57 protein-coding genes and 1 tRNA gene (2 of these 58 running past the window's edge) are annotated in these 55,755 nt (G+C 60.7%); 37 read left to right on the top strand and 21 right to left on the bottom strand.

The features are described from left to right. Positions 1 to 675, bottom strand: partial view of an SDR family NAD(P)-dependent oxidoreductase gene (locus AB8B02_RS22525; RefSeq protein ID WP_439065215.1) — the 5' portion only. The gene continues 75 nt to the left of window position 1, outside the view; only the first 675 of its 750 coding nucleotides appear in the window; it begins with the start codon at positions 673 to 675; the stop codon falls past the left edge of the window. 349 nt (positions 676 to 1,024) lie between these two features. Here AB8B02_RS22525 and AB8B02_RS22520 point away from each other — a divergent pair, with 349 nt between their 5' ends. Together AB8B02_RS22520 and AB8B02_RS22515 are read left to right on the top strand one after the other, a co-directional pair. Beyond that, the gene (locus tag AB8B02_RS22520) at positions 1,025 to 1,951 is read left to right on the top strand and encodes an AraC family transcriptional regulator (protein WP_231078897.1); all 927 of its coding nucleotides are present in this window, start codon (positions 1,025 to 1,027) and stop codon (positions 1,949 to 1,951) included. Positions 1,952 to 2,289: 338 nt separating this feature from the next. Then, positions 2,290 to 2,922 carry an HAD-IA family hydrolase gene (locus AB8B02_RS22515; protein WP_439065214.1) on the top strand — a complete coding sequence of 211 codons (633 nt, stop codon included), beginning with the start codon at positions 2,290 to 2,292 and terminating at the stop codon, positions 2,920 to 2,922. Positions 2,923 to 2,987: 65 nt separating this feature from the next. Here the strand turns inward: AB8B02_RS22515 and AB8B02_RS22510 are convergent, their stop codons facing one another. From AB8B02_RS22510 to AB8B02_RS22490, 5 genes are all read right to left on the bottom strand, one after another. After that, entirely contained in the window at positions 2,988 to 4,148 is a 1,161-nt protein-coding gene (locus AB8B02_RS22510; protein WP_439065213.1) for a hypothetical protein, read from the bottom strand. After that, complete coding sequence (locus AB8B02_RS22505) at positions 4,145 to 4,924, bottom strand: hypothetical protein (protein WP_439065212.1); 780 nt, start codon at positions 4,922 to 4,924, stop codon at positions 4,145 to 4,147. The genes AB8B02_RS22510 and AB8B02_RS22505 overlap by 4 nt, the downstream gene beginning before the upstream one ends. Before the next feature lie 155 nt (positions 4,925 to 5,079). Continuing rightward, positions 5,080 to 5,307 (bottom strand): hypothetical protein, encoded by a 228-nt coding sequence (locus tag AB8B02_RS22500; RefSeq protein ID WP_439065211.1) that lies wholly within the window; start codon positions 5,305 to 5,307, stop codon positions 5,080 to 5,082. A 79-nt stretch (positions 5,308 to 5,386) separates the two neighbouring features. Further along, positions 5,387 to 5,719, bottom strand: coding sequence for a PepSY domain-containing protein (locus AB8B02_RS22495; RefSeq protein WP_120287398.1), 333 nt, complete (start codon positions 5,717 to 5,719; stop codon positions 5,387 to 5,389). Between the two features lie 258 nt (positions 5,720 to 5,977). Beyond that, entirely contained in the window at positions 5,978 to 6,130 is a 153-nt protein-coding gene (locus AB8B02_RS22490) for a DUF2283 domain-containing protein (protein ID WP_439065918.1), read from the bottom strand. A 131-nt stretch (positions 6,131 to 6,261) separates the two neighbouring features. Between AB8B02_RS22490 and AB8B02_RS22485 the strand changes: the two genes are divergently transcribed. From AB8B02_RS22485 to AB8B02_RS22470, 4 genes are all read left to right on the top strand, one after another. Further along, positions 6,262 to 6,705 (top strand): SRPBCC family protein, encoded by a 444-nt coding sequence (locus AB8B02_RS22485; RefSeq protein WP_439065210.1) that lies wholly within the window; start codon positions 6,262 to 6,264, stop codon positions 6,703 to 6,705. Positions 6,706 to 6,765: 60 nt separating this feature from the next. Next, positions 6,766 to 7,419 carry a dihydrofolate reductase family protein gene (locus tag AB8B02_RS22480; RefSeq protein WP_439065209.1) on the top strand — a complete coding sequence of 218 codons (654 nt, stop codon included), beginning with the start codon at positions 6,766 to 6,768 and terminating at the stop codon, positions 7,417 to 7,419. A 332-nt stretch (positions 7,420 to 7,751) separates the two neighbouring features. Beyond that, positions 7,752 to 8,018 carry a hypothetical protein gene (locus tag AB8B02_RS22475; protein ID WP_439065917.1) on the top strand — a complete coding sequence of 89 codons (267 nt, stop codon included), beginning with the start codon at positions 7,752 to 7,754 and terminating at the stop codon, positions 8,016 to 8,018. 283 nt (positions 8,019 to 8,301) lie between these two features. Then, the gene (locus tag AB8B02_RS22470; RefSeq protein WP_439065208.1) at positions 8,302 to 8,640 is read left to right on the top strand and encodes a helix-turn-helix domain-containing protein; all 339 of its coding nucleotides are present in this window, start codon (positions 8,302 to 8,304) and stop codon (positions 8,638 to 8,640) included. A 174-nt stretch (positions 8,641 to 8,814) separates the two neighbouring features. On the opposite strand, the gene AB8B02_RS22465 is transcribed toward AB8B02_RS22470, so the two are convergent. The 4 genes from AB8B02_RS22465 to rpmB all read right to left on the bottom strand — a co-directional run bounded on the left by AB8B02_RS22465 (position 8,815) and on the right by rpmB (position 12,703). After that, the gene (locus AB8B02_RS22465; protein WP_439065207.1) at positions 8,815 to 9,498 is read right to left on the bottom strand and encodes a hypothetical protein; all 684 of its coding nucleotides are present in this window, start codon (positions 9,496 to 9,498) and stop codon (positions 8,815 to 8,817) included. 155 nt (positions 9,499 to 9,653) lie between these two features. Next, positions 9,654 to 10,064, bottom strand: coding sequence for a hypothetical protein (locus tag AB8B02_RS22460; RefSeq protein ID WP_439065206.1), 411 nt, complete (start codon positions 10,062 to 10,064; stop codon positions 9,654 to 9,656). Between the two features lie 1,014 nt (positions 10,065 to 11,078). Continuing rightward, positions 11,079 to 12,206 (bottom strand): TIR domain-containing protein, encoded by a 1,128-nt coding sequence (locus AB8B02_RS22455; protein ID WP_439065205.1) that lies wholly within the window; start codon positions 12,204 to 12,206, stop codon positions 11,079 to 11,081. 194 nt (positions 12,207 to 12,400) lie between these two features. After that, positions 12,401 to 12,703, bottom strand: coding sequence for a 50S ribosomal protein L28 (gene rpmB / locus AB8B02_RS22450; protein ID WP_089267758.1), 303 nt, complete (start codon positions 12,701 to 12,703; stop codon positions 12,401 to 12,403). Positions 12,704 to 13,156: 453 nt separating this feature from the next. Between rpmB and AB8B02_RS22445 the strand changes: the two genes are divergently transcribed. The 5 genes from AB8B02_RS22445 (at position 13,157) to AB8B02_RS22425 (ending at position 20,183) form a co-directional block, all read left to right on the top strand. Beyond that, a complete protein-coding gene (locus tag AB8B02_RS22445; protein ID WP_439065204.1) occupies positions 13,157 to 14,047 on the top strand; it encodes a DUF3108 domain-containing protein in 891 nt (296 codons plus the stop codon). A gap of 515 nt (positions 14,048 to 14,562) precedes the next feature. Further along, positions 14,563 to 18,051 (top strand): helicase-related protein, encoded by a 3,489-nt coding sequence (locus tag AB8B02_RS22440; RefSeq protein ID WP_439065203.1) that lies wholly within the window; start codon positions 14,563 to 14,565, stop codon positions 18,049 to 18,051. Positions 18,052 to 18,099: 48 nt separating this feature from the next. Beyond that, positions 18,100 to 18,369, top strand: coding sequence for an RNA-binding S4 domain-containing protein (locus tag AB8B02_RS22435; protein ID WP_089267756.1), 270 nt, complete (start codon positions 18,100 to 18,102; stop codon positions 18,367 to 18,369). Positions 18,370 to 18,520: 151 nt separating this feature from the next. Continuing rightward, entirely contained in the window at positions 18,521 to 18,859 is a 339-nt protein-coding gene (fdxA, locus tag AB8B02_RS22430; protein ID WP_068730400.1) for a ferredoxin FdxA, read from the top strand. Positions 18,860 to 19,118: 259 nt separating this feature from the next. Then, positions 19,119 to 20,183: a CarD family transcriptional regulator gene (locus tag AB8B02_RS22425; protein WP_439065202.1), complete on the top strand. Its 1,065-nt coding sequence runs from the start codon at positions 19,119 to 19,121 to the stop codon at positions 20,181 to 20,183. Positions 20,184 to 20,267: 84 nt separating this feature from the next. Here AB8B02_RS22425 and AB8B02_RS22420 read toward each other — a convergent pair whose 3' ends face one another. Both AB8B02_RS22420 and AB8B02_RS22415 read right to left on the bottom strand, forming a co-directional pair. After that, positions 20,268 to 21,731 carry a M48 family metalloprotease gene (locus tag AB8B02_RS22420; protein WP_414716832.1) on the bottom strand — a complete coding sequence of 488 codons (1,464 nt, stop codon included), beginning with the start codon at positions 21,729 to 21,731 and terminating at the stop codon, positions 20,268 to 20,270. 101 nt (positions 21,732 to 21,832) lie between these two features. Next, positions 21,833 to 22,621, bottom strand: a complete 789-nt coding sequence (locus tag AB8B02_RS22415) for a thermonuclease family protein (protein WP_439065201.1) — start codon at positions 22,619 to 22,621, stop codon at positions 21,833 to 21,835. Between the two features lie 231 nt (positions 22,622 to 22,852). Between AB8B02_RS22415 and AB8B02_RS22410 the strand changes: the two genes are divergently transcribed. From AB8B02_RS22410 to AB8B02_RS22395, 4 genes are all read left to right on the top strand, one after another. Next, positions 22,853 to 24,022, top strand: coding sequence for an ABC transporter substrate-binding protein (locus AB8B02_RS22410; protein ID WP_374725626.1), 1,170 nt, complete (start codon positions 22,853 to 22,855; stop codon positions 24,020 to 24,022). Positions 24,023 to 24,074: 52 nt separating this feature from the next. Then, positions 24,075 to 24,863 (top strand): enoyl-CoA hydratase, encoded by a 789-nt coding sequence (locus AB8B02_RS22405; RefSeq protein ID WP_315844130.1) that lies wholly within the window; start codon positions 24,075 to 24,077, stop codon positions 24,861 to 24,863. A 2-nt stretch (positions 24,864 to 24,865) separates the two neighbouring features. Continuing rightward, complete coding sequence (locus AB8B02_RS22400) at positions 24,866 to 25,627, top strand: hypothetical protein (protein WP_439065200.1); 762 nt, start codon at positions 24,866 to 24,868, stop codon at positions 25,625 to 25,627. A gap of 109 nt (positions 25,628 to 25,736) precedes the next feature. Beyond that, positions 25,737 to 27,863: an acetate--CoA ligase family protein gene (locus tag AB8B02_RS22395; protein WP_439065199.1), complete on the top strand. Its 2,127-nt coding sequence runs from the start codon at positions 25,737 to 25,739 to the stop codon at positions 27,861 to 27,863. Between the two features lie 77 nt (positions 27,864 to 27,940). On the opposite strand, the gene AB8B02_RS22390 is transcribed toward AB8B02_RS22395, so the two are convergent. The 3 genes from AB8B02_RS22390 to AB8B02_RS22380 form a co-directional block, all read right to left on the bottom strand. Then, positions 27,941 to 28,747: an enoyl-CoA hydratase/isomerase family protein gene (locus tag AB8B02_RS22390; protein ID WP_439065198.1), complete on the bottom strand. Its 807-nt coding sequence runs from the start codon at positions 28,745 to 28,747 to the stop codon at positions 27,941 to 27,943. 132 nt (positions 28,748 to 28,879) lie between these two features. Continuing rightward, positions 28,880 to 30,040, bottom strand: a complete 1,161-nt coding sequence (locus tag AB8B02_RS22385) for an acyl-CoA dehydrogenase family protein (RefSeq protein ID WP_120287384.1) — start codon at positions 30,038 to 30,040, stop codon at positions 28,880 to 28,882. Between the two features lie 27 nt (positions 30,041 to 30,067). Beyond that, a complete protein-coding gene (locus AB8B02_RS22380) occupies positions 30,068 to 31,132 on the bottom strand; it encodes an acyl-CoA dehydrogenase family protein (RefSeq protein ID WP_439065197.1) in 1,065 nt (354 codons plus the stop codon). A gap of 256 nt (positions 31,133 to 31,388) precedes the next feature. Here AB8B02_RS22380 and AB8B02_RS22375 point away from each other — a divergent pair, with 256 nt between their 5' ends. After that, positions 31,389 to 32,174 carry an SDR family NAD(P)-dependent oxidoreductase gene (locus AB8B02_RS22375; RefSeq protein WP_439065196.1) on the top strand — a complete coding sequence of 262 codons (786 nt, stop codon included), beginning with the start codon at positions 31,389 to 31,391 and terminating at the stop codon, positions 32,172 to 32,174. 73 nt (positions 32,175 to 32,247) lie between these two features. On the opposite strand, the gene AB8B02_RS22370 is transcribed toward AB8B02_RS22375, so the two are convergent. Further along, a complete protein-coding gene (locus AB8B02_RS22370) occupies positions 32,248 to 32,517 on the bottom strand; it encodes a GlsB/YeaQ/YmgE family stress response membrane protein (RefSeq protein ID WP_309942377.1) in 270 nt (89 codons plus the stop codon). Positions 32,518 to 32,544: 27 nt separating this feature from the next. Continuing rightward, complete coding sequence (locus AB8B02_RS22365; RefSeq protein ID WP_231078917.1) at positions 32,545 to 33,174, bottom strand: YidB family protein; 630 nt, start codon at positions 33,172 to 33,174, stop codon at positions 32,545 to 32,547. Positions 33,175 to 33,307: 133 nt separating this feature from the next. On the opposite strand from AB8B02_RS22365, the gene AB8B02_RS22360 reads away from it, so the two are divergent. From AB8B02_RS22360 to AB8B02_RS22350, 3 genes are all read left to right on the top strand, one after another. Next, positions 33,308 to 34,324: a 2-dehydropantoate 2-reductase gene (locus AB8B02_RS22360; protein ID WP_439065195.1), complete on the top strand. Its 1,017-nt coding sequence runs from the start codon at positions 33,308 to 33,310 to the stop codon at positions 34,322 to 34,324. A 472-nt stretch (positions 34,325 to 34,796) separates the two neighbouring features. Further along, positions 34,797 to 35,054 carry a hypothetical protein gene (locus AB8B02_RS22355; protein ID WP_231078919.1) on the top strand — a complete coding sequence of 86 codons (258 nt, stop codon included), beginning with the start codon at positions 34,797 to 34,799 and terminating at the stop codon, positions 35,052 to 35,054. Positions 35,055 to 35,392: 338 nt separating this feature from the next. Next, the gene (locus AB8B02_RS22350; RefSeq protein WP_309942386.1) at positions 35,393 to 35,830 is read left to right on the top strand and encodes a CAP domain-containing protein; all 438 of its coding nucleotides are present in this window, start codon (positions 35,393 to 35,395) and stop codon (positions 35,828 to 35,830) included. Between the two features lie 21 nt (positions 35,831 to 35,851). On the opposite strand, the gene AB8B02_RS22345 is transcribed toward AB8B02_RS22350, so the two are convergent. After that, positions 35,852 to 36,577: a hypothetical protein gene (locus tag AB8B02_RS22345; protein ID WP_309942388.1), complete on the bottom strand. Its 726-nt coding sequence runs from the start codon at positions 36,575 to 36,577 to the stop codon at positions 35,852 to 35,854. Between the two features lie 329 nt (positions 36,578 to 36,906). After that, positions 36,907 to 37,287, bottom strand: coding sequence for a hypothetical protein (locus AB8B02_RS22340; RefSeq protein ID WP_309942390.1), 381 nt, complete (start codon positions 37,285 to 37,287; stop codon positions 36,907 to 36,909). Between the two features lie 193 nt (positions 37,288 to 37,480). Here AB8B02_RS22340 and AB8B02_RS22335 point away from each other — a divergent pair. Continuing rightward, positions 37,481 to 37,557 (top strand) — tRNA-Arg (locus tag AB8B02_RS22335). Between the two features lie 60 nt (positions 37,558 to 37,617). On the opposite strand, the gene AB8B02_RS22330 is transcribed toward AB8B02_RS22335, so the two are convergent. Further along, positions 37,618 to 40,347 (bottom strand): bifunctional diguanylate cyclase/phosphodiesterase, encoded by a 2,730-nt coding sequence (locus AB8B02_RS22330; protein WP_439065194.1) that lies wholly within the window; start codon positions 40,345 to 40,347, stop codon positions 37,618 to 37,620. A gap of 106 nt (positions 40,348 to 40,453) precedes the next feature. Beyond that, on the bottom strand, positions 40,454 to 41,203 hold the full coding sequence (locus tag AB8B02_RS22325) for a GntR family transcriptional regulator (RefSeq protein WP_439065193.1): 750 nt from the start codon (positions 41,201 to 41,203) through the stop codon (positions 40,454 to 40,456). Positions 41,204 to 41,430: 227 nt separating this feature from the next. Here AB8B02_RS22325 and AB8B02_RS22320 point away from each other — a divergent pair, with 227 nt between their 5' ends. From AB8B02_RS22320 to AB8B02_RS22240, 17 genes are all read left to right on the top strand, one after another. Further along, positions 41,431 to 42,672, top strand: coding sequence for an alpha/beta hydrolase family protein (locus AB8B02_RS22320; protein WP_439065192.1), 1,242 nt, complete (start codon positions 41,431 to 41,433; stop codon positions 42,670 to 42,672). Positions 42,673 to 42,674: 2 nt separating this feature from the next. After that, on the top strand, positions 42,675 to 43,322 hold the full coding sequence (locus AB8B02_RS22315; protein WP_439065191.1) for a cysteine hydrolase family protein: 648 nt from the start codon (positions 42,675 to 42,677) through the stop codon (positions 43,320 to 43,322). A 37-nt stretch (positions 43,323 to 43,359) separates the two neighbouring features. Then, entirely contained in the window at positions 43,360 to 44,244 is an 885-nt protein-coding gene (locus AB8B02_RS22310; RefSeq protein WP_320445755.1) for a polysaccharide deacetylase family protein, read from the top strand. Beyond that, positions 44,241 to 44,948, top strand: coding sequence for a fumarylacetoacetate hydrolase family protein (locus AB8B02_RS22305; protein ID WP_439065190.1), 708 nt, complete (start codon positions 44,241 to 44,243; stop codon positions 44,946 to 44,948). Before AB8B02_RS22310 ends, AB8B02_RS22305 begins: the two co-directional genes overlap by 4 nt. 2 nt (positions 44,949 to 44,950) lie before the next feature. Then, positions 44,951 to 45,835: a polysaccharide deacetylase family protein gene (locus AB8B02_RS22300; RefSeq protein ID WP_093757501.1), complete on the top strand. Its 885-nt coding sequence runs from the start codon at positions 44,951 to 44,953 to the stop codon at positions 45,833 to 45,835. 19 nt (positions 45,836 to 45,854) lie between these two features. Continuing rightward, positions 45,855 to 46,706, top strand: coding sequence for a branched-chain amino acid ABC transporter permease (locus AB8B02_RS22295; protein ID WP_068729440.1), 852 nt, complete (start codon positions 45,855 to 45,857; stop codon positions 46,704 to 46,706). Then, entirely contained in the window at positions 46,703 to 47,665 is a 963-nt protein-coding gene (locus tag AB8B02_RS22290) for a branched-chain amino acid ABC transporter permease (RefSeq protein ID WP_439065189.1), read from the top strand. The genes AB8B02_RS22295 and AB8B02_RS22290 overlap by 4 nt, the downstream gene beginning before the upstream one ends. 45 nt (positions 47,666 to 47,710) lie before the next feature. Then, positions 47,711 to 48,970 carry an ABC transporter substrate-binding protein gene (locus tag AB8B02_RS22285; RefSeq protein WP_439065188.1) on the top strand — a complete coding sequence of 420 codons (1,260 nt, stop codon included), beginning with the start codon at positions 47,711 to 47,713 and terminating at the stop codon, positions 48,968 to 48,970. Between the two features lie 62 nt (positions 48,971 to 49,032). Next, positions 49,033 to 49,788: an ABC transporter ATP-binding protein gene (locus AB8B02_RS22280; protein ID WP_158596725.1), complete on the top strand. Its 756-nt coding sequence runs from the start codon at positions 49,033 to 49,035 to the stop codon at positions 49,786 to 49,788. After that, positions 49,781 to 50,485, top strand: coding sequence for an ABC transporter ATP-binding protein (locus AB8B02_RS22275; protein WP_439065187.1), 705 nt, complete (start codon positions 49,781 to 49,783; stop codon positions 50,483 to 50,485). Before AB8B02_RS22280 ends, AB8B02_RS22275 begins: the two co-directional genes overlap by 8 nt. Before the next feature lie 7 nt (positions 50,486 to 50,492). Next, a complete protein-coding gene (locus AB8B02_RS22270; RefSeq protein ID WP_147421581.1) occupies positions 50,493 to 50,687 on the top strand; it encodes a hypothetical protein in 195 nt (64 codons plus the stop codon). After that, the gene (locus AB8B02_RS22265; protein WP_439065186.1) at positions 50,687 to 52,072 is read left to right on the top strand and encodes an amidase; all 1,386 of its coding nucleotides are present in this window, start codon (positions 50,687 to 50,689) and stop codon (positions 52,070 to 52,072) included. Before AB8B02_RS22270 ends, AB8B02_RS22265 begins: the two co-directional genes overlap by 1 nt. A 16-nt stretch (positions 52,073 to 52,088) precedes the next feature. Further along, a complete protein-coding gene (locus AB8B02_RS22260) occupies positions 52,089 to 53,078 on the top strand; it encodes an amidohydrolase family protein (protein WP_439065185.1) in 990 nt (329 codons plus the stop codon). Positions 53,079 to 53,126: 48 nt separating this feature from the next. Continuing rightward, positions 53,127 to 53,765 (top strand): flavin reductase family protein, encoded by a 639-nt coding sequence (locus AB8B02_RS22255; RefSeq protein ID WP_120287366.1) that lies wholly within the window; start codon positions 53,127 to 53,129, stop codon positions 53,763 to 53,765. Between the two features lie 116 nt (positions 53,766 to 53,881). Then, positions 53,882 to 54,232: a VanZ family protein gene (locus AB8B02_RS22250; protein WP_439065184.1), complete on the top strand. Its 351-nt coding sequence runs from the start codon at positions 53,882 to 53,884 to the stop codon at positions 54,230 to 54,232. Positions 54,233 to 54,579: 347 nt separating this feature from the next. Next, positions 54,580 to 55,482 (top strand): LysR family transcriptional regulator, encoded by a 903-nt coding sequence (locus AB8B02_RS22245; protein ID WP_139285789.1) that lies wholly within the window; start codon positions 54,580 to 54,582, stop codon positions 55,480 to 55,482. A gap of 154 nt (positions 55,483 to 55,636) precedes the next feature. Then, a protein-coding gene (locus AB8B02_RS22240; protein ID WP_089267729.1) for a TadE/TadG family type IV pilus assembly protein crosses the window boundary here: on the top strand, positions 55,637 to 55,755 show its start. It continues 316 nt past the right edge of the window; 119 of the gene's 435 nt are visible here — the first part of the coding sequence; its start codon is at positions 55,637 to 55,639; its stop codon lies off the right edge, out of view.

Raw genomic sequence — 55,755 nt, 5'->3', positions numbered from 1 at the left:
GATGTCGGCGATGCCTTCGGTTGTATGGTTGCGCGCAGCGGGCAAAGCGATGAACTGCCGGTTCCGCACGCTGCCGTCGAGCACGTCGATGGCAGCGGGTTCCTCCGGGCCGAGCATCCCGGGCGCGATGGTGCTGACCCGGACGTTGCGCGTGCCATAGGCGCGGGACAACCCGCGGGTCATGGCATCGATGGCGGCGTCGGCGCCGGGGTCCGGCGTTGATGCGGGCGCTGTCGGAATGCCATCGAGCGCGGTGAGATTGACGATGCTGCCGCCGGCGACGCCGAACATCCGCACCGCCTCCTGGCACAGCAGCATGGCGCCGAACACCTTCAGCTCGCGCTGCCGGTGCAACTCGTCCTCGGACACCACGTCCTCCACCTCGCTGCGCGCGAAGGCGCCGTTGTTGACGAGAATATCGAGCCGGCCGAAGGTCGCCGCGATTTCCTCATAGAGCCGCCGCACGTCCGGCCAGCGGGCGATATCGCCCTGGACGGCGATGGCGCGGCCGCCGCGCCACACGATTTCGGCGACCACGCGCGCCGCGCCGCGGGGATCGTCCGCGTGATGCACGATCACCGCCGCGCCTTCCGCGCCGAAGCGCCGCGCAATGCCCGCGCCGATGCCGTCCGCGGCGCCGGTCACGAGCGCAACTTTTCCTGCCAGTCTTGTCATGGCATGTCCTTGGATCTGGATGATGTCTGTCTTGATCGTCAGTCGTGTGCGTAGATTGTGAGGCCGAATCGATCCGGGCGTGATCGCGCCCCGACAACAGTCTGGACGCGCAAGGCAGGGAGTTCGACCCGATACCCGTATGGCCTGGCAGATCCGAGGCCCGCGGGCGGCTCGCCGATCTGCTCTGTGGCTGACGCTGTTATCGCAAATGCAGCCGCGTCGGCGTTAGCGCGATCCTGCATCTGTTTTGCACGATCCTGCAAAAGTGATCCCGCAGCCATTTCCCTGCCACGGCACTGCACCTAGATACACCTCGGCATAAAAGGCCTGCCGCTTGAGGGGTTTGCGTGTGACCGAGACGATTCGTGAGATTGCCGACATCATTGCCCGTTACGCCGCCAATGGCAGCGACCATCCGACCGGCCTCGCCAGCCTCTATCTGAAGCGGCAGACCGAGCCGACGCAGCTCGTGCATACCGCGCAGTGGCCGTGTTTCGGCCTCGTGGCGCAGGGCGCCAAGCGGCTGCAACTGGGCACCGAGACCTACACCTATGCCGCCGGCGATTATGTGCTGGTGTCGCTCGATCTGCCGATGTCGTCCTGCATCGTCGAGGCGTCGGAAGCGCAGCCGCATCTCGGCATGGGCTTTGCGATCGATCCGCAACTGTTGAAGGAGGTGCTCGGCCGGTTCGGCAACGGTCATGCCGATGCGCCCGCGCATCCGCAGCTCCCCGAGCGCGGCGTCGTCGTCGCCAAGGCCTCCGCCGATCTGCTCGACGCCACGTTGCGGCTGCTGCGCCTGCTCGACCGGCCGCAGGACATTCCGGTGATGGCGCCGCTTCTCGAACAGGAGGTGCTGTATCGCCTGCTGGTCGGCCCTTACGGCGCGCGTCTGCGGCAGATCGCGCTGGCCGAGAGCCCGAGCAACAAGGTCGCCAAGGCCATTTCCTGGCTGCGCAGCAACTATGCCAGCCCGCTCCGCATCGAGGATCTCGCCGACCGCGTCGGCATGAGCGAATCGTCGCTGCATCACAATTTCAAGACCGTCACCGCGATGACGCCGATGCAGTATCAGAAGCAGCTTCGTTTGCATGAGGCGCGCCGCCTGATGCTGGTGGAGCGGCTCGATGTCGGCAGCGCCGGCTATGCGGTCGGCTATCAGAGCCCGTCGCAATTCTCCCGCGAATATGCCCGGCTCTACGGCCAGCCCCCGATCCGCGATGTCGGTAGTGCGCGCGGTCCGGTGCTCGGAGGCGAGGCCCGCGTCGCGGGGTGAGTGACGTTGTCACGCTGACTTTTTACGGACACCTGCGGTCTTTCTTCCCCTCTCCCCCGGCGAAGCGAAGCTTCGCGCGGTGGGAGAGGGTGCCTGAGCGCAGCGAAGGCGGGAGAGGGGGACTTTCCGCACGCGCGGAGTTCGCCCAGCCACGCTCCGTCCTCTCCCCACGTCATTGCCGGGCAGCGCGAAGCGAGCTTCGCTAGATGACCCGGCAATCCACCTTAAGCCGCGAGCGCAGACGAAGATGGATACGCGGGTCAAGCCCGCGTATGACGTCGGAGTGTGAGGCGGCGTGGTCGATTCATAAAAGCGGCCGGGTAACAAAAGGGAAACACATGATCTCTGCGGTGATCTTTGATTTCGGCGGGGTGATCACCTCCTCGCCCTTCGAGGCTTTTGCGCATTACGAGCAGAGCCATGGCCTGCCGAAGGACATCATCCGCCGCACCAATGCGGACAACCATTTCGAGAATGCCTGGGCGAAATTCGAGCGCGCCGAAATCGATCTCGCCACCTTCGACGTGCTGTTCGCCGCCGAGTCCAAGGCGCTCGGCGCCGAAGTGCCGGGCCGCGATGTGGTCAAGCTGCTAAAGGGCGAGATCCGCCCCGACATGGTCGAGGCGCTGCGCCGCATCAAGGCAGCGTTCAAGACCGGCTGCATCACCAACAACCTGCCGGCCAATGCCATGGGCTCCACCGACGGCCGCGCGCTCTATGTGGCCGAGGTGATGGTGCTGTTCGATCACGTCATCGAATCCGCCAAGATCGGCCTGCGCAAACCCGATCCGCGCATCTACACGATGATGACCGACAAACTGGGCGTCGATCCGAAACACTGCGTCTATCTCGACGACCTCGGCGTCAACCTCAAGCCCGCGCGCGAACTCGGCATGACCACGATCAAGGTGACATCCGCCGCGCAGGCGATCGCAGAGCTGGAAGCCGCGACGGGATTGAAGCTGACGTAGGGCCGCACGCGCCGGCGGCCGTGCTCCCTCTGCCATTCGCGGAAGAGGAAGCACGCCGGCAGTTGTCAGATTTTGCCGGTCAGTCCGATGCGGTAGATATTGGCGAATGTCCCGGTGTCTTCGTCATTCCCTCGTTGATAAGTGAGCGCGAGGGCGAGATGGCCGGCATCGTCGATATTGTATTTCAGCGTGGCGTCCAGCCATGAGAGCTCGGTGCGCGAATAGGTTTCGTGCGCCCAGTGATAGCTGAACGAAGCGCTCATCCTGCCCAGAAAGCCTTTCTCGAGCGGATCGGGGAAAAGATGCGCGGTGACCTGGGGGCCAATGCGTAGCGCCCGGGTCATATTGTTGAAATCGAGCAACTGGCCCTTCCCGGTGGTCTGATTGTACTGCAGCAGAATTTCGGGATCGAAGCGCAGGATGACTGGCAGACCCAGCGGATGCGGTATCGGCCTCTGAAAGTAGAGCTGGAGCGACGTCGGGAGATATTCGAGCGTCACAGCCGCCGACGACGTTTGTTTGATGTTGTTCTCGACGCCGCCTCCGCGAAGACGGAAGAAGTGTCCGCCATCGGGGACGAGATAGCCAATTTCGGCGGCAACGCCATAGGCCAGCTTGTCGACATTGGAGTCCGCGAATTCGGACGCCGAGTTGAAGGCCCGATTGACCGTGACATAGGTGGCAAGGCTTTTCGCGCTTGGATCCCACCAGGCGACGGAATCGTGCACCGACGAGTAGGAGAGCGCGGCGGTGCCGTTGATCGCCCAGATCTGGTTATGGTTCGCACGATCGCCGGCGAACGCGATTTCCGCGCCTGTCGCCTTGTCGACACTCATGGGACAATCCAGAAAGCCGATGTCTTTCCAGTCCCGCCGCAGAAGAAACGTCAGGCCGGGACATTTACTGTGTTCGATCAAGGCATTCGTTGATTTCTCCCGCTTTCTGACCAGCGTTCCCATATCGTCCAGATAGGCGACCGACTGGATGGGTACGGCGACCGCTGGCGTTGCGGCCGCCGGACTGGTCCGGTTGGCCGCCCGTCGTTTTGTTCTTGTTGCCGCCGCGATCTTGTTTTGCGCTTCGGCAAGTTTGTCGCCGTCGCCTCTCGCGATGATGCCGTCGATGACCTCCTGCTCATGGGCCGTCAGTGCGCCTGCGTGCGCCTCGCAACCGAGCATGACAGAGGCGCATAGTGCGAGGGCGGATATCTGCCGCGAATAGGTCATCGCACGCGCTCCATCTCTTTGAGAACGCAGGCGATGTCGCCGCAGACCAGAATGGCTGCGGGGCTCACATTGACGCCATGCTCGGTAATGTTCGCGGCCAGAACGGAATTCGCTTCACCACCATATCCAAGGGCGTCGAGGCCGGTGTCGTCAGGGTAGTCGCCGTCAAAGATGTCGTGAAGTATTCCCCTGTTCGTTTGGCGAGCAGTGGCGCGTGGGCGGAGGGTGTCGAATCGAAGTCGCCCAAGTGGCTTGAGAGACGTGTCGCTTACCAGCGTGCGATCTGCCAGCGCGCCCTCTGCCAGCTTGCCCCCGGCCTGCTTGTCACCGGGAATCAGAAACGGTGCCAGAATTCCGAAAAGACCTGCGATGCCTCCGGCGGCCCATTCCGGCAGGCCATAGGCGCCGAGCGGGGACGGTGGGCCCATGGCACACGCCCAAAGCACAAACGCGATCGACGATACGAGGACGCTGGCCCATTGTGGCTTCGCCGGTTCGGTGCTGTCGCGGGGCATGCTGGAATATGCGCGAAGGCAAATGCATGCGAGCAGGCACAGGCCAAACCAGTAGAGGAGTGCGTTATTCGTGACCCAGGCCGCTTTGGCCGCGAGATAGATGGCGACGATTTCCGTCGGGATCAACTTGAGGAGCGCAGACAGATAATTGTCTGCAGGTGCGCTGGCCGCTGGCGCGGTGTTGAAAGATCTGAGATTGCCTGCTGCGGTTGCCGCAGGTGCTGCATAAATGCGTGTCCCGCCCCTGATAAAATCGACCATATATCCATACCCCCCTTGGATGGCGAGGGACTCGATCGAACTCTGTGGGAGGGCCACCAGCGTCAGACAGGCTGCGTGCAAGGAGGTCGATCTCAAGGCAGGCAGATATCAAGACAGGCAGATCTGATGAGAAAATGGTTTGTCGTGCCACAAAGCTAAATGGAAATGCCCCGCCGGTTAAAAAAATCATCGATCCCGGCCAGGCAAGAATACACGTCGTAGTTGATGAGTCTAGATGTATCGCAGGAGAATTGACGATGTGCGCGAGGCTCGCCGCGTCCGCCCATCCGGATGAAGCGTGACGACGCCATGGTGGTGATCGTCGCGCCATCGGGCATCGCGTCATCTGGAATGAGACCAAACGCATCGGTGGTCGCCGTCATCCGGCGTCGCACTCACAAGCGCTTACACAAAAAACAAACGGCGCGCTCATCGCGCGCCGCTTGCTCACTTCCCACCCGATCAGATAATCGAACGGTCCACATGGCGCACTTCGCCGGTGCGCGCATCGATGTCGACCTGAATCCATTTGCCGTATTGATCGCGGCCCTCGATCTCCCATTCGTTGTCGTCGAAATGGGTGTTCTGCACCGTCACCACGCCGATCCCCGACGCGATCGCCAGCGCATCCTGCAGCGTCAGCGGGCCCGATGGCACCACCACGGCGGCTCGCGGGGCGGGCTGCCGCATATAGACGTCGGCGGCGACAGCCGGCGCAGCCGCACCGAGCGCGCCCGCCAGTGCCAGCGGAAGCAAGGCCTTCGAAAATACGGCCTTCTTCAAAATCTGTTGCATCGAAATCTCCTCATCTGTCCCACGCGCCGCATGCGGCGCAACCGGGTTAAGAACGGTGCACGCTGCACTGCGTTCCCGGAGGAAATGAGGCGATTTGGTGCGGGAAAAGCGGTGATGCGCTATACTGGCAGCAGCACATCAGCACTCTCACGAATGAGATTTTTGGTCGAGGTCAGTGATGACAAAGAAAGCTGGCAAAGCGTTGGTGAAAAACCGCAACGCCCGCGGGTGAGGGGCCTTGCGCTTACTCTGCTGCTCTCACCGCGCGAACGTCTCGATTCGCGTGAGGTCGAGCTTGCCGGATGCCTGATCGATAGCGAAGCCCACCACATCGCCGTTGGCGTCGAGATCGACCACCAGCCCTGCGACGATTTCCCGGCTCCCGGCGCCGGGCGCATCCTTCAGCGCGATAGAGAGACTGTCAGGATTTTTATTCCGCTGAGATGTCGGGGCCTGGCGGGCCCGTTCGTCATGGATGTATCGGGCGGCGGAAGCTGCCCGCCGGACGACAACCGAAGTAACCGAGCCACAGGAAGAAGCCCATGCCCAGCACGATCCGTCTGCATCGCGTTATTGCCACCAAGCCCGAGAAGCTTTACCGCGCGTTCCTCGAACCTGACGCGATTGCGAGCTGGCTCCCACCCTACGGATTCACATGCACCGTCCATGAGCTGGATGCGAAGGTCGGTGGCCATCACAGGATGTCATTCCGGAACTTCACCACGGGCGGCAGTCACTCCTTTGGCGGGACCTATCTGGAGCTCGTTCCCGGTGAGCGTCTCGTCTACACCGACCGCTTCGATGATCCCAACCTGCCGGGCGAGATGAAGGTCACGGTGACGTTGAAGGCCGTGTCTGTCGGCACGGAGGTGAATATCGAGCAGCAGGGCATACCCGACGTGATCCCGGCCGAGGCCTGCTATCTCGGCTGGCAGGAATCCCTGCGCAAGCTCACGAAACTGGTCGAGCCCGAGATCAACCAGTAGCGCCATCGCTTCCGGAACGGCTTGGGGAAATTCAATCAACAGCAGGAAGGAGCGCCAGCCATGGCACTCGCCCGTGTCCAACATGTCTCCGTCTCGCTCGACGGTTTCGCCACCGGCGAAGGCCAGAGCCTAGACGCGCCGTTCGGCCACGCCGGCGAGCGGCTGCACCAATGGATGTTCGCGACCCGATGGGGTCGCCAGATGCTCGGCCAGCCCGGCGGCACGGCGGGCATCGACGACGCGTTCCTGCGGCTGTTCGCGCCCGGGATCGGCGCCGAGATCATGGGCGCCAGGAAGTTCGGTCCTCCCACATGGCATGAGGATCCGGACTGGAAAGGCTGGTGGGGTCCCAACCCGCCGTTCCATACGCCGGTCTTCGTCCTCACCCATCATCCGCGCGCATCGATTGAAATGGAGGGCGGCACGGTGTTCCACTTCATCGACGCTTCGCCTGCCGCGGCCCTTGAGACGGCCCGCGAGGCTGCGGCCGGCAAGGACGTGCGCATCGGCGGAGGTCCCACCACGATCCGCGACTTCCTTGCCGCCGGGCTCGTCGATCACATGCACATCGTGGTGGTTCCGATCCTGCTCGGCCGCGGCGTGCGCCTGTGGGATGGCGTGGAGGGTCTTGAGAAGGACTACGAGATCGAGACGACATCCTCTCCCGGCGGGGTCGCACACATGACATTCGCTCGAAAGCACCAACCGCTATGAGAAACGGCGCCAGAAACCGATCCCAAAATGCCATGTCGTCGAACTGCCGAAGGCGTTCGGTAACGGCGCGATCCACGACATGAGGAACCGATGGTCCGTTTGGCGGAGGGAAGTGCCGAGACCACCAGATCGATGATGACCGTTTCGTTGCAGTCGGTGATCGGAATATTCGGAAAGCACCTCAGGTCGCGCCGGGGCAGCCTCGGGAGGCCGGGGCTGGCTGGCGCGATGTGCGGAAACTGCAATGTTGCATTGCGGTATTGAACTGTTGCAATGCAGCAAAAGAAGTCTAGGCTCCTTCGTTCAATCCTACGAGGAGACTAATAGTGAAGATGACCTTATCGATCGCCGTCGCGGCCGTGATCTCGATTGCGGGTGGCTGCGCCGGCTTCGCTGCGGAGTTGCCGACCTATGGATCGGCGGGTTTGCCGATATCGGCGGTGCAGGTTCGCGTGCTGGGAGCTGCGAACGTCCAGGAACAGTCGGCGGCGCCAACCTCCACGGCGTCTCTGCATCAGCTGAGAGTTCTGGCACCGCGGACGGAAATGACGACCGCGACCGCACCAACCCGGACCGACACCGCTCGCTCACTTCGTTGACCGGCACCTCGTACCGATATCGCCGCGTCTTTCATTTTCGAAAGGGCTTCGCGTGCACATCAGGGCGGTGCCGCACCTCTCCCCGCCGGGGAGAGGTCGCCGCGTCTCGCGGCGGTGAGGGGGCTCATGACAGACGGGCGATCCATCTGCTCAATGTTACCAATCCCGTGATATCTCTATCAGACGAGAGGTTCGCGATGGACCTCGACAGCTAAAAAACCAACTAACAAAGAGCGCGAAAAAGCGTGCGATGACGGCCGGCAAAAAGGCCGGGACAGCACGCGTGACAAAGGGCAACACCCGCCTGACCCTGGAGCTGCTGGAAACGGCGCGTGACATGCACGCCAGCGGTCTTCTGACAGACGTTGTCCGCGAGAAGATCACGATGCGTCACCTCGGCGGTGCCGCCGCTCTTGCAGGTCCGGCTAAGCTGACGGGCGACGACATCAAGGCCCTTCGTGAGCAGGCCAATCTCAGCCAGGCGGTGTTTGCAAGCTACCTGAAGCTGACAGTCGGCTATGTCTCCAGGCTCGAGCGCGGCACGGAAAGTCCGAAAGGACCGACGCTCGTCCTGCTCGATGTCATCCGCCGCAAGGGCTTTGAGGCGATTCGATTGCGATAAGAGCCGTGAGTTGCCAGCGCCGCGTGCGGCGCAACCGGGTTAAGAACAATGCACGCTGCGCTGCGTTCCCGGAGGAAATGAGGCGATGTTGTGGGGATTATGGCAGCCGTCGCGCTTACATCTGGAAGCACAGATAAATAGAAGCCCTTTACGACACAGGCGATCCATTTAGTGCTATTTCTTAGTGGCGGCGTCCGCCGTTATGCCAATTTCTTTTGCAATTAGCGCCTCTGCTTTCTTAAGTGCGACCTCGACGCATGGCTTGAAGCTTTCGACAATAACTCCTTTGCAAGCAGCTATCAGCCCAGCCAAAGCAAATGAGACCTTGTAAACATTAACCTCGCCGAAGCTCGCATTGATTCCCAGTACTTCCTTACTGCCGTCGATCTTGAGTTTTCCGCTCAGTACTTCAAACTTCACGGGCGATGCGGCTTTCTGCGAGTCGGAAACAATTGCTTCAACGACCCGCTTTCGGACTATTCGATCTGCGTCAGAAATTGAAATTGGGGGTGTAAGTATAGATAGGTCGCGTAACACTTGCTGCTCAGATAGTGTAAAGTAGAACGTAGTTCGAGTTCGCAGTTCTCGATCCGCATTGCCGTAGATCGGCGCGAACGCGTTGTCGACTGTACGACTGGGCTGCGCCTCGATGTTAAACTTGGGCTCTAAGCGCTTTGTAGCATCCGAGCCAGCTAAAGTGCCGGTCTCGGCTGTAGCAACTTCGATCTTTCCGATTTTTGGAGCTGCCCGCTCGGCAACATGACTCGCTGTCGTGCCGACTTTTGCACAACTCCGCTCAGCTGCGATGGCTAACCCAGCGAGCAGAGCGACGCCTAGCTTTCCCAAAATGCTGAACATTGAATGTCCTTGGAAAATAAGCCAAACAGTAACGCAACTTTAACGTGTTATGGTAGTGAAATCCATCAAAAAATGCATTGATATGCATTGGAAGGTGGCGTGAGTGGATTACCCGACGGGCAATCCACGGAACGCAAATCAAGTGGTCAACTGCGCTAGTTAGTTTCCCTACCGTTTCTTTGCGAAAGCATCGATGGATCATCTATGTCGCGATTAGCTGCAGTCCAATCTATGCAATTCACCAAACATAGCCGCGCTAATTGTTCTGCAATGTCGCGTATGCCGGTCCAGTCATGAGCGAACTTTTCGTTTGTTCCGTGAAGCGTTCTGCTACGGCCTTCGCTATAAATTTGCTCTAGCGCCTGCTTCAGCGTTAACCCGTCGGGGGTAATTTCAAAATTGTCATCGATCTTGAGTTGGCAAGAAATGAGGCTTCGAATGCCTCTTGCTCTGCGTCCACAAGAGAGTGCGTCCATGCTCGCAGCGAATTTAACAACGGCCATCGCTCCGTCAATCTCGCGGCATCCCTCGTGAAACCAAAGCAGTGCTTGTGACAATGTGCTCATCAACCTTGGTCGCCGTACATTTCCGGTGGAGCTTAGGTAAAATTCCAAGGCTTCTCCAATCGTTACGAAGAAATGTTCTTTTGCAGTATATTCTTCAACCCAAACACTCGGTTTTATCCAAGGTCCGGAGGGCATATGAGAGCGCGATGCCCCGGTATAAGTGCATGGCGTCCAGGTAGAAAAGTAATGCGCTGCTGGCTCTTAGCGGAGGCATCAATAAGCAGATTGAAGCCGTTCAGCGCGCGTGTAGGACTCTGCCAAATTAGAGCGATCGCAGTGAGTGCTAGGCGTGCTGAGATACGCGCTCGTTTTCCTGCTGCATCTGCACTTAGTCCATCTGTGATGACGCTACACACATAGGGGCATGAACCGGTTGCTCGCAGTATATCATTTTCATGAATACTATCGATGGATGGCTTCCTCTTTCGCAGTTTTTCTCCGCGCCATGCACTTCTTAAGCGGGTGGATGTTGTCTTGCTAATCGCTCGATAAATCTCAACGCGAGTTAGCCAATCTTCTCGGTTCTCAATTGTAGCAGGACCTATCCGAATAGGGGGAGAATCGGAATGACTAAACAACGTGCAACCGAAGGCATGTTCTTCCGGCGTGGTGACCTGTGGGGTATTGCTAACAGTTGAGCAAACGCTGGCTACCAGTGTAATAGCGCTCTCCTCAAAACTGAGGTCGAGATCAATATCCGCGAGAGCGGGGCCAAATGCTCTTCGAACTCGAGCAATCCATTCGGACTGAGTGTTAGTAGAGCGGATTTCTGGCCAATCCCGTAGGAGCCGTCGCGCGAAAATAGAAATCTGTTCGTCGATCAAGTGAGATACATAGATTCCACCGTCCGCGCTTACCCCAATTATCCCTGGGATTGGAAAGGGGTGCCCTTCATTTATTTGGTTAGGGGAAATGGTCTGAATTCTCTTGAATTCTTCCAGTATAGCTGTTGCTGTTTCATGAAGGGTCTTCATGTGATCCTGTGGAGACCGTTAGAAATAAGATCAACGTATCCTAAGGTTCGGATAGTCCCTCTCTCTCCATGACTCGGCGAATTTCTTCAAAGGCTGCACCGATATTTCCTTTTGGAAATCGAATTTGGCCGAGGCCTTGAATATTGCTGAATTCTTCGCATCCTTCTTCGAGCAGAATTATAGCTTTAGAGAACCCCAGTCGCCCTTGAAACAAGCCAGCTTCATGAACAACGTTCATTCGGGCTTGGTACGCTCCATCTGCCATCTCGTCTTCGGGGGTCATTACCAGCAAAGCGATCGCGGCATCATTTAACATCTCAGAAAGGCGGGCGATGTTAGTTACTCCGGCCACGGGTACTCTATTAAACTCGTCCCACGGCAAGCCGAGGCGGTCTTGGACAAAGTCCTTTAGCTCGCGCCAAGCACTAGATCTGCCATGCCCAATGAAAACGTTAGTTCCAATGCGCTCGTTGGCCACGTTGTTGCGATTTTTCCGCTCTAAGTGTGAAGCCGCCTTTTTCGCGATAGTTGCGGCCACGGCGCAGATGCCGAATGAGTGGCGTATAGACGCCACCTCTGCAAGGACATCTATGTGCGGAGGTACCTGAATTTTCTGCCCCATGGCAATCATGTCGCGAGTTATGATTTGCCCCTCAGGAGACCAATGCTGAGCAACATCGGTTTTCGACATTACTTCGAGGTTTCCGATGTCGGTCTTTAGCTTCGAAAGGAAAGGGTCAGCCTGTTTATCTGTCTCGGTTTCGAGAATAGACACTATGTCTGAGGCTGACGCGTTGAATGTCTGAAATGCTTTCTTTTCGGCTTCTCGAACTGGGCGTAGGTCAGGATTGCCAGCGGATTCGCGTATGAATTCTACGATTTGATCGAATTGGTATTCTTGCCAATCTCCGATCGATCCGAGACCCGTAAAGCTCAGATCCTTAAGCCCCCATTCTTGACTGAAGTTCGCCCCGGCGGGTGTTGGTACAAGGCCCTCGTAATAAACTCGCGAGTGATATCCGAGCCAAGAGCCCGAGAAGGAACGCTTCAACCGGTTAGCGGCCTCCTCCAATTTTTCCATTGGATGCGACAAATTTTCTGACTCGATAATTGAGCCAACTGCCTCAAGCTTCTTGGCCAACTCGAACAACTCTTCGAACGATTTCATCTCAAGCTCATTCATGATTTGAAATGACAACTTAAACGTGGGTGGTCTCTAGGGCTACAATCACTTTGCTTGATACTGGCAATCGTGTTCGTGAGACCGGCTCGTAGGTCATCCTTCAAACGCAAAAACGGCCGGATCTCGCGATCCGGCCGTTTTCAAATCTCAGTCCGCTCAGTGAGAGCGGCGGGTCAGGCTCAGGCCGCGACTGCTGCGGTTTCGGCCTTCTTCTTTTCGATGGCGCGCTTGAGCAGCACGGCCTTCTGGGACAGCTCGCTCTCGCGGGCCTTGATCAGATAGGCATCGAAGCCACCGCGGTGGTCGACCGACTTCACGGCATTGGCCGACACGCGCAGGCGCACGCCGCGGCCGAGCACGTCGGACAGGAAGGTCACATTGACCAGGTTCGGCAGAAACCGGCGCTTGGTCTTGATGTTCGAGTGGCTCACCTTGTGGCCCACCTGGGGGCCCTTCAGTGTCAGTTCACAGCGCCGAGACATGGCGAAAATCCTCTGTCATCCCCGCAGCTAAAAGGCGAAGAGCCCAAAGCCGGGCAGGGGGTCAAAAATCACGTCCATTTCAGGAGTGGCGGACGTATAGGGGGCTTGGCCGCGATCGTCAAGATATCCGGCCAGCGAAAGTCGCGGCAAAACCGGCAAAAGCCTGCGCTTTCGGGGGCTGTATAGCCCGTCCTACGAGCGGAAACCACATGGAATCTGGCGCGGTTCCCATCATATAAACGACGTATTCGGGCCGGAAACAGGTCGCTCCAGCCCAATTGAGCGATGCGGCCCTGCGCCTTTGGCCGGGGATCGCCGACCAGGTGATATCAGCAAGTGAGCCTTCGCACGCCCCGCTTTGTGACCCGACCGGTGACCACCCCGCGGACCGCCGCGCCCGCAAGAGTACGATTTGCGGGCTTTGGCGCGCGTTTCGCCGTCGCGGCGGGCCTGATGCTCCCGGTTTTGCCGGTGGACGCCTCGGCGCAGGTGCAAGGTCAGATCCAAAGCCAGACGCAAGGCCAAGCTCAAGGCCAGAGCCCGGCCGCCGTGCCGGTTCAGGCCCCCGCGCAGGCGGTGTTGGCGGGCGGCAAGCTCGAAGCCAAATATGAAGCCAGCCTCGCCGGCATTGCGGTGGGCAAGGGCCAGTGGGCCATCGACATCAATGAAGACCAGTATTCCGCGACCGCCAGTGGCGGCACCGCAGGTTTGCTGAAAGCATTTGCCGGCGGCTCGGGCTCCGGCCAGTCCACCGGCCGCGTGGTCGCGGGCGCGCTGGTGCCGTCGAATTATCAGGCCGTCACCACCTCCGCGAAGAAGTCCGAGACGATCAAGATGCTGATCACGCCGGGCTATGTGAAGGAGTTCTCCATCGAGCCGGAGCCGCCGCTCGATCCCGAGAAGATTCCGATCACCGATGCGCATCGCCGTAACGTGATCGATCCGATGACCGGCTCGCTGATGCGCGTCGGCGGCACCGGCGAATTGCTGACGCCGGATTCGTGCCGCACCGCCGCGTCGATCTTCGACGGCCGCATGCGCTACGATCTCAAGCTCGACTACAAGCGCATGGAAAGCGTGAAGGCCGAGAAGGGCTATCGCGGACCTGCCATCGTCTGCGCCGTCTATTTCACGCCGATCGCGGGCTACGTGCCCGACCGCGCCGCCATCAAATATCTTGCCGCCCAGCGCAATATCGAAGTGACCCTGGTGCCGATCGCCGGAACCCGCGTGCTGGTGCCCTATCGCATGGTGGTGCCGACCCCGCTCGGTGTCGCCATGCTGGAAGCCACCGAATTCGTCACCACCCCCGCGCCGGCCAAGGCCGTGGCGAAGACGAACTGAGAGAACGAGGCAAGTTCTAAAGGAGGCGGCTCCACACACCGGCCTCATCCTGAGGAGCCGCGCCCTTGCGCGGCGTCTCGAAGGATGGTGACAGGTCTTGGCCCCGCCAGCTCATGGTTCGAGACGCGCGAAGCCGCGCTCCTCACCATGAGGGACCGAGACGGGACGCTGCCGCAATGATGCCGCAAGACAAAGTGCGCCATCGCAGCATCGTCGCAAACGCGCCGCAGGATTTGCGCAGGATCCCGGCTTGACTCAAAGCCGGTTCGGAGTCCGTGCGCTGTTCATAACTTCGGGGATTTGTCGGCCCTTGTTGCGCTGTCACAAACTTGATCTAGTCAGTCTCGGAGAATGTCAGCGCGAGATGTTGGGGTGATGCGGCCATGGAGGTGCCGAGTCACCGATTCGGGCCGCTTTCGTTCCGGACTCGTTCCAAACCATCAAAAAGCGCGGCTCTGAAGCGTCGTAACCTGTCGCCGTCTTGACAGTCGGCGACGCGGAAATATCTGAAAAACATGGCCTTTTTGTCTTCTCCGCCCACGCTGTCCAACGGCAGGGCCCCCGGCGCCGGCGTCACCGCGGTGCTCGGCCCCACCAATACCGGCAAGACCCATCTCGCCATCGAGCGCATGCTGGCGCATTCGTCGGGCATCATCGGCCTGCCGCTGCGGCTGCTGGCGCGCGAGGTCTATAATAAAATTTTGGACCGCGTCGGCCCCGAAGCCGTGGCGCTGATCACCGGCGAAGAGAAGATCAAGCCCGCCAAGCCGCGCTACTGGGTTTCGACCGTCGAGGCCATGCCCAGGGATCTCGACGTGTCGTTTCTGGCCGTCGACGAGATCCAGATCGCGGCAGATCTGGAGCGCGGCCATGTCTTTACCGACCGCATCCTGCATCGCCGCGGCCGCGACGAGACGCTGCTTTTGGGTGCTGCCACGATGCGCCCGATCATCGAGCGGCTGCTGCCCGGCGCCAGCATCGTCACGCGGCCGCGTCTGTCGCATCTGGAATTCGCCGGCGATCGCAAGATCACGCGGCAGCCGCGCAGGACAGCGATTGTCGCGTTTTCCGCCGACGAAGTTTACGCCATCGCCGAACTCATCAAGCGCCAGCACGGCGGCGCGGCAGTCGTATTGGGCTCGCTGTCGCCGCGCACCCGCAACGCGCAGGTCGCGATGTTCCAGAACGGTGACGTTGACTACTTAGTGGCAACCGACGCGGTCGGAATGGGCCTCAATCTCGACGTCGACCACGTCGCCTTTGCCAGTGATCGCAAATATGACGGCTATCAATTCCGTCGCCTGACGCCGTCGGAATTCGCGCAGATCGCCGGCCGCGCCGGCCGCGCCACGCGCAACGGTACCTTCGGCACCACCGGTCGCTGCGAGCCGTTCGAGCCCGAACTTGTCAATCAGCTGCAGAACCACATCTTCGAGCCGGTGAAGGTGCTGCAGTGGCGCAATTCGAAGCTGGACTTCTCCTCCATCGCCTCGCTGCAGGTGTCGCTGGCAGAGGTGCCGCGCCACGAGGCGCTGACCCGTGCGCCGATCGCCGAAGACCTGCGCGTGCTCGATCATGCCGTCCGTGACGTCGACGTGCGCGAAATGGCGCAGGGCAAGGCCGCCGTCGAGAAACTGTGGGACGCCTGCCAGATTCCAGATTACCGTCGCATCGCGCCCGCTGCACACGCAGAGCTGGTAGTCACTATCTTCAACTTCCTGATGCAGCGTGGGCGCATCCCCGATGCCTGGTTTGGCGCTCAAATCGCGCAAGCGGACCGAACCGATGGCGATATCGACACGTTATCGGGCCGAATCGCGCAAATCCGGACCTGGACATTCGTGGCAAATCGTCCCGATTGGCTCTCAGATCCTGATCATTGGCAGGGAATTTCGCGCGAATTGGAAAATAAACTGTCAGATGCCCTTCATGAGAGGCTCACTGAGCGTTTCGTTGATCGTCGTACCAGTGTATTGATGCGCCGCTTGCGGGAAAACACGATGCTGAATACTGAAATTGGTAAGACGGGCGAAGTGATCGTAGAGGGCCATGTAATTGGCCGTCTCGACGGGTTTACATTTTTGCCCGATGCGGCCGAGGCTGGCTCGGATGCGAAGGCCTTGCAGGCCACGGCGCTGAAGGCGCTGGCCGGCGAGATCGACGCGCGCGCCGAGAAACTCGGCAATGCACCGGACGATCAGTTCGTGCTCGCCTCCGACGGCACAATGCGCTGGACCGGCGATGCGGTGGCCCGTCTGGTCGCAGCCGACGATGTGCTGCATCCCCGTCTCCGCATCATCGCTGATGAGCGCCTCTCCGGCGCGCCGCGCGATGCGGTTCAGGCTCGCCTCGATCTCTGGCTGAAGACGCATATCGAGAAGCTGCTCGGGCCGCTGTTCGATCTGACCAAGGCCGAAGACATCACCGGTATCGCACGCGGCATCGCCTTCCAGCTCACTGAAGCGCTGGGCGTGCTGGAGCGGCAGAAGATCGCGACCGAGATGAAGGATCTCGATCAGCCGTCGCGCGCGACCTTGCGCAAATACGGTGTCCGGTTCGGCGCCTATCATATTTATATTCCCGGCCTGCTGAAGCCTGCGGGGCGTTCGCTCGCGGCGCTGCTCTGGGCGTTGAAGCAGGACAACGTCGATATGTCGGCGCTGTCGAGTGCACAGCATCTCGCAGGGTCGGGCCGTACATCCTTCCCGGTCGACAAGCTGCTCGATCGCGATGCCTATCGCGTGCTCGGCTATCGCCAGTGCGGCGAGCGCGCGGTGCGCGTCGATATTCTCGAACGTCTTGCCGATCTGATCCGTCCAGCTCTCGCGTGGCGCGAAGCGTCACCGGGCGAGAAGCCCGCCGGCGCCTTCGATGGCCGCCACTTCGTGGTGACGCAGGCGATGACCTCGCTCACCGGTTCGGCCGGCGAAGATTTCGCCTCGATCCTGCGTGCCCTGGGCTATCGCATGGAGAAGAAGGCGCCGCTGCCGCCGGCACCGCCGAAGCCGGTTGCTGCGACGACGCCGATCGAGGTCAAGGCTGACGACAACACGGGTGACCAGCCCGACGCCCTGGTGGGACTTGCCGAGTCTGACAAGCCCGGTGAGGACAATGTCATTGCGGTCGAGGCTGCCGCTGAGGCGGCCGAGACGGCTGAGATCGCGGCTACGGATGTCGCACCTGCCGAGGTTGCGACCGAAGTGGCCCCGGCCGAGGAAGCTGCAGCCGTGCCGTCTGCATCGCTGTTGCCTGAAGTCGCACTGGTGCCCAGCGCCGCGCCTGAAGCTGCACCCGTTGAAGAGACGGCTTCCGTCGAAGCGCAGCCAGAGCCCGCTGCGGCCGTTGCCGAAACCGGGACTGCTGCTGAGACCGCACCTGCTGCCGTGGCCGATGCTGCTGCGCCTGCCGAGGGCGACGGCACTGCGGTTCCTGCCGTCGCTGCCGAGCCCGAACTGGTCGAAGTCTGGCGCCCGGGTGGCCGTTCGGAAGAACGCCGTCCGCCGCGCCACGACCGCAACCGCCACCATCGCAATACCAACGCCCCGCAGGGCGCTGCGCAGTCGGCTCCCGCCGAAGGCGCCGTGGCCGATGGCGCGCAGCGCGAGCGGCATGACCGCAACGGTAACGATCGGGGTGGCCAGGGCCGCCGGGATCGCAACAATAACAACGAGTTCCGCCGTCCGCGCAGCGACGCGCCGGCCGCCGCGGCCAGTGCCGAAGGTGCGCCGAACCGCGACAACCGTGGCAATCGCGGGCCCCGCGACAGCAAGCCGGGCGAGGGTGGCCGTCCGCCGCGTGAGCGCGAACGCTTCCAGGGCAAGGGCAAAGGCCCCTTCAAGGGCGGCGACAAGGGCCGCGAGGGCCGTGGCAACGATCGCGGCGGGGCGACCCGTCCGTTCGCAACATCGGCCGCACCGCGCGAACGGGACCGTCCGATCGATCCGAACTCCCCCTTCGCGAAACTCGCCGCGCTCAAGGAACAGCTCAGCGGCCGCAAGGATTGATGCAGGTCATGTAAGGCGGCACCGAGCCGCCATTTGGTGGTGTGCTGATTGGAGCGCCAGCGTCTCGATAAATGGCTGTGGCACGCGCGGGTGGTAAAGGCCCGCACCAGTGCCGCTGCGCTGGTGGAAGGCGGCAAGGTTCGCATCAATGGCGAGCGCGAGAAATCGCCGGGCCATGGTGTGAAGATCGGCGACGTGCTCACGGTGGCGCTGGATCGCACCGTGCGGGTGATGAAGGTCGAGGGCTTCTCGGAACGGCGTGGCGATGCCACTGCGGCGCGTGTGCTCTATACCGATTTGCAACACCTTCCGGAGTAACTATCTAGGCTGGATGCCGCGTCCAACGATGGTTTCGTGGCAGGCTTTTTCCTTGGTCGAAATGCCCTGACCTATGCCGGCTGCATCCCTTGCGGCAGCGGGGTTGGTGCGCTACGCAAACATTGAATATCGATCGTTTCCGGAGTTCTGGATGACTTACGTCGTCACCGACAATTGCATCAAATGTAAATACACCGACTGCGTCGAAGTGTGTCCCGTGGACTGCTTCTACGAGGGTGAAAACATGCTGGTCATCCATCCGGACGAATGCATTGATTGCGGTGTCTGCGAGCCCGAATGCCCGGCGGACGCGATCAAGCCTGATACCGAAGGCAATATCGAGAAGTGGCTGCAGATCAATCTGGAACACGCCAAGACGTGGCCGAACATCACCCAGAAGATCGACGAACTGCCCGAAGCCAAGGAATTCGATGGTCAGGAAGGCAAGTACGAGAAGTATTTCTCGGCGGCGCCTGGCAAGGGCGACTGAGTTCCCCGGTCACAGTGATCAAGCAATTGATCGGGTGACCCCGATACCCCCAGCCACACGAAATTTACCCTAGCCCCGATTATGCCCCGGAAGCGGCCGCCGAGCGGCCGCGACAGGGCATAAATCATTGATTTTTGCGGGAAATGTGCTATAATAGGCACAATTCAAGAAGCTGGACCATGTGGTGCCGCTCGATTTGGCCCTGCCGGGTTCCCGTTTAAACATCAAACAGGGGCGTGGCGGTTTCCACGCGCAGGCTGTGTCACAGAAAACGCGTAAAAAGAGTGTTTCCAAGGCTACTGTTTCGAAGAAGGCTACTGCTTCGAAGGTTTTGGATCCGAAGGCTTCCAAGAAAACAACTGCGGCGAGCCGCGTTGTGAAGGGTCCTGCTGCGAAGAATTCTGTCACCAAAGGCCGTGCCCGGGCTCCTGTCAAGGACACCCGGACCGCCGCGAAGGCTGCGGCTGAAAAGTCCTCCAAAAATAAAAGAAGTGCAATGCCCAACAAGACTGCCAAACCTGCCCCGAAGGCTGCTGCTTCGAAGACCACTGCCGCCAAGCCTGCTGCGCCGAAACCGGCCGCGAAGGCTCCCGCCGCCGCTCCTGCCGTGAAGGCTGCTGCGCCGAAGGAAGTTGCCAAGGTTGCTGCGAAGCCGGTCGTTGCCAAACCGGTTGCCGCCAAGCCGGCGCCCGCTGCGGCTCCACGCGCCGAAGAGCCGAAGAAGCCACTGACCCAGCGTCAGGGCTTCAAGACCAATGAATTCGTGGTCTATCCGGCGCATGGTGTTGGCCAGATCCTCGCCATCGAAGAGCAGGAAATTGCAGGCGCCAGGCTTGAACTCTTCGTGATCAATTTCATGAAGGACAAGATGACCCTGCGCGTTCCGACCGCGAAGGTCGCGAATGTCGGCATGCGCAAGCTGTCCGAGCCGGCGCTGGTCAAGCGCGCGCTGGAGACACTGAAGGGCCGTGCCCGCATCAAGCGCACCATGTGGTCGCGCCGCGCACAGGAATACGAAGCGAAGATCAACTCGGGCGATATCGTTGCCATCGCCGAAGTGGTCCGCGATCTGTTCCGCTCCGACTCGCAGCCCGAGCAGTCCTACAGCGAACGTCAGCTGTATGAAGCAGCTCTCGATCGTCTGTCGCGCGAAATCGCTGTGGTTCAGCACGTCACCGAGACCGAAGCGGTCAAGGAGATCGAAGGCCAGCTCGCCAAGAGCCCGCGCCGTGGCGCCAAGGCCGAGGCAGGCGCCGAAGCCGGTGCTGACGAGGCCGACAGCGATGGTGACGATGATGTCGCCGCCGCGGACGAGGCTGCATAAGCAGCGTCTCGCAAGTTGAATACGAAAAGCCCGGCCGAGAGGCCGGGCTTTTTTGTTGTCTATGAGAAAGTACTTGGGTGGATCTCAATCCACCACGACCTTGACGCGGTCGCGGGCTTTCACGCTGGCATTGTTCTCGAGCCCGTTCAATACGCGGAAGCGCTCCAGTGGACGATCGACGCCGCTCATGCGATGCGACAGTGACTCCACGGTGTCTCCGGGCTGCACGGTGATCACCTTGATGCGCAGCGGACGGGCGGCCTGAATCTCGGCCAGGGTCAGGCGGCGGAACGAGTTAACGGTGTCGCGGGCGTTGCGTTCGCTCTCGGTGCTCTTCTGCTTGGCAGCGAAGATGAAGCGGTAGACGTCGCTGCCGAAGCGCAACGCGTAAACGCGGAATTGCCACTGGTCGCCGCGCGCGATGGCGGACGCCGCTGGGAAGCCGTTGATGGTCAGCTCTTCCGTGGTGGCTTTATCGACATTCTCCATCCATCCGGAATTGAGATAGTCGCTTAGCGTCTGTTCGGACGGTACGCGGACCACGTCGAAGCGCATGGCCTGATTGCCGCCTTCGCGCACGCCGATCACCGCCTGCGCCGTATTGTCGAGAGTGAAGGCCTCCGGCGCCTGGAAGGTGAAGCCGAGCTTGGGATGCAGGAAGCGGCGGCCGCGCACGAAACCCTCACTCGGGTCCTCGCCATAGACGATGCCGTCGATGGCCGAGAGATAGGTCTCGCGATCGCGCTCGCCGCCGTCGGGCGAGGAATATTGCCGCGCATTGGCTTGCGCATTCTGCACGCGCTCGGGCGTCGCCGGATGGGACGACAGGAAGTCCTGCGCGCGGGGATCGAGCGGCGTGCGGCTGGCCTTCAGCGCCGCGTTACGCTCCATCGCAGCGAGAAAGCGCGACGCGCCATAGGGATCGAACTTTGCGCGGGCCGAGATGCCTACGCCTATGCCGTCGGCTTCGAATTCCTGCGCGCGCGAGAAGCTCGCCATCGTCAGTTTGGATTTGGCGAGCGCGAGCGCAGTGAGATCGGGATCGCTGCCCATATCCGTCACGACACGCGTGACGATCGAGGCCTGCCGTGCCTGCTCTTCGCGGATCGAGGCGTGCTTGGCGAGTACATGCGCCATCTCGTGCGACAGTACCGACGAAATCTCGGACGTATCGCTGGCGAGCGCGATCAGGCCGCGAGTGACATAGAGCTGTCCAGTCGGCAGGGCGAAGGCGTTGACGGCGCCGGAATTGAGGATCGTGACCTTGTAGGCGAGGTCCGGTCGCTCAGAGGCAGCGACCAGCCGATCGACGGTCTTGGTGATCAGTGATTCCAGCCGCGGGTCGTCATAGGCGCCGCCATAGGATGCGAGGATGCGCTCGTGTTCTTTCTCGGCGGCCGGGGTCTGCACCACGGCAGGCTTCGGCGGCTTGGCCGGCACCGTCGGCTTGACCGACGAGGCGGCCTCGAACCGGCTGGCATCGCCGCAGGCCGATAGAGCGAGCGCGGCACACAGCAGGGCAGGCGCAGCCCAAAGGCGGCGGCTCAAGCTGGTTTGCCGTCCCACACCCGTCACGTCGTCCACTCTCTGCCCAAACAGCCCATTCGCCCAAATCATCTTCGCTCAAGCGATCTTGCTGCCCAAGTGGCCTACTTGTCCCCGACCACTTCGATCTGCCACACCCCGAGCGCCTCGATCCGCGGCCCGCCGCGCCTCTCTATCCATCCCCGAACGCGAATATGTCGTCTTTCCAGGGACTTAAGCATAATTCCTGCCGTCTCGAAGGCGGCCATCATGCGCCTTGAAACGGTCACGGCAAAGTCCTCAGTCCAGCGACGCCCGAAATTGACGTAGGTCACCGTCCCGGCCTGGCGAACCGACAGAACCCGCCCCTCGACCACCCCGAAACGCCCCACATCGGCCAAGATATCGCCGGGACTTTCCGCGTTTTTTATGACGTTGGTTTGAGCCCAGATTCCGCGCTTCAGCCGGCGGGCCAAGCCTTCTGCAGCGGCGAGTTCCGCCGCACAGGCCTTGTCGGAAATCGCGCCAGAGGCGAGGGCTGCGCCTTGTGCTAGAAGCTGCGCCTGGAGCGACGGCGCAGCGGGATCGACGAAGACAAAAGCCGGTTGCCGGCCGTAGCGATCCGGCATGTCGCTTTCGCCGTACAAGGTGACATCACGGCCGGAGGCCAGTGCGAAGTGATCATTCGTCGGCCCTGATGAGTTTGCGATCGGCTCGATCCCCGCCAGACGGATCACGTTGCCGTCGCTCAAACGCAATGTTCTGACATCGATCACGTCGGCGACACGACCTTCGCCCTGGGCGGCGAACATGCAGGCCGCCGACGCAGATTGCGCAGATGTTGAAATGGCGATCACTGCCAGCAACAGCGTTGCGGCATGCGACACGTCACACTTTGCTGATGCGGCACGCATCACGCCACCTTGCGAGCTCCGGTCAACCTCTCGTCTAGCATAGCCCGCAATCCATTCCGCTTTGCGGAAAACCTCGATGTCTTTGCAGCTATTCTTGGCAGCGCCGCCGCTTGCCGCTGTTGTTCCATTGCGGCATGATCGCGATAACAACAACACCGCGCACGAACAACAACGGCGCGTCTGAGGGAGGGACTTTTGAAGAAGATCATTTCAGGTCTGCTGGCGTCAGCAATGGTATTCGCGGCCACAAGTGCCATGGCGCAGACCAAGCCGCTTAAGCTCGGCGCAATTCTCGATATGTCGGGCCTGTATGCCGATATCACCGGCGTCGGCAGCGAGACCGCAGCCAAGATGGCTGCGGAAGATTTCGGCGGTGAAGTGCTGGGCCGCAAGATCGAGATCATTGCTGCCGACCATCTCAACAAGGCCGATCTGTCCGCCAACATCGCACGCGACATGCTCGACAATCAGGGCGTCGAGGCGATCATCGACGTTGCGGCATCGGCGACCGCGCTGGCAGCGAGTGAAATCGCGCGGGCGCGCAACAAGATCATCATCTTCAACGGCCCGGGCTCGATCCGTCTCAGCAACGAGGCTTGCGGCCCCTATACGGTGCATTACGTGTTCGACACTTACGCGCAGGCCAATGTGACCGGTCTCGCCACGGTGAAAAACGGTCTCGACACCTGGTTCTTCCTGTCGGCCGACTACGCATTCGGCGCGGACCTTGAGAAAGACACCACGGCTGTCGTCACCAAGGCCGGCGGCAAGGTGCTGGGCTCGGTCAAGCATCCGCTGAATACGTCCGACTTCTCGTCCTTCCTGCTGCAGGCGCAGAGCTCCAAAGCCAAGGTCGTCGGCCTCGCCAATGCTGGCGGTGATACGATCACCGCGATCAAGCAGGCGGCCGAGTTCGGCTTGACGCGCAGCGGCGGACAGAAACTGTCGCCGCTGTTGGCCTTCATCTCCGATATCGACAGTGTCGGTCTTGATACTGCGCAGGGCCTGATCCTGGCAGAAGCGTTCTATTGGGATCTCAATGACGAGACGCGAGCTTTCACCAAGCGTTTCCAGGAGCGCACCAAGCGCGTACCGACATCGGCCCAGGCCGGCGTCTATTCATCGGTGCTGCATTATCTGAAAGCGGTGAAGGCTGCCGGCACTACGGACTCGGCTCCGGTCATGAAACTCATGAAGGAGACGCCGATCAACGACATGTTTGCCAAGAATGGCCGGATTCGCGAGGATGGCCGCATGGTGCATGACATGTACCTGTTCGAGGTGAAGAAGCCGTCGGAATCCAAGGGCCGCTGGGACGACTACAAGCTGCTCGCGACCGTTCCCGCAGAGCAGGCATTCCAGCCGCTGGAAGCCTCGCGCTGTCCGCTGGTGAAAAAGTAATCGTCGGGGCCTGAAGCTTGCCGGACGATCAAGAACAACAAGGAGCGCAATCATGAGCGACATCGTCCTGCAGGACCTCGACAACGGTCTTCTGACCATCACCATGAATCGTCCGGATCGGCGCAATGCGCTCAATCCGGAGATGACACAGGGGCTGGTCGCGGCAGCACGCCGTGCGCAGGAAGATCACGACGTCCGCGCCGTGCTCATCAAGGGCGCCGGCGGCACGTTCTGTGTCGGTGGCGACGTCAAGTCGATGGCGGCCGGCCGCGCGCCGCTGCCGTTCGAGGCCAAGCGCGCCAATCTGCGCCGCGGCATGGAAGTGTCGCGCATTCTGCACCAGATGGCGAAGCCGGTGGTGGCGCAGCTTGACGGCGCTGCCGCGGGCGCTGGCCTCTCCATCGCGCTGTCCTGCGATCTGCGCGTCGCCGCAAGCTCGGTGAAGATCACCACGGCCTTCGCCAAGGTCGGCTTCTCCGGCGATTATGGCGGCACCTATTTTCTGACCAAGATGCTCGGCAGCGCCAAGGCACGTGAGCTCTATCTGATGTCGCCGGTGCTCTCCGCACAGGAAGCGCTGGCGCTCGGCATGGTGACCAAGGTTGTCGACGACGCCGAGGTGGAGAAGGCGGCGCGCGACCTGGCAATGTCACTCGCCCAGGGCCCGAGCATCACCTACGGCTATATCAAGACCAACATCAACAATGCCGAGACGATGACGCTCGAAGCCTGTTTCGACGGCGAGGCGATCCATCACACCCGCTGCAGCGATACCGACGATCACAAGGAGGCCGCCAAGGCCTTCGTCGAGAAGCGCAAGCCGGTCTTCAAGGGGCAATGACCATGAGCCAGATGCGGTTGCGGCAAGTTTGTCTGGTCGCTCCGCATCTGGAGCCAGTGGTGAGCGATATCGCGGCCATTCTTGGCCTCAATGTCTGCTACCGCGATCCTCATGTAGGCAAATACGGGCTTGAAAATGCACTGATGCCCGTTGAGGCGACGTTGCTCGAAGTGGTCGCGCCGACGCAGCCGGGCACGGCGGCTGGGCGGTTCATGGAGAAATCCGGCGGGCGCGGCGGCTATATGGTGATCCTGTCCTGCGAGGATCCCGACGAGCGTGGGCGCTTCGCCGCCAACATCGGCGTGCGCACCGCCAATGTGATCGATCATCCGCCCTATCACGGCGTGCAATTGCATCCACGCGATTGCCGAGCCGCCTTCATCGAGTTCAATCACACCAAAGACAGCGACGACGATTTCGGGCCGTATCCGCCGGCCGGTCCGGACTGGCAGGAGGCGATCCGCCATGACATCACGCGCGCGCTGACCGAGGTCGAGCTGCAGAGTCCGGACCATTACGATCTGGCGCAGCACTGGAGCAATATCATCGGTGTGCCGCTGACCTCGGCCCGCAACGACGATCCGCAGATTGCGTTCACGAACGGCTGTTTGCGCTTCGCGAAGGGCAAGAGCGAAGCGATGACCGGGATCACTTTTCGCGTCAACGACGTCGCACAGGTGCTCGGCAGCGCACGGGCACGCGGATGTCCCTGCGCCGGGGATGCATTTCTGCTGGCCGGGGTCACGTTTCGCGTCGTTGCGTGATCGCGGCAATCGCCGCACGATCAGTTCCTGTTTGACGCGTTTCCTTCATGCGAACCGGTATCCACTTCGCTCGGAAACGCTACGGCAACAACAATAAACGGGAAACGCCATGACTGTGACACGTCCGCATCCGCTGGACTTTTTCTTCAATCCATCCAGCATCGCCATCATTGGCGCTTCCCGCGATGTTACGAAGATCCCGGGCCTGCTTCTCTCCTTTCTGCGCAAAAACCAGTTCTCCGGCGCGATCTATCCGGTCAATCCGAACTATCCGGATATCGATGGGCTCGCGTGCTATCCGACCATCGAAGCCATTGGGCAGCCGATCGACCTCGCCGTCGTGATCATTCCCGCGCGCGTCGTGCTCGGCGCGCTTGAGGACTGCGCGAAACTCGGCGTCAGGCATGCGATCATCATTTCCTCCGGCTTTGCCGAAGAAGGCGGCGATTCCATCGCCATGCAGGATGCTATTGCGACGCTGGCGAAACGCACCGGAATGCGCATATCCGGGCCGAATGCCGAAGGATATTACAACCAGATTGCCGGTATTGCCGCGACCTTCAGCCCGACCGTTGATGTAAAGTCGGATCAGCTGCAGCTGGTCGCTACCACGAAGCGGATCGGTATCGTCGCGCAATCCGGCGGCATCGGCTTTGCGATCTATAACCGCGCCAAAGCGCTCGGCATTGCTCTCAGCACCGTGATCTCGACCGGCAACGAGTCCGATCTCGGTGCAGGCGAATTCTTCGATTACATGGTGCAGGATCCGGCGACTGATGTGATCCTGCTGTTCATTGAGGGCATTCGTGACGTCGACAAATTTCTCGCCGCGGCCCGCAAGGCGGCGGAGCTCGGCAAACCCGTCATCGTTGTAAAGGTCGGCCGCTCCGGTGCTGGCGAGCGCGCAGCAGCCTCGCATACCGCCAGTATGGCGGGCTGGACGGCGGCCTATGATGCGGTGTTCGCGCGCTATGGCTTCATCGTCTCCAACGATCTCGACGAAGCAGTGGCGATCGCGGCCGTGCTGACCACATCGCCGCTGCCGAAGGGCGACCGCGTCGCTGTCGTCACCGTCTCGGGCGGCGCAGGTATCTGGGGCGCTGATGCCGTGTCGGCGCAGGGGCTGCAGGTGCCCGAATTGTCGGACGGCGTTCAGGCGACGATTCGCGGGCTGATCCCGTCCTACGGATCGCCGTGCAATCCGATCGATATCACGGCCCAGGCAGTGCACAGCGGCGGGCTGCAAAAGACCATTGAATTGCTCGACAGGTCTGACGAGGTCGATGCAATCCTGGTGGTCATCTCGCTGTCGAGCGAGACGCGGATGCCGTTCAAGACGCCGGAGCTGAAGCCCGTCATTGCCGCGCAGAACAAACCGATTGTGTTCTGGTCTTATACGCTGCCGTCGAACTTTGCGCGCATGGGTCTCGCCGAGTCCGGCGTCGTCGTTTTGTCCGGCCTCACCCATGTCAGTGTAGCGTTGCGGCGACTTGTTGATCACGCAAGATTCAAACTTGTAGAGCCGGTTGCTACAGCGGCACCTGCGCAGAATGATCTGGCTGAGCATCTGACCGCGCCGACGCTCTCCGAGTATGACAGCAAGACGCTGCTGCAGATTGCCGGTGTCGCGCTGCCAAGCGAGGTTCTTGTCACCGACAGATCATTGCTGGATGCAGCGATTGCCAAGATCGGCTTCCCGCTGGTGATGAAAATCCAGTCGCGCGACATTCCGCACAAGAGTGAGGTTGGCGGCGTCAGGGTCAACATCGCCACGAAGAATGAAGCCGCAGCTGCCTATGATGCGCTAACCGCCAGCGCCCGGCAGCACCGACCGCAGGCCGCGCTGCAGGGCGTGCTCGTTTCGCCGATGGCTAGCAAGGGTGTCGAGATCATCGTGGGCACACTACTGGACGAGACCTTTGGGCCAATGGTGATGGTCGGTCTTGGTGGAGTGACGGCGGAATTGTTCAAGGACGTGGTCTATCGCCCGGCGCCCGTGAGTGCCGCTGAGGCTGCTTCCATGCTAGGCGCACTCAAGGCCGCGCCGTTGCTGAACGGCTTTCGCGGCGCGCTGAAGGCCGACGTGTCGGCGGCGGCGGAGCTGATTGCGCAGCTCTCGCAGCTCGCAGCTCAGTTCAAGGGCGAGATTGCCGGGATCGAACTCAATCCGGTACTGGTGCATCCGGCGGGCGAGGGCACCACCATCGTCGATGCGTTGGTAGTGCGGAAAGACTAGAGTGCCCATGACATAAAAATGGCCGGACGAACCCGGCCATTTCCAAGTGAGGTTTGAAAAACAACCCCGACGGGGACTTAGCGCCCCTTGAAGTTCGGCACCCGGCGTTCGGCAGTCGCCGCAACGCCTTCCTTGAAATCTTCTGTCTTACGCAGGCGCGTCTGTTCGGCGAGTTCGTGCTCCGTCGCCTTGGCGACGCGGTCGGCGAGGCCGTTGCGCATGGTGGCGCGGGTCGAGAGCAGGCCGAGCGGCGAGCATTCGGCGATCTCCTCGGCGAGCTTGATGGCGGCGTTGCGGACCTCGGCCTGCGGCACCAGCACATTGGCGAGGCCCATCTTCAGGGCTTCCTCTCCGCCCACACGGCGGCTGGTGTAGAACATCAACTCCGCATTGTTCTTGCCGACCACTTCGGTGAGCGCGACCGTCAGGCCGAAGCCGGGATGGAAGCCGAGCTTGGTGAAGTTGGCGGCGAAGCGGGTTTCCGGGCAGGCGACGCGGAAATCGGCCGACACCGCGAGGCCGAGGCCACCGCCAATGGCCGCGCCCTGTACGGCTGCGACGATCGGCTTCTTGGCGCGGAAGATGCGTACGGCTTCCATATAAAGATGCCCGATGGAGCCAAGATTGTCGGCGGGGTCGCCGCTCTTGGCGGCTGCCTCGGTCTCCTTGCGGTTCGGGTCGCTGAAATCGGCGCCGGCGCAGAATGCCTTGCCCTGCGCGCATAGAACCGTGGCGCGGATCTCGGGATTGGCGTCGATCTCGTCGAGCGCATTGGCGATCTGCTGGATCAACATGATGTCGAAGAAATTCAGCGGCGGCTTGCGGATCTCGATAATCGCAATGTGGCCACGGGTCTCGACGGCGATGTCTTTGTAGGTGGTCATTTGTTTCCTCGTCATTCCGGGGCGCGCCCGGCGCTTGCCGGGTGTGAACCCGGAATCTGGATGTGTTCAAATCACTTCTAGGTTCCGGGTTCGCGCGCGCAAAGATGCGCGTGCGCCCCGGAACGACGAGCCTCAGCGCAGACCAAGTCCGCGCGCGATGATGCCGCGCAGGACTTCGGTGGTGCCGCCCTGAATGGTGAGTTTCGGTGCCGTCTTGATGGCGAAGCCGAGCATTTCGTCCAGCGTGGCGTGGTTCGAGGCGTTGTCGTCGACGAAGGCTGCGAGTTCGCGTACGCGATGGGGCAACTGCTGCTCCCAGATTGTGCCGATATCCTTGACGATGGACGCTTCCACCACCGGCTCCTTGCCGGCCTGCAGCATGCCGGCCACCGACACCGACATGCGGCGCATTGTGTGCAGCTGTGCGACGAGGCGGCCGATGCCTTCGGCGCTGCGAGTGTCCGGCTTCGGTCCGACAGCACGGACCAGTTCGGTCAGCACGTAATAGGTTTCAAGGAAACGTTCGGGGCCGGATCGCTCATAGGCGAGCTCGCTGGTGGCCTGCTTCCAGGCGCTGTCGATCTCGCCGAGCATGTGGTCGTCGGGCACGAAGTGATCGGTGAACACGACTTCGTTGAATTCATACTGGCCCGTGATCTGCGCGATCGGGTTCACCGTGATACCCGGCTTCTTCATATTGACCAGAAACTGCGTCAACCCGTGGCGGCGGTTTTCCTTGGTCGGGGCCGATGTGCGGAAGATCGCGATCATGTAGTCGGCCATATGCGCCGAGGTCGTCCAGATCTTGCTGCCATTGATCAGCCAGCCGCCGTCGGTCTTGGTGGCCTTGGTCTTGGCGGCGAACAGGTCGGAGCCGGAATTCGGTTCGCTCATGCCGATGGAGAAACAGACCTCGCCGCGGCAGATGCGCGGCAGGATGTCCATCTTGATATGTTCGGGCGCATATTTCAGCAGCACCGGGCCGCTCTGGCGGTCGGCGACGAAAAAGCGGCGCACCGGCGCGTTGGCCACGCGCATCTCCTCGGTAACGACGTAGCGTTCGAGGAACGAGCGCTCGTGGCCGCCGTATTTCTTGGGCCAGGTCATGCCGAGCCAGCCGCGCTCACCTACACGTTTGCTGAATTCGGGATTGTCCGAGTCCTCGCGCTGGGGCTTGTGCGGATCGAAAGTGCCGGCGGCGATTTCCTCGGCGAGGAACGCGCGGACTTCCTTGCGCAACTGCTCGCATTCGGGCGGAAGGCGGATCGGATCGAAACGAAGGGCTGCGGTCATGTGAAAGATCTCGTTACTTGTATTCGATCAGCGCGAAGCGACCAGAGGCCACAGCTCGTCGGCACCGCGCGCAGCGACCAGTTTGCCGAGCTCGACCGCCCAGTAGCTCTCGCTGCCGAAATCATCGCGCCATGCCAATGCGCGCAGCGTGTAGCGATGCAGGATGTGCTCCTGCGTGAAGCCGATGGCCCCAAGAACCTGATGCGCGATGGCGGCGCCCTTTTCGGCGGCCTCGGAGCAACGGATCTTTGCAGCGGCGGCCTCGAGGAAGAGCGCGTCGTCAAGCGGTGCCCCGCTGGAGAAGGCGTCAGCCGCGGAACTGGCAGCGGCGAGGGCTGCCGAGGTCTCGCCTGCGAGCTTCGCCAGATTGTGCTGCACCGCCTGGAATTTCGAGATCTTCTTCTCGAACGCCACGCGCTCGCCGGAATAGTTCACGCCGATGCTGAGCATGGTTTCCAGTGCACCGGCAATCTGCTGGCTGCGCACGAGTGCGCCCATCAGCAACAGCGCGTTCTGATCGAAGCCCGATGGTGCAGATTGAAGGGTCACCGGCTTCACAGCGTCGAAATGCACTGTGTCGGATGGGTCATCGGCCAGACCGAGCCCGGCTTCGATGCGGCAGGTGCTGGCGTCCACCAGCGCAATAGAGGCACCGCCGATTCCGGAGGCGACGACGGCGATGTATTTCGCATCCGTCGCGAACGGCACGCCACGTGCGCGGCCGGTGATTGTACCATCCGCGTTGAGCGTGAGGCGATCGCGCGGGCTTGCCGGCGCGACGGTCATCATGCCTTCGGGCGATTTGATCTGGGCTTGCGCGAGCAGCCAGCCCGCCAGCATGGTCTCGGCGAGCGGCACCGCAACGCCGGCGCGACCGGCGACGCTGAGGACGCTGAAACCTTCGGCCATGCTGGTGCCGGAGCCGTCGCACTCTTCAGGCACCCATGAGAGCGGCAGGCCAGCATCTGTCAGTGCCTGCCAGAGCGGCGCTTTCCAGCTGCCGTTCTTGTCGTGATTGATGGTCTGTGCGTCAGCGAGATCGGCGAAAATACGTTCCGCGGTTTCCGCAACGATATTGTCTGCGTCCGTCAAGGCGTTCCCCGTGTGCTAGCGCATCTCATTCGGCAGGGAATGCCGGGCATGGGCGCTGCCACTTTTCTTGCATTCATGATGCGGAAAAGGTGGAAGGAAGACAAGCGGGCTGGCCGCAGAGGGGCCTGCGGTGGCGGCATGATGTGTTGGTGCGACGCAATTTAATTCCGCAAAGCGAACTTGTGTCGCGTTGTATACCAGCGCGACCGCATTATGATAGATCGCATCAGCGTCAGAACAAGCAGAGGAAATGCAGATGGCAAGTGACGGTTTGTGCGTCGTGATTACAGGGTCGGCATCGGGGCTTGGTGCTGCGACCGCCGCCATTCTCGCCAAGGACGGCGCCCGTATTGTCATCAACTATTCGTCGAGTCAGAAGGAAGCCGAAGCCACTGCCGAGCTGTGCCACGATGCGGGTGCAACCGAAGTCATCGTGGTTCAAGGCGACGTATCGAAGGACGAGGATTGCAAGAACATCGTCGCGGCCGCCCAGCACTGGGGGCGGCTCGATGCGCTGATCAACAATGCCGGCATGACCAAGCATGTGCCGCATCACGATCTCGATGGCCTTTCCGCGGAAGATTTCCAGCGCATCTACGCGGTCAACACGATCGGGCCCTATCAGATGGTGCGTGCGGCGCGTGCCTTGCTCGAAGCCGGCGCCAAGGCGTCGGGTCGTGCTTCGGCCGTCGTCAATGTCTCGTCGATGGCCGGTATCACGGGCGGCGGTTCGTCAGTCGCCTATGCCGCCAGCAAGGGCGCGCTGAATTCGATGACGCTGTCGCTCGGCCGTGCATTGGCTCCGCTGATCCGCGTCAATACGGTCTGCCCCGGCTATATCGATACGCCATGGTTCACCAAGGGACGCGGTGCGGACGGCGCTGCCAAAGTTCGCGATGCCGTAATCGCGCGAGTTCCGCTGAAGGTGGCCTCGACCGCGGAGGACGTCGCCGCCCTGATCTGCTTCCTCGCCACGTCGCCATCGAGCAATATGACGGGCGAATTGGTGCGGATGGATGCCGGCATGCATCTGCTGGCCTGATCGGAAACCTGCGTCAAACAGCAAAAAGCCTCGGGTGATGCCCGAGGCTTTTTCATTCTCGATTGCTGGCACGTCAGCGATTGCCCGGATCGGAAATCATCCGGCGGGCGACCAGTCTGTTCCAGATGAACAGCACCACCAGCGCGCCGATCGTGGCGGTGATGAAGCCGGCACCCTGGTTCGGGCCGTAATGGCCGATCTGCTGGCCGATGAACGTCGCCAGGAATGCGCCGGCAATACCCAGGATAGTGGTCAGGATGAAGCCGCTGGGATTGTTCGGTCCTGGCGATAGAAGGCGGGCGACAATGCCAGCGACAAAGCCCACAACGAGAATCCAGATCATAGCAATATCCCCTCTTTCAAGTGCGCGTTAAACCCAGCTGGACTTAACTTCGTCTTCCGTGGGTAGCCGGCCATGCGGTGTGAACTGATTAACGGCATCGGGCAGTTCGTTGCTCAGCTCCGCGAGAAGCTGCTCGCGGGACATGCCGGTGCGCGACGTCAGTTGCGCGATCTGATCCGCGCCAAGTGCGGCGCCGAGATCGTTAGGTGAAATCTGCTTGTTCGGGCCGGAACTGACCCAGGAATCCGCGGCGTCGCCATGGCCGTTCTGCTGGAACTGCTTGAGCAGGTCGCCGAGGCCACCGCTAAGCACGCTGCCGGCAGCTCCACCCGCCAACAGACCGCCGAGCGGGCCCTTCAGAAGGTCGCCGAGGCCGCCACCGCCTGCTGCAGTGCCAGAATTTCCGCCGAGGAGGCCGCCAAGCATACCACCGAGGCCACCATCCTGCACGCTGGCCTGCGTTGTATTCGGCGGCGGGATTTCTTGCGCGTGCCCCTGTGCCGCCGGTTGGCTACCAGTGAAGTGCTTGTAGCCTTTGTAGGCGAGCAGCGCGAGGATCGCCATCGTCATCGGCGACATGCCGCCGCTCTTGTCGTCGGGATCGCTGGGGCCACGCGGCCCGTTGGCCATGCCATTCAGAATGTCGAGCAAACCCATGATCATCTCCTGTTCTGCCAGCCCGGCGAAAGCATAGCTGCGCGGTATGACGCCTACAAGGCGTGTCGGTTCCGCCGATAGGCAGCGCTGCGGCATTTTGCTAGTAACGGATGCTGGATGAACGGGAGATGACGTGATCGAAACGCGGCCCATTTGTATCGCCGGTGCCGGCAGTATCGGCTGTTTCGTGGGCGGCATCCTGGCGGCAGCCGGCCGCGACGTCGCCATACTGGCGCGGCGGCGCATCGTGGACAGCATCGAGGGGCACGGTCTGAGGCTGACGAGCTTCGAGGGACTTGATCAACGTCTCGCCCCCGGCCAGCTGCGGCTGTCGGATGACCCCGCCATCATGAGCGAGGCGAAGATCATTCTGGTCGCGGTCAAGAGCGGCGATACGGCGGAGATGGCGGGGCTGATCGCGGATCATGCAGCGCAAGACGCGATCGTCGTCAGCCTGCAGAACGGCGTCGGCAATGTTGCGGTCCTCCGCGCAGCTCTGCCCGGGCGCCGCATCCTCGGCGGAATGGTGCCATTTAATGTCATCGCAAAGGACGATGGTCATGTTCACCGCGCAACGTCCGGAAACATCGTCGTCGAACGCGATGGGGCCGATACCGCTTCGAAGCTATCCGTGCCGCATCTTGCCGTCCTTGCGAGCGACGATATCGTCGGTGTCCAGTGGGGTAAGCTGCTGGTCAATTTGAACAACGCGCTCAATGCGCTGTCGGATATACCGCTGCGGTCGCAGCTTGCACAGCGCGCGTGGCGCTCGTTATTCGCCGATCAAATGGCGGAAGGCCTGGCCGTTCTGAAAGTCGCCGGTATCAAGCCCATCTCGGCGACGCCGATCCCTGCGCGACTAACGCCGCATTTGCTGCGGCTACCTGACGGCCTGTTCAATATGCTGCTCGGGCGGACGATGAAGATCGACGCAAATGCGCGCTCGTCCATGTGGGAAGATCTGCAGCGCGATCGACGCACCGAGATTGACTATTTGCAGGGTGTCGTCGTTGAGCTGGCGGCGAAATATCAGATCACGGCTCCGCTATCGCTGCGCGTGATGACACTGATCAAGCACGCAGAGACGTCAGGCAGGGGATCGCCCGCACTCACGCCAGATCAGATTCGCAGTGAACGTGAAATTGATTGAGCTGAAGGGAGTGTTGGACCGGCTTCGGCGCTATCATTACGAGAATGTTACTAATCATTTCGGCTACTATCGGTGGACTCAACTATCCGAATGCTCCAATTGCGTCTGCCGGTCAATGCGATGGTACCATTATCCGTTGCATTCGCATCAAGCCGATGATTATCCGTTAAATATCAATTGCGGATACGCGTCGGTGAATTCTCAGTAAATGAGATGTAAAGCGTCTTTTAGCCCGTTATTCGCAGACGAGTAGCAGTTCGCGTCGTGAAGAAGGCTCGCAGGAGTGCGGCTGGTTCAATACTAGACATCATGATGTGACATCAGGGGCTATGTCATTCGCGACATCTTTAGTATAGAAGGCCGCGTGATTTGACGGTGGTTCGCGCTTCGCGCCGGGCTGGGCGTTTGATCCTTTCATATCATCGGCAAAGCGTGTGCCGGTCGAATTATTCAACTAACAATCGGAGCTACAATGGCCAAGAAAGCGAAAAAGAAACTCGTCCGTCGCGAGTACACCAAGGAAGACGTGAAGATCCTGAAGGCGCATTCGAAGGCCCAGACCCCGCTCGAGAAGATTTCCAAGGAGATGAAGCGCACCGGTGGTTCGCTGCGTCAGAAAGCCATCAAGCTTGGCATTCCGCTCGGTCATCGTCGCCGCAAGGCGAAGAAGGTTGCCACGAAGGCTACCAAGGTGACTAAGACTGCAAAGGCCAAGAAGGCCAAGAAGTAAGCTTTCGTACTGAACGAAGCCGGCCTGAAGTTCGTTAGCGCTTCAGGCCGTTTTCTTGGGTGGAGCGATCGATGCGAACCCTGTTTTTGAAGGTCTTGAAGCGGAAATCCTGCGCCGCTATCACTGTGGTTGCGGCGATACTAAGCATTGGTGCAATCGCACCTGCATTTGTGGTTCCTCCGACGGTCACCCCGTCGCCGGGTTATGATGCCCGGCTTGCCGAGCAACGACGCGCGACTGAAGTGCAGGCGCCTGCGCATGCTCGCAAGCCCGCTGCCGCGATCGTCTGCGCAACGTCGTCGGTATAGTCATTGAATTTGATCCGTGAAGCGATTGTCATGACCTACCGCCCCCTGAGGTTGTTTGTGCTCTGTGGTGCGTTGATCGTAGCAACCATTGTCGAAAGCAGAGCGGCGGATTATGCGAGCCAGATCAGTGCCTTTCGCCGAGCGCACAAGCTCTCCTCTGTCACGCTGGACAGTAAATTGAACGCGGTCGCGCTTGCTCAGGCGCAGGCGATGTCATCCAGTGGCAAGGTCAGCCACGAGGTCGGCGGTGTTTTCTCCGCGCGTGTGGGGAAGCTCCGCAAATCCAAAGCAGCAGAGAATATCGCGGCGGGCTTCCTGACATTTCCCGAAACGTTGAAGCAATGGGAAGAGAGCCCAGGTCATCGCGACAACCTGCTCATGTCCGGCGCACGCAAGGTCGGCGTCGCTTACGTCGCCAATCCCAAGTCGCCCTACCGGATGTTCTGGGCGATGGTGATCACGGATTAATACTCGAGGGGTTGTTATGTCTCAGGTGCGCTTGGTCTTGGCCGGCGCGGGCGTGCCGAATAGCGCGTCCTTGATGTCTTTCAGCCCCGATGACAATTTGGACCATCCGCAGGCAAGCGGCTCGATCGCGCAGTCCGGCTCCTTGGCGCGCACTTTGGGCCGAGGCCTGGGTAGCACGACAGGCTTCGCATCGCTTGGGGTTTCCGCGGTCTGCCGAAAGTCCGTTTCGAGCGCAGCCTGGGTTTGCGCCTCGCGCTGCTTTTCAGCGAAGGCCGCGACGATGACGCTGCGACGCTGATTGTCCAGATAGATCTTGTACTGCTCGTCGATCGCCTTCTGTTCGGCCGTGGTTGGGTTCGGGCCAGCGATATCGAAGCTGCGGTTCTGCATGAAGTCGTGATACGTATAGCCGCCACCGCGCTTGCGCCGTCCCGCGAACTTGCTTTCGCAATCCGACAGCGCCACAGCTTTGGCGTCTTTCGAAGCCGTCGATTTTTCGATGCGCTCGGCGCAATCTTCATAATCCGCAGGCGCGGCAGTCCACCATTGCGCACGGGCAGGCGAAGACATCAACGCGAGACCGGAGAGTGATGCGGTCGTCAGTAGCGCAAATATGAGTGACTTGTATGCGGACAAATGAGCCACGTAGGTTCCGATGTAGATAACAAACCCAATTCTCGCCATTTGTGGGCCATTTTTCAACCTCGGATGTGTTACTTCTCCCCGCTTTTGGAGCAAGTGCAGCATGACTGCATCAGTGCGGTCATGTGGTAGGCAAACCGGCGTTATTTCGCGATACAACGCTGATGTGGAAGTGTTTTCAGGGAGAGATCTGTTGCTGCTCTCATATCACCGAAATTGATGACCTCAGAGTTTTGAGTCATTCTGACAGTAGTTTTCGGATCGCGCTCCTACTCGACGCGCAATCACCTACACGGGACCACACGTAGTTCGTGAAGCGATGGGCTTGCGTCCGATGGAGCGGTGTCGTCGTTTCGTGCGCTTGGAACTCTATCCGATAACAGACACGAAAAAGGGCGGTCCTTGGGGCCGCCCTTTTTCTGATGTCAGTTGTATTACTGGCAGATGTGTCGTCGGCCGTCCTCGCCGCGGAACCAAGTTCCCGGCTGACACACGAAGCCCATGCGCTGTGCGTAGGAATCGCGCGGGACGCCATTGTAGCCATCATAGGAATTGTAGCTGTTCCGGAACGGCGCAGTTGCGATGGCCCCGGCGGCGCCCACAGCCGCCCCCGCGACACCGACCGCGCCGCCAACCACGCCTGCCGCAACGTCACCCGGCCAGAAGCCCGAATCACGATAGCCGCTATCGACTGTACTGGCGCGATACTCCTGCGTGGCCTGCGCCCGGCGATTCATCGGGTCCTTTGCCATCACTGGCGTAGCGATCAAGCCAGAGACCACGGCAGCAGCAGCAAGAAGTTTCATCTTTGTCATGCGGGATTCTCCATCGTTATTATGACAACCAGCCAACGATGGGCGGTCCGAGACGTTCCGATAGATGTCCCGATCTTTTAAGGGCATCTGTCGCCGGTTCCGGCCCCGTCCTATTTGAACTGCCAACGGGTAGCGATGATCGAACGGCTCTGGTATGGAACTGTCCATGCCCGGTGTTCCTGACCGGGATCGCGGTCCCGTAGCTCAGCCGGATAGAGCGACGGTTTCCTAAACCGTAGGTCGCATGTTCGAGTCATGCCGGGATCGCCAGCTTTCTGTCTGTTTAATCCAAAACAGGCCATTTTCGCGACGACTTCGGACCTCCTGGTGTCAGGCGACGGCGATCTCGCGCTTCTGGAGCATGGCGCGAATCTCTCGTGACGGCTTGGCGGCACTGAAAAGAAAACCCTGCATCTGGGTACAACCGAGCATACGCAGTGCGTCGAGTTGATCGGCTGTCTCAACACCCTCCGCCGTGGTGATCATGTTGCGGGCGGCAGCGATGGTTACAACCGCCTGTACGATCGATGATGATCCGCCGGGCGCCACGATGTCCCGGATGAAACTGCGGTCGATCTTGACCTTGTCGAACGGGAATCGCTGCAGATAGCTGAGCGACGAATAGCCGGTCCCGAAATCGTCCAGCGCAATCCCGACACCAATGCCGCGGAGCTGATGGAGGATCGCGAGCGCCATCTCGTCATCGCGGATCAGCACTGTTTCGGTGACCTCAAGTTCGAGTCGGTGAGCTGGCAAGTTGGCTGCCACGAGGGCTCGAGTGACATTCAAGGCCAGGGTTTGCGTCGTGAATTGAATCGGCGATACATTGACAGCGAGCTTGATCGGCGCCGGCCAGGAGGCGGCCTCAGCGCATGCCGTTCGCAATACCCAATTGCCGAGTTCGGTAATCAGGCCGGTTTCTTCGGCGATCGGAATGAACTCTGTCGGTGAAACCATGCCGCGAACGGGATGCCGCCAGCGGAGCAACGCTTCGCAACCAATAATCTCGTTGCTGGCGATATCGACGACGGGTTGATAGTGAACCTCAAGTCCGTCTTCCGCGAGCGCCTTCCGCAGATCCTGCTCCAGCGCGCGCCGCGCCCTTGCGCCTTCATCCATGGCAGGCTCGAAGAAGCGAAAGGTGCGCCGTCCAGCGGCCTTGGCGCTATACATTGCAAGGTCGGCATGTCTCAGCAATTCGTCGAGATCGGAGCCGTCATCGGGGGCTACAGCGATTCCGATGCTGGCATCGGTCGTGATCTGGTGACCAAGGCATTCATAGGGCTGCCGGATGGCGTCATAGAGCGGCACCACCAGATGAGTGACATCGCTGCGGCGGGCAATTCCCGTATGCACGATGGCGAATTCGTCGCCGCCAAGTCGCGCGACAAAGCCCGCATTACCGACACAGCTGCGCAGCCGCGTGGCCACGATTTTCAGCAGTTCGTCGCCGATCGCATGACCGAGCGTGTCATTGACGCTCTTGAATTCATCGATATCGATATAGAGAATCGCAAATCGCGCGCCGTCATGGAGCGTTGCGATTTCCGCTTCGAGGCGCTCACGGAACATCACCCGATTGGGGAGATCTGTCAGAGCGTCGTAATGCGCGAGATGGGCAATGCGCTCTTCCGAACGTTTGCGATCGGTGATGTCCTCGAGCGTCGAGGCCCAGCCGCCGTCCCCCGATCTCTGAACGAGGATCTGGATCGAACGACCATCCGGCGTGGTCAGCAGCGTATCGTGGACGGGGCCTTCAGCGACGCTTCGCAAGAACGACGTGCAGTACTCGTCGACATCGCCGATGAAGGTTCCGTTGTCCTTGCGATGCTGGATGAGGTCGCGGAAATAGCAACCTGGCTTCACGATCTTGTCGGATAGTCCGAACATGTCGATGAAGCGCTGATTGCAGACGACCAGCCGGCCATAGGCATCGAACAACAGCAGGCCCTGCGTCATATTGTTGATTGCAGTATCGAGATGTGTCGATTTTTGCGCCAGCATCCGTTCGGCCGAGCGGTGCTGGCGGTTCAGCTGCCGGACGATCAGGAACAGCGTCGCCAGGATCACCAATGCGGCAAGTGTCGCACCGATGATTTGATATTTGGTCTGCTCGCGCCAGTCATGCAGGGCCGCGGGCATGCTGGTGGTCGCGACGATCATCACGGGAGCCGCCGCGAGGCGCCTTGCGGAGCCCAATTCGTCTTCCCCGTCGATGGGGCTGATATAGTGCCCCGTCGAGGTTCCGCCCGTCGACCAGAGGTCCTTGAAGACTGAGCTGTTGCTGAGGTTCTGGCCGATAACGGTCTCGTTCTGCGGATAGCGAGCAAGCACGGTGCCGTTGCGGTGGATCATCAAGATCTTGGCGTCTTTTTCGAGCGCGAGGGATGCGAAGAAGCTCTCGAAGTGAACCGGCTCGACGCCGCGGCTGATGATGCCCATGAATTCGCCGTGGCGTCCGATCAGCTTGCGCGAAAACACGGCGGTCCATGCACCAGTCACCCTGCTGATGACGGGTTCGGCCAATACGACCGCGGGCCCGTTGTCGGCCTGCAGCGTCTGGAAATGCTGACGGTCGGCAATGTCGATGGCAGGCACCGGCCAGGTTTCCGACGAGTTGAGCAGCTTGCCTTCGGAATCGAACAGGTTGATGCCGCCGACATAGGGCAGGCTGCTGAGCTTGGTGCGTAGCATGCGGTGGACGTCGATCCCCGACATCAGATGCTGATAGGCGGCGCTGTTCTGGATGTTGGCCGACTTCATATAGGTGATGACGTCGTTCTGGATGCCCTGCAGGTCTCCGAACTGCTGGTCGAAGTGTCGTGCGACCAGCAGAACCGTGTTGTCCAGTTCGCGCTTCTTGCTCTCGATGGCGCGGTCTCTGAAATGGACGGTGATGTAGGCCGTGCCGATGGCGATGGCGGTAATCAGCAGGCAGCCGCACAGGATGAGGCCTTGGATCGGCCCGCCTTGAAATCGGAAACGGCGCAGCGCGGCGAAGCCAGCAAGGCCGCCAGCGCCATCAGACCGTTCCCCGGACTTTGCGTCGTTTTGCCCCATGCGTAGTTTTGTACCGGGGGGACCGCCAACGCGCCGTTACGAACTTCGGTGAATGATAGGTTAAGACGCTGCGCCATCGCGACGATGTCGATACGCCGCCGGTGGCCTATCCCGCCGCCGAACCATTGACGATATCGGCCTGCTCGCCGCGCTCGATCAGCGATTTGACCAGCGAGGATTTCACGCCGGAGACGTGTTCGCGCATCAGTACCTCCGCGCGCCAGGGCTCGCGGGCCAAAATGGCGTCGTAGATCCGGTGATGATCATCATGACGCCGGCGTACGTCGCGATGCTCGAAGGCGACGATGTTGCGGCTCGATGACATCGGCACGTGGTGGCAGATCCGGATCATCTCCGCCAGCATGCGGTTACGGGCGGCGCCCAGCAGGGTGTCGTGGAAGTCGCCATTGATACCGCGATAGATGGTGAGATCGCCTTCCGCGAACTCACCGCGCGCCAGCAGCTTGTCGCCGGCGACAAGGCTTTCCTCGATGATGGCGCGCTCCTCGGCGCTCAGTCCACGTTCGGCGGCGAAGCGTGCGGCCACGCCTTCCAGCGATGCGCGAATTTCATAAGCATCGACGATGGCCGAGAGCGGGAATTCACGGACGGTGAAGCCGCGATTGGGGGCGTAGTCGAGCAGCCCTTCGCCGGCCAGTGCCTGCAAGGCGGCCCGGACGGGGGTCCGCGAGACCTCCAGCGTCTTGCTGAAGCGGACCTCGTTGATCCGTTCGCCTGCGCTGACCGTGCCATCCAGAATGGCGTCGCGGATCTGATCCGTCACCGATAGCGACCGGTTAGCGGCGCGGCCGGGGCCGCCAGCTTCAGGCGGCGGCAAGGGGGATGAGTCGGGCATCGGTGGTGCTCCGCAGCAAAGTGAATACAATTAAATCCGAGTGTGATCCGTCTTTGCTACTCAGCATACAGGAAAGCGCTATTTTGCTGCATAAATATCGCGCACAAAGGGGAGGCAATTCGCGGAAATGATGAGCATAGGGAAAAGTGTATGTAATTCTGATTGACTCGTGACCCGAACCCGCAATGATGCGGTCACGTTCACAAGAAGCAGGCGGTACGCGTCTCATGGCGGCAGGGAAGTCGATCGGCGAAAACGCCATCGAGGAGATCACGGCGGATCGCACCCCGCACTATGAGCCGTTTGGCTGGCATCACTGGCCGGAGCATCCCTGGCTTGCCTATCAATTCCGCCGCGGTCTCGGTGAGACCCAGGAAGGCGGGGGCAGCGTGTCCGAGGTGATGCTGGCCGGTTCGCGGATGATCCCGGGCGATCTCGAAAGCTGGCATAAAGAGTGGATGGTGATCGCGGATGCCAATTGGCAGCGCGGCTTGGCCCAAGAGAGGCTCGGCCACATCCGCACGGCGATGAACTGTTTCCTGCGGGCTGCCGATTATTACCGCCAAGCCGAATTTCATCTCGAGCCGACCGATCCGCGACGGCTGCCGACCTTCGAGAAGATGGAAGCCTGCTCGCATAAGTTCATTTCCTATCTCAATCCGCCCGGCGAAGTGGTCGAAATCCCTTATGAGCCGGGCAAGCCGATCTGCGGCTACTTCATCCGTGCGCCATTTCCGGGAGACAAGCTGCCGGTGCTGATCTGCATGGGCGGTCTCGACTCCATCAAGGACGAGATGTGGTTCATGCAGGCCCATGGTTGCCTGCAGCGCGGCATCTCGGTGCTGATGGTCGATCTGCCCGGGCAGGGCGGTACCTTGCGCCGCCACGGACTTGCAACCCGCGCCGATACGGAAGTGCCGGTCGGCAAATGTATCGACTGGCTCGAAAAGCGCGCCGATGTCGATAGCTCGCGCATCGCGGTCTGCGGCTCCAGCATGGGCGGTTACTACGCCGCGCGCGCCGGCTGTTACGAGCATCGCCTCGCGGCGGTGATCTCGCACGGGGCTGTCTGGTCGGTGCATGACATGTGGGGCCAGAAGGGCGACGACTTCGGTCTGGCGATGCATATCCGCTGGGTATTTGGCGCCAAGACCATGAAGGAAGCTCATGAGGTGATGAAGCCCTTTACGCTGAAGGGTCATCTCGAGCACATGAAGTGTCCGTATCTCGTGCTGCATGGCGGCCACGACGTGCTCACGGTGACCGCGGCGCGCTCGACCTATGACCACGCCATTGCCAATGGTGTCGATGCGACGTTGCGCGTGCTTGAGCCGGATGAGACTGGCGCTGAACATTGCCAGCACGACAATCCGACGATTGGTCAGGAAGTGCTGGCCGACTGGCTCGCCGACAAATTCAAGATCGATCAGCGCGCGTTGCTGAAGACCTCATTCAACCCGCTGGTGTGATCATGAATCTCGGTGTCAATCAAATCAAGGCTGCCGTCGTTGCGATCGACCTGCATCGCGGTCATCTGGACATGTCGGTGGCGACCATGCCGACCACGCGGGATGTCGCGAAGACGGTGATCGCTGCCAATAAGCGGCTGTTCGACTGGTGCCGTAGTGTCGGCATTCCCGTGATCCACCAGGTCACGTCCTATCGCGACGAGGCCGAGATCCGCGCCAACCCGTTCTGGCGGACCCGCGCCGAGGATCCAAAAGCAACGCGCAAGAATGTGATGAGGCACAATATCATGGGCGGCCCCGGTTGCACCGTGATGCCGGAGCTGCTCGACCCCAGCGACTTCATCGTCAACACCAAGAAGCGCTACGATTGCTTCTTGGGCACCGATCTCGATTTCGTGTTGCGTTCGCACGGCGTCAATACACTGCTCATCACCGGCGTGAACACTAACTCCTGCGTATTGGCGACGACGACGGCTGCCAATGTGCGCGACTACTCGGTAATCGTCGTCGAGGACTGTGTCGACAGCATGGACGGGCCAGAGTTGCATGCCGCCGGCCTTGCCTGCATCCGCACCGCCTTCGGTTTCGTGATGGATACCGATGCCGTGATGCAGCTCGATGGCCTCAAGGGTGCAGGACGCGCCGCATGATCCCATACAATTTCCCACTTTCGAAGGGCATCCAGCCATGACCGGTCCCATGCAGCCGCGCGAGCGTTGCGACTACTCCGCCATCGTCGATCGTCCCAAGCTGAAATTGCCGGGCAACGCCCGCATGATCGTCTGGACCATCGTCAATCTCGAGGTCTGGGATATTGCCAAGCCGATGGCGCGCCAGGTGCTGCCGGCGCCGACCGGCATTCCGCTGCTGCCCGATGTCGCCAATTGGGGTTGGCACGAATACGGGATGCGTGTCGGTGTCTGGCGTTTCTTCGATCTCTACAAGAAGCTCGGCATAAAGCCCACGCTGTCGATCAATGCGCGCGTCTGCGAGGATTATCCACGCGTGGCTCAGCAGGCGAAGGACGCCGGCTGGGAGTTCATGGGCCATGCCTATGAGCAGGGGCCCATCCACAAGGAGGCCGACCAGAAAGCGATGATCAACCGCTCGATGGATGTGATTGAGAACTTCACCGGCAAGCGCCCGGTGGGCTGGCTCGGGCCGGGTCTTACGCAGACGCTGGAGACCCCGGAATTCCTCGCCGAAGCCGGCGTGAAATATATCGGTGACTGGGTCTATGACGATGAACCGACCGTGATCCGTACCGAGAAGGGGCCGCTCACAACGCTGCCTTACACAGTGGAGATGAACGACATCCCGATGATGATGGTGCAACATCACGAGAGCACGCAGCTCCTGAACCGTGCCAAGGATCAGTTTGATCGCCTCTATGCTGAAAGCGCCGAGCGGCCGAAGATCATGTCGATCGCGATCCACCCGTATATTTCGGGTCAGCCGTTCCGCATCAAGTATCTCGAAGCGATCTATGACTATGTGAACCAGTTTGAAGGCGTGGTGCATTGGAATGGTGCCCAGATCCTCGACTGGTACAATACCCAGGTGACCAAGTGAGCGTGACGTCCCAGCAGATGCTGCCCGCAATTCCCCTCACCGGCGTGCCGGTCGTGGGTGGCGGCTTTTTCCCCGTACGCCGCGTCTATTGCGTGGGGCGCAACTATCTCGACCACATCCGCGAGATGAAGGAAGCCGACGAGCGCGATCCGCCGTTCTTCTTCCAGAAGCCGCGCGACAGCGTGGTGCCGGACGGCGCGCGCGTGCCTTATCCGGCGTTCACCGAAGACTTCCAGTTCGAGGTTGAGCTGGTGCTGGCCATCGGACGCGGCGGCCGCGATATCGCGGTGGAGGATGCGCTCGATCACATCTGGGGTTATGCCGTTGGCATCGACCTCACCCGTCGCGACCGCCAGCGCGATGCCCGCGATATGCGACTGCCTTGGGAAATGGGCAAAAGCTTCGACGCGTCCGCGCCTTGTGGCGAAATTGCGCCAGCACGCGATGCCCGGCATTTCAACAATTGCGCGATCACGCTGTCGGTGAACGGCGTCGAGAAGCAGCGCGGCGATATCGGCCAGATGATCTGGAGCGTGCCGGAGATCGTGGCGCAGCTGTCGAAGCAGATGAAGCTCGAGCCGGGCGATCTCATCTATACGGGCACGCCTGCCGGCGTGGGCCCCGTCGTTCCGGGCGACGTTATCGACGCGCGGATCGAAGGCCTGCCGTCGCTCGGCATTACCATCGTTAAGCCGGAGACCTGATCATGTTGCCGACCGAACGCATTTCCTACTCGCCGATTGACGCTCGTCCACCGCTGAAGCTGCCGAATGGCAAGCGCATGGCAGTGTGGATCATCGTCAATGTGGAGGAATGGGACGCCAAGCAGCCGATGCCGCGTACGGTGCTGACACCGCCGGCCGGCGGCTCGCCGTCGCCAGACGTTCCGAACTGGGCCTGGCACGAATACGGCAATCGTGTCGGCTTCTGGCGCATGCTGAAAGTGTTCGACGACTACAAGCTCCCCGCCGCGCTGGCGATCAATGGCTCGGCAATCGCCGCTTACCCGCCCATCGTCGAGGCAGCCAAAGCGCGCAACTGGGAATTCATGGGTCACGGTTTCACCCAGCGCAATATGCAGAAGGTTGAGAACGAACGCGAGGATATCCGCAAGACTGCCGAGGTGATCGAGAAGGCCACTGGCAAGCGGCCGCGCGGTTGGCTCGGGCCGGGTCTGACCGAGACCTGGGAAACGCCGGACCTGCTGAAACAGGAAGGCTATGACTACGTCGCCGACTGGGTACTCGACGATCAGCCCGTATGGCTCAAGACCACGACGACACCGATTGTCAACGTGCCCTATACGCAGGAATGCAATGACGTCGCGATGATGCTGATCCAGCATCACAAAGCGTCGGAATATTACGACCGGGCCATCGACCAGTTCGAGCAGATTTACGAGGATTCCGAGAATTCGGCCCGGGTCATGGCATTGGTTGTGCATCCCTACATCATGGGCGCGCCGCATCGCCTGAAGCACTTCCGCCGGATCTTCGAGACCATCCAGAAGAAATCCGACGTGGCTTTCATGACCGGCGAACAGATTCTCGATTGGTATCTTTCGGTCGGACCGAAAGCGCCAGAAGCATAGATCAGGCAAGCAGCAGGGCATGAGTCTCTTTCAACTCCTCAACGGCCTGACCTTCGCCGCGTTGCTGTTCGTCGTGGCAAGCGGCTTCACGCTGATCTTCGGCCTGCTGCGCATCGTCAATCTCGCGCATGGCGCGCTGTATCTGTTTGGCGGCTATATCGGCTATAGCGTTGCGGTGAAGACCGGCAGCTTTGTGCTCGGCGGTATCGGCGCCATGGCGGCGATCGCGGCCATCGGCTTCGTGCTTGATCAGGGATTGCTCCGCTTCGTACGCGGCAATGAGCTGCGGCAGGTGCTGCTGACGCTCGGCGTTGCCTTTTTCCTCAACGATCTCGCGCTGGTGATCTGGGGCGGCGACAGTTTCACGGTGCCGATTCCGGAGATGTTGCGCGGCGGCACGCGGGTGTTCGGCACCTTCTATCCGATCTACCGGTTGTTTGTGCTGGGGATGGGCATCTTCGTCTTCATCGGCCTGTGGGTGCTGCTCAATCATACAAGGCTCGGCGCGCTGATCCGCGCCGGCGTGGACGATGCCGAGATGGTCGAAGCGTCCGGCGTGAATATCCGCCGTGTCTTCCTCTTCACCTTCCTGTTCGGTTCGGCGCTGGCCGGCCTTGGCGGCCTGATGGGAGGTGCGTTCCTGTCGCTCTATCCCTCAGCGGACGCGGAAATCCTCACCTTTAGTCTCGCCGTCGTCATCATTGGCGGGCGTGGCAGCCTCGTCGGCGTCGGTGTCGGTAGCCTGCTGGTCGGGCTTCTGAATACGCTCGGCCAGGTGATGTTCCCCGAACTCGCTTATTTCGTGATCTTCGGCCCGATGGCGGTGTTGCTCGCATTCCGCCCGCTCGGCCTGTTCGGACGTGCCACATGATGCAGCCCGTATCCAAAACATCAGTTCTCGCCGGCATGACTAGCCGTGCGCTCGTCATCGCCGGGCTGGTGGTGATCGTCGCGGCCTGTCTGCCGATGGTGCTGTCGAGCTATCAGGTCGGCCTCGCCACCGAAGTGTTGATCTTCGGAGTCCTTGCCATGTCGATCGACATTCTCGCCGGTTTTGCCGGCCGGACTTCCCTCGGGCATGGTGCCATCTTCGGTGTCTCGACCTATGTCGTCGTCTACGCGACCGGCCAGGCCGGTCTGTCGCCCTGGGCGGGCTTCGCGCTTGGTGTGCTGGCGGCCACCGCGGTGGCCTCGGTATTTGCGCTGCTCGCAGTCCGCACCTCCGGCGTCTACTTCCTGCTGCTGACGCTGGCGCTCGGCATGATCGTGTGGGGCGTCTGCTTGCGCTGGACGCAGGTCACCGGGGGCGAGAACGGCATGCGCGCCGATGTGCGGCCGGCAGCCCTGATGAGCCACAGCGCGTTCTATTGGGCGGTGCTGGCCGGCGCCGTCATTGTATCTTTTGCCATGTGGCGGTTCGTGCGATCTCCGTTCGGCCTGACGCTGCGCGGCATCCGAGACAGTGAAAGCCGCATGCGCAGCCTCGGCTACAATGTGCCACTGCATCTGTTCATCGGTTTCACGGTGTCCGGCATCTTCGCCGGTATCGCCGGGGGCCTCTACGCGATGTTCAACAATTTCGTCAGCCCTTCGACCGTCGCGCTCGCGCAATCGGTGGAAGGCGTGTTGATGATGATCGCCGGCGGTGTCGGCACGTTGTTCGGCGCCTTTGTCGGGGCAGCGGCGATCATCGTGCTGGAGAACATCGTCAGCTCCTACACCGAACGCTGGCTGATGGTTCTCGGCATCACATTCGTTCTCATCATGATCTTCGCCCCCGAGGGCATCATAGGCAAGCTGCGCGCGATCACCTCGCGCAAGGTGCGATAAGTCGGTTTCACGTTTCAATCGGGTTGCTCACGAAAGGACTTCGAGATGGATCGCAGGCAATTTCTCAAGAACACTACGGCGGCCGTCGCTGCCGCGGGCGTCGGCGTCGCTCCGTGGCGCTCCGCACAGGCCCAGGCTGGCCCGATCAAGATCGGTCTGCTGGCGCCGCTGACCGGCGTTGTCGCTTCGGGCGGCAAGGAAATGGTCGAGGGTGTGCAGTTCTATCTCGATCAGGTGAAGAACGAGATGGGCGGCCGCAAGGTCGAGCTGGTGATCGAGGACGATGCGTCGAATCCCGACACCGCTTTGCAGAAAGCGCGCCGTCTGGTCGAGCAGGGCAATTGCCACATGCTGATCGGCAATCTGCTCGCCAATACCGGCCTTGCTGTCGCCAACTACGTTAAGGGCACCGGCACGCCCTACTTCATTCCGATTATCGCGGCTGACGATCTCACCCAGCGCGCCCGCATCAAGAACGTAATCCGCGTCGCCGGCTATTCTGCCAGCGCCTTCACCCATCCGTTCGGTGATTGGGCCCTGAAGCAGGGCTACAAGAAGATCGCCACCATCAGCCAGGATTACACCTTCGGCCACGAACAGTGCGGCGGTCTCGCCCAGGTGTTCACCGAAGGGGGCGGGCAGATCGTGCAGCAGTTCTGGCATCCGCTGAACACTGCCGACTTCAGCCCCTATCTCGGCCAGCTTGCCGATCTCAAGGTCGACGCGATCTTCGCGATGGAGACCGGCGCGGACTCGACTCGTCTGATCCAGCAATATGCGTCGTTCGGTCTGAAGGAAAAGACGCCGCTGTTGATGGCGATGAACGGCACCGACCAGTCGGTGATCCGCACCATGGGCCCCGAATGCGAAGGCATCATCGCAGCGGCACATTTCGCTGAAGGTTCGGACGTCCCGACCACGGCAAAGTTCGAGAAGGATTATGAGGCGAAGTACGGCAAGATCCCGTCGCTCTACGGTTTCTCGATGTATTCCGGCATGATGTGGATCGATGCCGCGCTGAAGAAGATGGGCGGCAAGGTCGAGGATCGTGAGGCTTTCATTGATACGGTGCTCAAGACCGAGCTCGACAATTCGCCGCTCGGCAAGACCGTGAAGTTCGACGACTACGGCAACCCGATCTACGACGTCTACATTCGCAAGGTCGTCAAGCGCGCCGATGGCAAATACTGGAACGTGCCGATCGAGACCTATCCGAATGTCTCGCAATTCTGGAAGTACGATCCGGCGACCTATCTGAAGCAGCCGCCTTACTCGCGGACCTTCCAGGGCATCAAGAAGATCTGATTCAATATTGCTGACATCGAGGCGCGGCCGTGTCGCCGCGTCTCGTTCACTGGGAATTATTCGTGTCCGATCCGATCCTGACGCTGACAGATGTGGTAGTGGCCTTCGATGCCTTGCGGGCGGTCGATGGCGTCAGCCTGATTGTGCCGCGGGGCCAGCGCCGCGCCATCATCGGCCCCAATGGCGCCGGCAAGACCACATTGTTCAATGCCATCGCCGGCGCGCATCCGCCGACCTCCGGCAAGATCACATTCAATGGACACGACGTGTCCAGACTGCCGCCACACCGGCGTGCGCAGCTCGGCATCTCGCGTACCTTCCAGATCACCAACCTGTTCCCCACGCTGAGCGTGCAGGACAACATGATGCTGGCGCTGCGTGGATTGAAGCCGAAGAAGTTTTCGCTGTTCGGCTCGCCAGATGCGGACGAGGGTGAGGCTACACGTATCGCGGCCGCGCTGAATGCCGCACGGATCGCCGAACGCGCGGACATCATCGTCAAGGAAATGTCCTATGGCGAGCAGCGTCAGCTCGAAATCGCGATTGCGCTGGTGACGACGCCAACCATGTTGCTACTGGATGAGCCCGCGGCCGGCCTGTCGCCGTCGGAGCGCTCGATGATTGCCGAGGTGATCCGTTCGCTCGATCCGGCGATCACCGTGATCCTGATCGAACACGACATGGATCTGGCACTCGGTCTGGTCGACTACGTCACCTGCATGTTCGAAGGCCGCGTGCTGGTGGAGGAGCCGCCGGAAGGCATCCGCCGCAACAAGCAGGTTCAGGAAGTCTATCTCGGGAAGCCGCGTCATGCTTGAGGTCAAGGATCTGCACAGCGGTTACGGCGACGCGGTCGTGGTGCGCGGTGCGTCGCTTGAGGTGCGCCCTGGCGAGATCGTGGCGCTGCTCGGCCGCAATGGCATGGGCAAGACCACCTTCATTCGCTCGATCATGGGCCTGACGCCGCCGCAGGTGCGCTCGGGCACGATTACCTGGCGCAGCGATAGCCTTATTGGTCTGCGTCCCCATGATATCGCCAATCGCAAGATTGCGATCGTGCCGCAGGGGCGGCGGCTGTTTCCGTCGCTGACGGTGACCGAACATCTGACCATGCTGAAGAGCGCGCGCGCCAAGGACGGCTGGACGCTCGATCGCGTATTCGGCATTTTCCCGCGGCTTGCTGAGCGCCGCTATCACCGCGGTGGCCAATTGTCTGGTGGTGAGCGCGGCATGCTGGCTGTGGGCCGTGCGCTGATGATCGACCCCGAACTGGTTCTAATGGACGAGCCGTCCGAAGGCCTCGCGCCGGTGATGGTGCAGCACCTCGAAAGCATCATTCTCGATCTTAAAAAGGAAGGGCTGTCGATCCTGCTGGTCGAGCAGAATCTCTATAGCGCGCTGGCCGTCGCCGATCGCGTCTACATTATGGAAACCGGGCAGATCGTGCATCACGGCACGTCGCAGGAAATGAATGAGCAGACTGACGTGCTATTCCAGCGCCTCGGCGTGCATTGAGGTGATCATGAGCGAAGACCTATTGCGTCAAGTCGCCGCCGAATTGAACAAGGCGCCTGGCGCCGCTGAACGCACACCGCGCATGACGGGGCTGGTCGTGGAAAACAACACGCGCGTCGCGACTGCGGCTATTCAAGACATGGCGTTCGATTCGACGCCCTACGCCTATCAGGCGTGGCTCGCTGGCATGGACAAGCGCTGATGCAGAGCGCGATTGCAGCCCTTGATCTCTGCGCCCTCGCGGATGCTGTCGCTAAAGGCGAAGTTACGTCCGTGAAGGCGACAACGGTGGCGCTGGAACGGCTCGATCTGATCGGCCGCAAACTGAATGCCGTGGTGCGGCTTGACGACGAACGGGTGCTGAACGCGGCCGAAGCCGTCGACAAGTTGCGCGCATCGGGAGCGGCATTGCCAGTACTGCATGGCGTGCCCCTTGCACATAAAGACCTCTTCTATCGCGCCGGTGATCTGTCCGGTGGCGGCTCAAAAATCCGGGCGGACTTTCGCGCCGACGTGACAGCCACGGTGATCGCTCGGCTCGACGCCGCCGGCGCGCTCGATCTCGGCCGGCTGCAGCTGGCTGAATTCGCGATGAGTCCGACGGGCTATAACGAATCGCTGGGGCATGCACGCAACCCATGGAATCCTGGGCATGTGCCGGGCGGCTCGTCCTCTGGTTCCGGCGTCGCCATCGCCGCGCGCCTCGTGACCGGCTCGCTCGGGACGGATACCGGCGGTTCACTACGTCATCCCGGCGCGATGTGCGGCCTGATCGGGCTGAAGCCGACCTGGGGACTGGTTCCGACCGATGGTGTGATGCCGCTATCTGCCTCACTGGATTGCACGGGACCTCTGGCTCGTACCGCACGGGATGCCGCGCGACTGCTGTCGGTGATCGCGGATCGCGACTATGAAGCGACGCTCGACAGGGGTGTGACCGGGATGCGCATCGCAATTCCCGGTGGGTACTACCGCGAGCTCCTGCATCCGGATGTGGCGACTGCGCTCGACGAAGCCGTGAAGACGTTGCGGTTGCTCGGCGTCACCGTCGTCGAGACCTCACCGCCGGATATGGCCTTGATCAACGCGCTGATGCAGATCGTCATGAGCGTCGAGGCCGCGACGATCCATCGCCGCTGGCTAATCGACCGCCCGCAGGATTATGCCGATCAGGTGCGCTCGCGCATCGAGCCTGGCCTGCTCTATCCGGCGACCCGTTATGTGGAAGCGCTGTCGCTGCGTACGCAGATCACCCAGCAATGGATCGCGTCCTGCATCGGATCCGCCGATCTCGCGCTTCTGCCGGCGATCTCGATTCCGGTACCGACCATCGCGGCGACCACGGAAGGCAACCCCGCCGACGTCGCTGCTGTGATCGGCCAGCTCACACATTGCACCCGCGGCATCAATTATCTCGGCCTACCCGGAGCGTCAGTGCCGTGCGGCTTCGATGCGGCAGGTCTGCCGATCGCGTTCCAGCTGGTCGGCCGCCCCTATGCCGAGGCCGATATCCTGCGCGCCGCTCACGCCTATCAGGGCGCGACCGACTGGCATCATCGCGTCCCCGACGCTGCCGAACTGAACTAGGAAAAAGAGATTCCGAATGCCCATCATCGATATGCACACCCATGCCCTCAGCAAGCGCGTCGAGCCGCTGGTGGCCGGGCACTACGATCCGATGGACAATCCCTATCGCCGCGACATGTCGCCCGCGAGCCGCGAAACTGATGCAGAGCAGGGCAAGCTGCTGCCGGGCTTGATGCTCGACATCGCCAAGCGCCGCGAGATGATGGCGAAGATGGGCGTCGACTTTCAGGTGATCGCGCCGGCACCGGCGCAACAGAACTACTGGGCCGACGAAGATTTGCAATGTGCGCTGTCGCGCGTGCAGAACGAAGACATTGCCGCGCTTGCGGCGCAGGATCCTGCACATTTCGCCGGGATGGGTACGCTGCCGATGCGGTTTCCCGGGCGTGCGGTGGAGGAGGCGGTTCATGCAGTCGAGCAGCTCGGCCTGCGCGGATTCCAGATCGATACCCGCGTCGAAAACCTCGAACTGTCCCATGCCGCCTTCGATCCACTCTATGCGCGGCTTACCAATCTGCGCGTACCGCTGTTCGTGCATCCCCTGGGCTTCTCCCATGGCCAGCGGCTCGGCGATTTCTTCATGGTCAACAGCGTCGGCCAGCCCATCGAAGAGACGATTGCGATCGCCCACTTCATCATGGGTGGCATTTTAGACCGGCATCCGGATCTCGACGTGGTTATCGCTCATGGCGGTGGTTTCTACCCATTCTACGCAGCCCGACTGGATCACGCCTGGAAGGTGCGTCCGGAAGTACGCCGGCTCACGGCAGATGCGCCGTCGACCTATCTTAGGCGGCTCTGGTTTGACACCTGCGTTTTCTCTGCGGAGCTGATCGACAACCTGATCAAGACGGTGGGCCTCGATCGCGTTATGATGGGCTCGGACTACCCGTTCGACATGGGGGACCCCGATCCGGTAGGGCTGGTCAACAAGGCCAAGCTATCGGACACTGATCGTCAGAAAGTCCTGTTCGGTAATGCGAGCCGGCTGTTCAAGATCGGATAAGCTCCTGCCTCGTTGCGGCAAGGTGCGGCACAAGAGGCAAAACCTGCGATGACGATCCACTTTGATTTCGCCAAGCTTAGCGCGCCGGAGCGCTACAAGTTGCTTTGTGGTCTCGTTGTCCCGCGACCGATTGCGTTGATCACAACCATTTCCGAGGCTGGCGTGGTCAATGCAGCGCCGTTCTCTTTCTTCAATGTGTTCTCCGAAAAGCCGCCGCTGGTAGTGGTCGGCCTGCAGGCCAGGCCCGACCTGTCGGTCAAGGACACGACCCGCAATGTGCGCGCCAATGGGTTGTTTGTTATCAATATGGTGGATGAGGCCCTTGCCAACGATATGGTCGATTGTTCGATCAGCTTTCCATCTGACATCGGTGAACTGGATGCCCTGCAGCTCCCAATGACGGCTGGTATCAATGTGCCGGTCCCGCATTTGGCGAAGGCGCCTGCGGCACTGGAATGCCGAAAAGTGACAATGATGAACTTTGGCGCAGAACGCGACCTACTGGTCGGAGAGGTCCTGGGCATTCAGGTTCGCGATGGTGTTGTCGACCCCGTCACCTTGCGTACGGACTATGATCACTATCTTCCGGTCGCACGCATCGCGGGAACCATGTATGCACGGATGCAAGATCGGTTCGAGATCAAACCTGACAGTTTAGACACTTGGCAACTCCGCAACCCCCGCTGAGGGAGGTTTTGTCCGCGGAGTGCGTCGGAATGCCGGTGGTAGTTCTCTGCGCGTTCGATTAACCGTCAGAGGTGAGAAATTGCCGCTCCTGCGGTTGCATGGGATATGACTGCTGGATGTATCGGAAAACCGTCATTGTTGTCGCGTGGACTACACTTGCATTGATTGCTTTTGCGACTCTGTCACCGATCGGGTTGCGGCCGCATTTTGGCGGCGTCAGCCTTGAGCGCTTCGGCGCATTCGCACTCGTGGGCCTTTTGTTCGGTCTCGCTTATCCCCGCCATCTCTGGCTTGTCCTGACGCTCGTTGGGGGGGCGGCAGTCGGGCTGGAGGTGCTGCAACATCTGACGCCGGACCGGCACGGCGAGGCGCGGGATGCGCTGGTCAAACTTGCAGGTGGCGTCACCGGCATCGGGATATCGCTCGCGCTCCATCAGACCTTAAAGCGATTTATCACCTTAGGTTGAAAATCAGCTGAACTACTCACTGAGGTACGTCAGTTTTTTCCGCGAATCGCGTTTGGTGAGTTCCAGCCTGTGAAGCGCTATCCCGATGCTTTACATCTCGCGGCTTTAAAAAAATACGTGTAATCACGGTAGTGCTCTACCCGCGCCCCCTCTTGAGACTGCTAATGGCAGAAATCACACATGTCTCCACATGAAAGTACTTGGCATGTGTAAAAAGACACCGATACAACTTGAAGGATGGTGTATGCCGTGGCGTCTACAATTTGGACGAGCCTAAGAAACGTTTCGGCCAGATTGATGTAGATGGCCGATGACTTTGGTGCGAGGTCTCGAAGCGGACAATTCCGTTGCGTGGAGAAGACGTCGATCTCAAAGGACAACGTATTATGCATCGGCGGTACCAGCATTCGAGCATCCCAACCGAAATCATGCGATCGGTTGTCGGTATTTCCGAAGCCGGCAGTATCACCAAGGCCGCGAAGCTGCTCGGCCTGAGCCAGCCTGCCATCAGCTCGCAGATCAAGCGCATTGAGCACGCGGTCGGCGGCAGTATCTTCCAGAAGTCTGCCAACGGCTCATCGACGACAGAACTCGGAAAGCTCGTTCTGATCCAGGCCAGGAAGATTTTGGAGGCGAACGACCAGTTGCTCTTGCTGCGTGGCGCTTCGCCCGAAGATCAGACCATCCGGCTTGGTCTGACCAATTTCTATTCGCAACGCGCAATGGAAGGGATGAGCAAGGCGGCGATGAGCAATGTCTGCATCTATTCGGATAATTCGGCCGAGATCGCGAAAAGCATGCTCGACGGCTACGTCGATGTCGGCGTGTTCCTCAGTATCTCCGATATGCCCGGGGATGCGGCCATCGATGTCATCGCGCAACGCGACGATGAATTGACTTGGGTTCGATCCAGGGATTTTACGTTAAGCCCTGGCGCGCCCATTCCGTTGCTGACCTGGCCGGGGCAGATCGTGCATAACGTCATGATTCAGGCGCTTGAGCGCAAGGGAATGATCTATCGTATCGCATTTTCCAGCCCGGACTATCATGCACGGATCGAGGCTGCGAAGGCGGGCATCGGTTTGACCCTGCTGCCAACGGCACTGATCCCGGCGTCGCTCTTGGCGGCCAATGAGTATTATCTTCCAAAGCTGGCGATACCCAAACTCGTGCTATGCGCGCGCGAGGGTATTCGCAAGAAACACAGCATTCTAATAGAGGAACTACACGTTAAATTCTTCGGAATATAGTTCTCTCATCAGCGCGCGTATCAGAAAACATGATCACCTCATCAAATCCAATGCCATCATCCAACACAATGCAGGCATTGGAGATGATCGATCCCACCAAGTGGTAGCAGAAGTTGTATAGGTAGTTTTCACGCGGTCTTGCGAAGCTCAGCGCATGTTGAGATTCGATGCCAGCATGAAAAAACTCCTATCGTGTCGACGCGGTTCTTCCGCAGTCGAATTCGCGATGCTGCTTCCCGTCTTCCTGTCGATCGTTTTCGGCATCGTCGTCTT

The organism is Tardiphaga sp. 862_B3_N4_1 (assembly GCF_051811085.1).
Classification (GTDB): Bacteria; Pseudomonadota; Alphaproteobacteria; order Rhizobiales; family Xanthobacteraceae; genus Tardiphaga; species Tardiphaga robiniae.
Note: the sequence above shows the minus strand (reverse complement) of the source record. Positions and strands in the feature narration are given on the sequence as shown.

What these genes read in the sequence shown, in the direction of transcription:
- AB8B02_RS22515 (WP_439065214.1), top strand. Translation starts at nt 2,290, where the DNA reads ATGATCTCTGCGGTGATCTTTGATTTCGGCGGGGTGATCACCTCCTCG.
- AB8B02_RS22510 (WP_439065213.1), bottom strand. Translation starts at nt 4,148, where the DNA reads ATGACCTATTCGCGGCAGATATCCGCCCTCGCACTATGCGCCTCTGTC.
- AB8B02_RS22505 (WP_439065212.1), bottom strand. Translation starts at nt 4,924, where the DNA reads ATGGTCGATTTTATCAGGGGCGGGACACGCATTTATGCAGCACCTGCG.
- AB8B02_RS22500 (WP_439065211.1), bottom strand. Translation starts at nt 5,307, where the DNA reads ATGACGGCGACCACCGATGCGTTTGGTCTCATTCCAGATGACGCGATG.
- AB8B02_RS22495 (WP_120287398.1), bottom strand. Translation starts at nt 5,719, where the DNA reads ATGCAACAGATTTTGAAGAAGGCCGTATTTTCGAAGGCCTTGCTTCCG.
- AB8B02_RS22485 (WP_439065210.1), top strand. Translation starts at nt 6,262, where the DNA reads ATGCCCAGCACGATCCGTCTGCATCGCGTTATTGCCACCAAGCCCGAG.
- AB8B02_RS22480 (WP_439065209.1), top strand. Translation starts at nt 6,766, where the DNA reads ATGGCACTCGCCCGTGTCCAACATGTCTCCGTCTCGCTCGACGGTTTC.
- AB8B02_RS22475 (WP_439065917.1), top strand. Translation starts at nt 7,752, where the DNA reads ATGACCTTATCGATCGCCGTCGCGGCCGTGATCTCGATTGCGGGTGGC.
- AB8B02_RS22465 (WP_439065207.1), bottom strand. Translation starts at nt 9,498, where the DNA reads ATGTTCAGCATTTTGGGAAAGCTAGGCGTCGCTCTGCTCGCTGGGTTA.
- AB8B02_RS22460 (WP_439065206.1), bottom strand. Translation starts at nt 10,064, where the DNA reads ATGAGCACATTGTCACAAGCACTGCTTTGGTTTCACGAGGGATGCCGC.
- AB8B02_RS22455 (WP_439065205.1), bottom strand. Translation starts at nt 12,206, where the DNA reads ATGAAATCGTTCGAAGAGTTGTTCGAGTTGGCCAAGAAGCTTGAGGCA.
- rpmB (WP_089267758.1), bottom strand. Translation starts at nt 12,703, where the DNA reads ATGTCTCGGCGCTGTGAACTGACACTGAAGGGCCCCCAGGTGGGCCAC.
- AB8B02_RS22445 (WP_439065204.1), top strand. Translation starts at nt 13,157, where the DNA reads ATGCTCCCGGTTTTGCCGGTGGACGCCTCGGCGCAGGTGCAAGGTCAG.
- AB8B02_RS22440 (WP_439065203.1), top strand. Translation starts at nt 14,563, where the DNA reads ATGGCCTTTTTGTCTTCTCCGCCCACGCTGTCCAACGGCAGGGCCCCC.
- fdxA (WP_068730400.1), top strand. Translation starts at nt 18,521, where the DNA reads ATGACTTACGTCGTCACCGACAATTGCATCAAATGTAAATACACCGAC.
- AB8B02_RS22415 (WP_439065201.1), bottom strand. Translation starts at nt 22,621, where the DNA reads ATGCGTGCCGCATCAGCAAAGTGTGACGTGTCGCATGCCGCAACGCTG.
- AB8B02_RS22410 (WP_374725626.1), top strand. Translation starts at nt 22,853, where the DNA reads ATGGTATTCGCGGCCACAAGTGCCATGGCGCAGACCAAGCCGCTTAAG.
- AB8B02_RS22405 (WP_315844130.1), top strand. Translation starts at nt 24,075, where the DNA reads ATGAGCGACATCGTCCTGCAGGACCTCGACAACGGTCTTCTGACCATC.
- AB8B02_RS22400 (WP_439065200.1), top strand. Translation starts at nt 24,866, where the DNA reads ATGAGCCAGATGCGGTTGCGGCAAGTTTGTCTGGTCGCTCCGCATCTG.
- AB8B02_RS22395 (WP_439065199.1), top strand. Translation starts at nt 25,737, where the DNA reads ATGACTGTGACACGTCCGCATCCGCTGGACTTTTTCTTCAATCCATCC.
- AB8B02_RS22390 (WP_439065198.1), bottom strand. Translation starts at nt 28,747, where the DNA reads ATGACCACCTACAAAGACATCGCCGTCGAGACCCGTGGCCACATTGCG.
- AB8B02_RS22385 (WP_120287384.1), bottom strand. Translation starts at nt 30,040, where the DNA reads ATGACCGCAGCCCTTCGTTTCGATCCGATCCGCCTTCCGCCCGAATGC.
- AB8B02_RS22375 (WP_439065196.1), top strand. Translation starts at nt 31,389, where the DNA reads ATGGCAAGTGACGGTTTGTGCGTCGTGATTACAGGGTCGGCATCGGGG.
- AB8B02_RS22370 (WP_309942377.1), bottom strand. Translation starts at nt 32,517, where the DNA reads ATGATCTGGATTCTCGTTGTGGGCTTTGTCGCTGGCATTGTCGCCCGC.
- AB8B02_RS22365 (WP_231078917.1), bottom strand. Translation starts at nt 33,174, where the DNA reads ATGGGTTTGCTCGACATTCTGAATGGCATGGCCAACGGGCCGCGTGGC.
- AB8B02_RS22355 (WP_231078919.1), top strand. Translation starts at nt 34,797, where the DNA reads ATGGCCAAGAAAGCGAAAAAGAAACTCGTCCGTCGCGAGTACACCAAG.
- AB8B02_RS22350 (WP_309942386.1), top strand. Translation starts at nt 35,393, where the DNA reads ATGACCTACCGCCCCCTGAGGTTGTTTGTGCTCTGTGGTGCGTTGATC.
- AB8B02_RS22345 (WP_309942388.1), bottom strand. Translation starts at nt 36,577, where the DNA reads ATGCTGCACTTGCTCCAAAAGCGGGGAGAAGTAACACATCCGAGGTTG.
- AB8B02_RS22340 (WP_309942390.1), bottom strand. Translation starts at nt 37,287, where the DNA reads ATGACAAAGATGAAACTTCTTGCTGCTGCTGCCGTGGTCTCTGGCTTG.
- AB8B02_RS22330 (WP_439065194.1), bottom strand. Translation starts at nt 40,347, where the DNA reads ATGGGGCAAAACGACGCAAAGTCCGGGGAACGGTCTGATGGCGCTGGC.
- AB8B02_RS22325 (WP_439065193.1), bottom strand. Translation starts at nt 41,203, where the DNA reads ATGCCCGACTCATCCCCCTTGCCGCCGCCTGAAGCTGGCGGCCCCGGC.
- AB8B02_RS22320 (WP_439065192.1), top strand. Translation starts at nt 41,431, where the DNA reads ATGGCGGCAGGGAAGTCGATCGGCGAAAACGCCATCGAGGAGATCACG.
- AB8B02_RS22315 (WP_439065191.1), top strand. Translation starts at nt 42,675, where the DNA reads ATGAATCTCGGTGTCAATCAAATCAAGGCTGCCGTCGTTGCGATCGAC.
- AB8B02_RS22310 (WP_320445755.1), top strand. Translation starts at nt 43,360, where the DNA reads ATGACCGGTCCCATGCAGCCGCGCGAGCGTTGCGACTACTCCGCCATC.
- AB8B02_RS22300 (WP_093757501.1), top strand. Translation starts at nt 44,951, where the DNA reads ATGTTGCCGACCGAACGCATTTCCTACTCGCCGATTGACGCTCGTCCA.
- AB8B02_RS22295 (WP_068729440.1), top strand. Translation starts at nt 45,855, where the DNA reads ATGAGTCTCTTTCAACTCCTCAACGGCCTGACCTTCGCCGCGTTGCTG.
- AB8B02_RS22290 (WP_439065189.1), top strand. Translation starts at nt 46,703, where the DNA reads ATGATGCAGCCCGTATCCAAAACATCAGTTCTCGCCGGCATGACTAGC.
- AB8B02_RS22285 (WP_439065188.1), top strand. Translation starts at nt 47,711, where the DNA reads ATGGATCGCAGGCAATTTCTCAAGAACACTACGGCGGCCGTCGCTGCC.
- AB8B02_RS22275 (WP_439065187.1), top strand. Translation starts at nt 49,781, where the DNA reads ATGCTTGAGGTCAAGGATCTGCACAGCGGTTACGGCGACGCGGTCGTG.
- AB8B02_RS22270 (WP_147421581.1), top strand. Translation starts at nt 50,493, where the DNA reads ATGAGCGAAGACCTATTGCGTCAAGTCGCCGCCGAATTGAACAAGGCG.
- AB8B02_RS22265 (WP_439065186.1), top strand. Translation starts at nt 50,687, where the DNA reads ATGCAGAGCGCGATTGCAGCCCTTGATCTCTGCGCCCTCGCGGATGCT.
- AB8B02_RS22260 (WP_439065185.1), top strand. Translation starts at nt 52,089, where the DNA reads ATGCCCATCATCGATATGCACACCCATGCCCTCAGCAAGCGCGTCGAG.
- AB8B02_RS22255 (WP_120287366.1), top strand. Translation starts at nt 53,127, where the DNA reads ATGACGATCCACTTTGATTTCGCCAAGCTTAGCGCGCCGGAGCGCTAC.
- AB8B02_RS22250 (WP_439065184.1), top strand. Translation starts at nt 53,882, where the DNA reads ATGTATCGGAAAACCGTCATTGTTGTCGCGTGGACTACACTTGCATTG.